This window comes from Shewanella sp. Koi 1 (assembly GCF_052907445.1).
The window spans coordinates 2937501-2995171 of record NZ_JBREJM010000001.1; the positions used below are offsets into that span (position 1 = coordinate 2937501).

The 57671-nt window shown below is 47.9% G+C and carries 43 protein-coding genes and 1 rRNA gene (2 of these 44 cut by a window edge); 18 read left to right on the forward strand and 26 right to left on the reverse strand.

What is annotated here, in order from left to right:
- Together ACUZ8J_RS12860 and gmhB are read right to left on the reverse strand one after the other, a co-directional pair.
- Positions 1–103, reverse strand: a 16S ribosomal RNA gene (locus ACUZ8J_RS12860) (it extends 1440 nt beyond the left edge of the window).
- A gap of 539 nt (positions 104–642) precedes the next feature.
- Positions 643–1194, reverse strand: a complete 552-nt coding sequence (gene gmhB, locus ACUZ8J_RS12865) for a D-glycero-beta-D-manno-heptose 1,7-bisphosphate 7-phosphatase (RefSeq protein ID WP_011625872.1) — start codon at positions 1192–1194, stop codon at positions 643–645.
- A gap of 316 nt (positions 1195–1510) precedes the next feature.
- Here gmhB and ACUZ8J_RS12870 point away from each other — a divergent pair, with 316 nt between their 5' ends.
- On the forward strand, positions 1511–2182 hold the full coding sequence (locus ACUZ8J_RS12870) for a GntR family transcriptional regulator (protein ID WP_446694016.1): 672 nt from the start codon (positions 1511–1513) through the stop codon (positions 2180–2182).
- 92 nt (positions 2183–2274) lie between these two features.
- Positions 2275–3339, forward strand: a complete 1065-nt coding sequence (locus tag ACUZ8J_RS12875) for a ketoacyl-ACP synthase III (protein WP_088212105.1) — start codon at positions 2275–2277, stop codon at positions 3337–3339.
- A 42-nt stretch (positions 3340–3381) separates the two neighbouring features.
- On the opposite strand, the gene ACUZ8J_RS12880 is transcribed toward ACUZ8J_RS12875, so the two are convergent.
- Positions 3382–3981, reverse strand: coding sequence for a lecithin retinol acyltransferase family protein (locus tag ACUZ8J_RS12880; protein ID WP_446694017.1), 600 nt, complete (start codon positions 3979–3981; stop codon positions 3382–3384).
- A gap of 538 nt (positions 3982–4519) precedes the next feature.
- The gene (locus ACUZ8J_RS12885) at positions 4520–5515 is read right to left on the reverse strand and encodes an NADP-dependent oxidoreductase (RefSeq protein ID WP_374920069.1); all 996 of its coding nucleotides are present in this window, start codon (positions 5513–5515) and stop codon (positions 4520–4522) included.
- A gap of 228 nt (positions 5516–5743) precedes the next feature.
- On the opposite strand from ACUZ8J_RS12885, the gene ACUZ8J_RS12890 reads away from it, so the two are divergent.
- The gene (locus ACUZ8J_RS12890) at positions 5744–6169 is read left to right on the forward strand and encodes a MarR family winged helix-turn-helix transcriptional regulator (protein ID WP_446694018.1); all 426 of its coding nucleotides are present in this window, start codon (positions 5744–5746) and stop codon (positions 6167–6169) included.
- A 162-nt stretch (positions 6170–6331) separates the two neighbouring features.
- On the opposite strand, the gene ACUZ8J_RS12895 is transcribed toward ACUZ8J_RS12890, so the two are convergent.
- The 11 genes from ACUZ8J_RS12895 to smc form a co-directional block, all read right to left on the reverse strand.
- Entirely contained in the window at positions 6332–7018 is a 687-nt protein-coding gene (locus ACUZ8J_RS12895) for an exonuclease domain-containing protein (protein ID WP_446694019.1), read from the reverse strand.
- Positions 7018–8880 carry a DUF294 nucleotidyltransferase-like domain-containing protein gene (locus ACUZ8J_RS12900; RefSeq protein WP_446694020.1) on the reverse strand — a complete coding sequence of 621 codons (1863 nt, stop codon included), beginning with the start codon at positions 8878–8880 and terminating at the stop codon, positions 7018–7020. The genes ACUZ8J_RS12895 and ACUZ8J_RS12900 overlap by 1 nt, the downstream gene beginning before the upstream one ends.
- A gap of 157 nt (positions 8881–9037) precedes the next feature.
- Positions 9038–10774 carry a sodium:solute symporter family protein gene (locus tag ACUZ8J_RS12905; RefSeq protein ID WP_086904649.1) on the reverse strand — a complete coding sequence of 579 codons (1737 nt, stop codon included), beginning with the start codon at positions 10772–10774 and terminating at the stop codon, positions 9038–9040.
- Between the two features lie 11 nt (positions 10775–10785).
- Positions 10786–11052: a DUF4212 domain-containing protein gene (locus ACUZ8J_RS12910; protein ID WP_011622295.1), complete on the reverse strand. Its 267-nt coding sequence runs from the start codon at positions 11050–11052 to the stop codon at positions 10786–10788.
- A gap of 439 nt (positions 11053–11491) precedes the next feature.
- Positions 11492–12115 carry a thiol:disulfide interchange protein DsbA/DsbL gene (locus ACUZ8J_RS12915; protein ID WP_089068059.1) on the reverse strand — a complete coding sequence of 208 codons (624 nt, stop codon included), beginning with the start codon at positions 12113–12115 and terminating at the stop codon, positions 11492–11494.
- A gap of 130 nt (positions 12116–12245) precedes the next feature.
- Positions 12246–13097 (reverse strand): SDR family oxidoreductase, encoded by an 852-nt coding sequence (locus ACUZ8J_RS12920; RefSeq protein ID WP_446694021.1) that lies wholly within the window; start codon positions 13095–13097, stop codon positions 12246–12248.
- Between the two features lie 62 nt (positions 13098–13159).
- A complete protein-coding gene (locus tag ACUZ8J_RS12925; protein ID WP_089068061.1) occupies positions 13160–14365 on the reverse strand; it encodes an HD-GYP domain-containing protein in 1206 nt (401 codons plus the stop codon).
- Between the two features lie 210 nt (positions 14366–14575).
- Positions 14576–15064, reverse strand: a complete 489-nt coding sequence (locus ACUZ8J_RS12930) for a DUF2919 domain-containing protein (RefSeq protein ID WP_446694022.1) — start codon at positions 15062–15064, stop codon at positions 14576–14578.
- A gap of 156 nt (positions 15065–15220) precedes the next feature.
- Entirely contained in the window at positions 15221–17290 is a 2070-nt protein-coding gene (gene ligA / locus ACUZ8J_RS12935) for an NAD-dependent DNA ligase LigA (RefSeq protein ID WP_446694023.1), read from the reverse strand.
- Between the two features lie 98 nt (positions 17291–17388).
- A complete protein-coding gene (zipA, locus tag ACUZ8J_RS12940; RefSeq protein ID WP_446694024.1) occupies positions 17389–18432 on the reverse strand; it encodes a cell division protein ZipA in 1044 nt (347 codons plus the stop codon).
- Positions 18433–18458: 26 nt separating this feature from the next.
- The gene (gene smc / locus ACUZ8J_RS12945; protein WP_446694025.1) at positions 18459–21887 is read right to left on the reverse strand and encodes a chromosome segregation protein SMC; all 3429 of its coding nucleotides are present in this window, start codon (positions 21885–21887) and stop codon (positions 18459–18461) included.
- A 241-nt stretch (positions 21888–22128) separates the two neighbouring features.
- Between smc and cysZ the strand changes: the two genes are divergently transcribed.
- Together cysZ and ACUZ8J_RS12955 are read left to right on the forward strand one after the other, a co-directional pair.
- Positions 22129–22908 carry a sulfate transporter CysZ gene (cysZ, locus tag ACUZ8J_RS12950; protein ID WP_011716611.1) on the forward strand — a complete coding sequence of 260 codons (780 nt, stop codon included), beginning with the start codon at positions 22129–22131 and terminating at the stop codon, positions 22906–22908.
- A 128-nt stretch (positions 22909–23036) separates the two neighbouring features.
- Positions 23037–25436 carry a DUF5916 domain-containing protein gene (locus ACUZ8J_RS12955; RefSeq protein ID WP_446694026.1) on the forward strand — a complete coding sequence of 800 codons (2400 nt, stop codon included), beginning with the start codon at positions 23037–23039 and terminating at the stop codon, positions 25434–25436.
- Positions 25437–25495: 59 nt separating this feature from the next.
- Here ACUZ8J_RS12955 and ACUZ8J_RS12960 read toward each other — a convergent pair whose 3' ends face one another.
- The 3 genes from ACUZ8J_RS12960 to ACUZ8J_RS12970 form a co-directional block, all read right to left on the reverse strand.
- Positions 25496–25945 (reverse strand): hypothetical protein, encoded by a 450-nt coding sequence (locus ACUZ8J_RS12960; RefSeq protein WP_446694027.1) that lies wholly within the window; start codon positions 25943–25945, stop codon positions 25496–25498.
- 173 nt (positions 25946–26118) lie between these two features.
- Positions 26119–27240: a beta-ketoacyl-ACP synthase III gene (locus ACUZ8J_RS12965; RefSeq protein ID WP_086903907.1), complete on the reverse strand. Its 1122-nt coding sequence runs from the start codon at positions 27238–27240 to the stop codon at positions 26119–26121.
- Entirely contained in the window at positions 27237–28556 is a 1320-nt protein-coding gene (locus ACUZ8J_RS12970) for an RDD family protein (RefSeq protein WP_446694028.1), read from the reverse strand. Before ACUZ8J_RS12970 ends, ACUZ8J_RS12965 begins: the two co-directional genes overlap by 4 nt.
- A 245-nt stretch (positions 28557–28801) precedes the next feature.
- On the opposite strand from ACUZ8J_RS12970, the gene cysK reads away from it, so the two are divergent.
- From cysK to ACUZ8J_RS12990, 4 genes are all read left to right on the forward strand, one after another.
- Complete coding sequence (cysK, locus tag ACUZ8J_RS12975; RefSeq protein WP_011622282.1) at positions 28802–29770, forward strand: cysteine synthase A; 969 nt, start codon at positions 28802–28804, stop codon at positions 29768–29770.
- 212 nt (positions 29771–29982) lie between these two features.
- Positions 29983–31056 (forward strand): methyltransferase, encoded by a 1074-nt coding sequence (locus ACUZ8J_RS12980; protein WP_446694029.1) that lies wholly within the window; start codon positions 29983–29985, stop codon positions 31054–31056.
- 121 nt (positions 31057–31177) lie between these two features.
- Positions 31178–32167, forward strand: a complete 990-nt coding sequence (locus ACUZ8J_RS12985) for a TDT family transporter (RefSeq protein WP_446694030.1) — start codon at positions 31178–31180, stop codon at positions 32165–32167.
- A gap of 635 nt (positions 32168–32802) precedes the next feature.
- Positions 32803–35454: a TonB-dependent receptor plug domain-containing protein gene (locus ACUZ8J_RS12990; RefSeq protein ID WP_446694031.1), complete on the forward strand. Its 2652-nt coding sequence runs from the start codon at positions 32803–32805 to the stop codon at positions 35452–35454.
- A gap of 166 nt (positions 35455–35620) precedes the next feature.
- Here the strand turns inward: ACUZ8J_RS12990 and yfcC are convergent, their stop codons facing one another.
- On the reverse strand, positions 35621–37189 hold the full coding sequence (gene yfcC / locus ACUZ8J_RS12995; RefSeq protein WP_446694032.1) for a putative basic amino acid antiporter YfcC: 1569 nt from the start codon (positions 37187–37189) through the stop codon (positions 35621–35623).
- 237 nt (positions 37190–37426) lie between these two features.
- On the reverse strand, positions 37427–38401 hold the full coding sequence (focA, locus tag ACUZ8J_RS13000) for a formate transporter FocA (RefSeq protein WP_446694033.1): 975 nt from the start codon (positions 38399–38401) through the stop codon (positions 37427–37429).
- Positions 38402–39416: 1015 nt separating this feature from the next.
- On the opposite strand from focA, the gene pflB reads away from it, so the two are divergent.
- Both pflB and pflA read left to right on the forward strand, forming a co-directional pair.
- Entirely contained in the window at positions 39417–41699 is a 2283-nt protein-coding gene (gene pflB / locus ACUZ8J_RS13005) for a formate C-acetyltransferase (protein ID WP_446694034.1), read from the forward strand.
- Positions 41700–41762: 63 nt separating this feature from the next.
- Complete coding sequence (gene pflA, locus ACUZ8J_RS13010; protein WP_023266326.1) at positions 41763–42503, forward strand: pyruvate formate lyase 1-activating protein; 741 nt, start codon at positions 41763–41765, stop codon at positions 42501–42503.
- A gap of 15 nt (positions 42504–42518) precedes the next feature.
- Here pflA and yfbV read toward each other — a convergent pair whose 3' ends face one another.
- Positions 42519–42962 carry a terminus macrodomain insulation protein YfbV gene (gene yfbV, locus ACUZ8J_RS13015; RefSeq protein WP_084294847.1) on the reverse strand — a complete coding sequence of 148 codons (444 nt, stop codon included), beginning with the start codon at positions 42960–42962 and terminating at the stop codon, positions 42519–42521.
- Between the two features lie 139 nt (positions 42963–43101).
- On the opposite strand from yfbV, the gene ackA reads away from it, so the two are divergent.
- From ackA to ACUZ8J_RS13035, 4 genes are all read left to right on the forward strand, one after another.
- The gene (gene ackA, locus ACUZ8J_RS13020) at positions 43102–44301 is read left to right on the forward strand and encodes an acetate kinase (protein WP_039977694.1); all 1200 of its coding nucleotides are present in this window, start codon (positions 43102–43104) and stop codon (positions 44299–44301) included.
- A 125-nt stretch (positions 44302–44426) separates the two neighbouring features.
- Entirely contained in the window at positions 44427–46580 is a 2154-nt protein-coding gene (gene pta / locus ACUZ8J_RS13025; protein ID WP_039977696.1) for a phosphate acetyltransferase, read from the forward strand.
- A 457-nt stretch (positions 46581–47037) separates the two neighbouring features.
- Positions 47038–47472: a hypothetical protein gene (locus tag ACUZ8J_RS13030; RefSeq protein WP_011622271.1), complete on the forward strand. Its 435-nt coding sequence runs from the start codon at positions 47038–47040 to the stop codon at positions 47470–47472.
- Positions 47473–48017: 545 nt separating this feature from the next.
- A complete protein-coding gene (locus tag ACUZ8J_RS13035; protein WP_011622269.1) occupies positions 48018–48242 on the forward strand; it encodes a hypothetical protein in 225 nt (74 codons plus the stop codon).
- Between the two features lie 130 nt (positions 48243–48372).
- Here ACUZ8J_RS13035 and ACUZ8J_RS13040 read toward each other — a convergent pair whose 3' ends face one another.
- Positions 48373–49284, reverse strand: a complete 912-nt coding sequence (locus ACUZ8J_RS13040) for a class I SAM-dependent methyltransferase (protein ID WP_446694035.1) — start codon at positions 49282–49284, stop codon at positions 48373–48375.
- 6 nt (positions 49285–49290) lie between these two features.
- Positions 49291–50397, reverse strand: a complete 1107-nt coding sequence (locus ACUZ8J_RS13045) for an AI-2E family transporter (protein ID WP_011716596.1) — start codon at positions 50395–50397, stop codon at positions 49291–49293.
- A gap of 97 nt (positions 50398–50494) precedes the next feature.
- Here ACUZ8J_RS13045 and folX point away from each other — a divergent pair, with 97 nt between their 5' ends.
- The 3 genes from folX (at position 50495) to gltS (ending at position 53598) form a co-directional block, all read left to right on the forward strand.
- Positions 50495–50860: a dihydroneopterin triphosphate 2'-epimerase gene (gene folX / locus ACUZ8J_RS13050; protein WP_011716595.1), complete on the forward strand. Its 366-nt coding sequence runs from the start codon at positions 50495–50497 to the stop codon at positions 50858–50860.
- Positions 50861–50933: 73 nt separating this feature from the next.
- Positions 50934–51824 carry a TIGR01777 family oxidoreductase gene (locus tag ACUZ8J_RS13055; protein ID WP_446694036.1) on the forward strand — a complete coding sequence of 297 codons (891 nt, stop codon included), beginning with the start codon at positions 50934–50936 and terminating at the stop codon, positions 51822–51824.
- Positions 51825–52374: 550 nt separating this feature from the next.
- On the forward strand, positions 52375–53598 hold the full coding sequence (gltS, locus tag ACUZ8J_RS13060) for a sodium/glutamate symporter (protein ID WP_446694037.1): 1224 nt from the start codon (positions 52375–52377) through the stop codon (positions 53596–53598).
- 87 nt (positions 53599–53685) lie between these two features.
- Here the strand turns inward: gltS and lepB are convergent, their stop codons facing one another.
- The 3 genes from lepB to ACUZ8J_RS13075 form a co-directional block, all read right to left on the reverse strand.
- Entirely contained in the window at positions 53686–54348 is a 663-nt protein-coding gene (lepB, locus tag ACUZ8J_RS13065; protein ID WP_446694038.1) for a signal peptidase I, read from the reverse strand.
- Between the two features lie 328 nt (positions 54349–54676).
- Positions 54677–57178, reverse strand: coding sequence for an ABC transporter permease (locus ACUZ8J_RS13070; RefSeq protein ID WP_446694039.1), 2502 nt, complete (start codon positions 57176–57178; stop codon positions 54677–54679).
- Positions 57179–57181: 3 nt separating this feature from the next.
- Positions 57182–57671 carry the 3' portion of an ABC transporter ATP-binding protein gene (locus ACUZ8J_RS13075; RefSeq protein WP_144346153.1) on the reverse strand. Its footprint extends 260 nt past the window's final position, so 490 of the gene's 750 nt are visible here — the last part of the coding sequence; the start codon falls outside the window, past its right edge; the stop codon is at positions 57182–57184.

Below are 57671 nucleotides of genomic sequence, written 5' to 3' on the forward strand. Positions count from 1 at the left end.
GCTCGCCACCTCAGGAGTAAACTCCCTTGTGCTGCCGCTCGACTTGCATGTGTTAGGCCTGCCGCCAGCGTTCAATCTGAGCCATGATCAAACTCTTCAATTAAAAGTTTTGTGAATCCGAAGATTCGACTCAATGAATTCTGAATCGACTTAACTTAATAAGTCGTTGTACATATTGCTATGAACACTCATTCATTGATTTAAATTTTGATTACTCGCCAAACGGCAGAGTAATTTCGATTAACTCAACACCTGTAAGTGTCCACACAGATTTGCTTGATAAATTGTTAAAGAGCATGGTTATTTGCCTTGAGCGTTTAACGCTTTTGGCTTTCACCGTTGACCCCGCTGGGCCAGTGGATGCGCATTATAGGGATGTCAGATTTTACCGCAACCCCTTTCGACAAAATAATGAGAAAAAGCGATGTGAGTGCGCAATTTTTAAACCAAACATCGGTTTTAGCGCCTAATTTGCTGTAATTTCCATCACTTTGGCTATCTCTATCGCCCTAATGACACCATTAGCACGGGTCACACAGCAAAACGATAAAGTAAATACTGCACTTTTTGTTGTTAGCTCTCGGTTCGAGCTCAATCTCACCGTTCAAATCGATTGATACACACTTTAAATAGCAAGATAAGCTACTTCTTTAAAAATCCCGGCACATCGGCAATGCTATCGAGCACTACAGACGCCTCGCTATCATCAGCGATTGCTTTACCAGTACGGACGAGGATACGTGTCGGGACCCCTGCCGCTTTGGCCGCAAGCATATCGTCTGCTTTATCGCCCACCATCACCGACTGCGACAAATCGATTTTCAGGAATTTTGCCGCATCGAGTAACATGCCAGGTTTTGGCTTGCGGCAATCGCAATCGACTTTATATTCACCGAGACCTTTTTCATTATGGTGCGGGCAATAATAGATGCCATCGAGGTCGACACCTTTATCGGCAAAGTTCCAATCCATCCATTCGGTGAGACTGTGGAATTGATCTTCAGTATACATGCCACGGGCAATCCCCGACTGATTGGTGACCACCACCAATTTGTATCCCATTTGCTTTAAGGCGAGGCAGGCTTCAAACACACCTTCTATATATTCAAAGTCATCCACCTGATGCACATAACCATGATCTTTGTTGATCACACCATCACGGTCTAAAAATACGGCTCGATTGACTGTACCCACAGTACTACTCCACTCACTAAAAACGGCGCTTAATGCGTAATTTCCCTATTATTCCATCCATTGCAAGAAATTGCACCGCGAAGTTGTCAGCGACATGACGCAGTTTGAACAAGTTCCGGCTTATCTCGACTAACGCGGGCGTAAAACCGTATTAAATCGTACTTATCCCGATGCATTTCGCCGATAAAATCGCCCGATAATGCTTTTTTAGGCTCAAGGGATGCGGTATTCAATCGAGCTTTTCCCTTTATTTGTGCTGTTTTTAACGGTAATCTTGCACGGATAACAATAAAACACCTAAAAATAGACGGTCATAATGAGTCGAACTACGCCTATAGTCCATAAAACCCGCACCCAATTAGTTGTAGAAGTGCTGAGAGAGAAAATTCTTTCGGGTGATATAGCCGCAGGGGAACCACTCAGACAAAGCGCCTTAGCCGAAGCCTTACATGTAAGCCGCATTCCCGTGAGAGAAGCCTTACTACAACTTGAGGCGGAGGGGCTTGTAAAGTTCGAACCCCATAAAGGGGCGACCGCGACCGAATTATCCGTTGAACAAGTGACTGAGCTTTTTGAATTACGCGCCATGATCGAGATCGATCTGCTCGCCAAAGCCATACCACGACTTCAAGAAGACGATTTAATAAAAGCAGAACGCGTATTGGAGCAATTGGAATCGGCCTTTAAACATGAAGATGCCGTCGCCAGTTGGAGCGAGCTAAATACACAGTTTCATACCTGTTTATATCAAGCCGCCAATCGTCCACATACGCTAGAGGTTGTCCATGGCCTCAATACTAACTGCGATAGATATATCCGTTTGCAATTGCTGCTCGCAGGAGGCATTCCCGCAGCAGAGCACGAGCATCGCGAACTGCTCAACTATTGCAAACAAAGAGAAACAGAGAAAGCCACGGCGTTGCTGCGACATCATATTTTGCATGCCGCAATGACAATTCGGGATCTCGTCGCCAAACAGGTGGTCTAGATCACGGACTGTCATTCGTTATACCGATAAGCTTTGTTGTCGATTTGAGGCAGCACTTCAGGTTCTGCCTTTTTTATTTGAGAGAAAACACCATGCAGTACGCCACTATCACTGGCTGGGGAAAATGTGTTCCTCCCGCCACTTTGACTAACGATGATCTTGCTACTTTTATCGAAACTTCCGATGAATGGATTAAAAGCCGTACCGGGATCAGCCAGCGTCATATCAGCCATGTGAATACCTCTGAGTTAGCATCGGTTGCCGCTAAACGCGCCCTTGCAGCGGCGGGCATTGACGGCAGCGAAATTGATATGATCATTTTAGCCAGCGCCAGCCCAGATACCTTGATCCCTAATATTGCCTCCACAGTCCAGGCGAATATTGGTGCAAGTTGCGCAGCCTTCGATATCAATGCGGCATGCAGTGGCTTTTTGTATGGCTTAGGCTTAGCCAGCTCACAGATCAAGAGTGGTCAGTGCAAAAAAGTACTAGTAGTCGGTGCCGAACGTTTATCTTTCTACCTCGATTGGTCACGCCGTGAAACCGCCGTGTTGTTTGGTGATGGCGCGGGCGCTGTTGTCGTGGAAGCGACCGATGTTCCGGGCGGCGTGTTAGGTTATGAGCTGAATAACGATCCTGAAGGTCGCGATATCCTAAAAGCCGGTTTTGGTACTGCGATGGATAGATTCTCCGCCGAGTCCTTAGACTTTTATATTCAGTTCGATGGCCAAGAAATCTTTAAACGTGCCATCAATGGTATGAATAAGTTAAGCACTCAAGTGCTGGAGAAATGTGGTGTCGATAAGGATGAAGTCGATTTAGTGATCCCACACCAAGCGAACGAGCGCATTATCGACACCCTCGTTAGCCGCATGAAGATCCCTAAAGAGAAAGCCTTCGTGAACATCGCTAACTATGGCAACACCTCGGCAGCCACTATCCCTATCGCCATCTGCGATGCGTTGGAAAAAGGGTTAATTAAGCCAAACCAAACCATTCTGTCATGTGCCTTCGGTGCGGGGTTAACCTCAGCTGCGCTGCTATTGCAATGGGGCGAGCGCGTAACGCCAGTTCAAGTGAGCGATGCCCAGCTGCCTCCTTGCGAGTTGAGTGGCATTGAGCTGGTTAAACGTGCTGTGGATTATTTCTGTAAGTAATTAATCCCGAACACGGATAAAAGGCCATCTTCGGATGGCCTTTTACATTTTTATCTCTTCAGGGACTCGACGCATTTCATCCCAGTAAATCCCCTGCTTAAAATAGCCCGCGAGTTTTTGATTTAATTCGTTAAAGCTTTTTATGGCAACCTCTTCACCACACAAACATGACCAGACGAATCGATGGCAGTTGTTGTCGAACAAATCATATTCTCGATATTGATAAATAGCCCGCTCGGCGCGGCTCACCATATCACTGGCAATCAGTGGTTGATGCTGATGATTACAGGCAATATAGATTTGGCTACCAGTGCGCCCCGCTAAAAAGCGCTTTACCGATACCGCCCGTATCAGCCCTGAGCCATGTAGTTCGACAAGGCAATCATCCGCCAACCAAATGCCCGTATGTTCAATGACCCCAAACACATAGCAGCAGACGATACTGCCAGGCTGCGGCGAGACTTGTTTAAAGCCCTTTTGCCACTGACTTGGCGCAGCCACCATGGCTTGGTTGCCCGTCGTTTGCCGTGGAGCCTTGCCTAATAAACGGTCACGCTCAAGCTGCTGGCGCTTTTCACGCTCCTCGGCGAGCAATAACGCCCCCATAGCCGCGCTGCCTAGCCAAAGTAACGGTAATGGCATCCTCATCCCCTTATGGCATCAGTTATTTGTAAAATGCATCGTTAATAGATAGCGGGTCAAAAAAGTCGGATGGCGTTTGCGCCTCCTGCTTACGCTCACCTTTCTTTAAACCTAGTGTTCATTAAATCTATTGTTGTATCAGTACGCCTTAGCCTTTGAATTCTTAATAATAAGAGTGAAGTACAGTTCCACTGAATTGCCAAGTTTTCCGCAAAGGTCACCAAGCATGACATGGGTAACTAACCTTTTAACGGACCATTGAGCTTCTAGGACTGCGATGTTGCAGTGTAATGGGATGAGCGTGAATTAAAGATGAAATCGCTAGCCAGAGCACAAACTCAGTCGGCTTGATTGTGAAAGAAAACTGAAGCCTTTATAAAAACAGGCTTCAGCTCAAACGGTGGCTTTATTCGCTTCAGCAAGTGGCATGCGCCGCAGCATCACTTGGCATGACTCACGCTTGGCATAGCCCACGACATCAAGGTGCATCGGATTTCACCTTTGCACCTTGATACTAAGCCGTAAGAGTACAGCAAGATTAGAGTTTAACTAGCATTTTGCCTTTGTTTTTACCTTCGAATAGGCCAATAAACGCCTCTGGGGCTTGCTCTAAACCTTGGTAAACCGTTTCTTGCGATTTCACTTTACCCGCCTGCAGCCACTGCGCCATTTGAGCGATGAATTCTTCAAACTGGTCAAAGTAATCCATCACAATAAAGCCCTGTATGGTTAACTTTTTGGTGATGATTGCTAAGAGATTGCTTGGACCTGGGACTGGCGTCTGCGCGTTATAATCGGCAATCATCCCACATACAGAAATACGGCCATATTCGTTCAGCACATTCAATGCGGCTTCAAGGTGAGCGCCGCCGACATTCTCAAAATACACATCAATGCCATCGGGCGCCGCGTCACGCAAAGCCTGAGTTAAATCAGTCACTTTTTTATAGTTAATCACCGCATCCACACCCAGACTTTTAACTAATTCAGCCTTCTCATCCGAGCCAACCGAAGCAATTACTTTACAGCCGTTAAGCTTAGCGATTTGACAGACAACCATGCCTACCGCGCCCGATGCAGCTGAAACAAATACGGTATCTTTAGGGGTTAATTTCGCAATTGTCATTAAACCCACCCAAGCGGTTAATCCGGGCATGCCAAGCACACCTAAAAAGTACTGCTCAGGAATATTCGCCGCAGGCAATAAGGTGAGATCCTGCCCATCACTGATAAAGGCGCTGCGCCAGCCGCTGACATTGCTCACTTTTGACCCCACAGGGAATTGAGGATTGAGTGATTCAATGACTTCACCTATGGCACCGCCGTCCATAACCGCATCAATCTGGAAGGGTGGAATGTAGGAATCCTTGTCCATCATACGACCACGCATATAGGGATCGACTGACATCCAAGTGTTTTTAACCAGCACTTCTCCAGCTTTTAAGGCGGGCAATGTCACCTCGACCTGTTTAAAATTTGCCAGAGTAGGCATACCAATAGGGCGTGATGCTAAATGAATTTGACTGCTTATCATGTACTTAACCTCTATTACGTCGGACACTCTGCAAACAGGGAGTGATAGTCGACAATGAACTAAACTTATTAGCCTGCAAATAGTTTGCGCACAAACTGTTTGCCAATAAACTACCCACAAGTGACGCACAAATCAACTGTTACGCCTAAAAATATTTTGCACACAAACTATTTTTGCAACGTAGAATTTGTTAATATCGGCCTTCATTGTTCATCCTGGGTAAGCGGTATGGCTCAAAAATTATCAGACAACGTGTGCTTTGCACTCTATTCGGCGACCAATTCATTAGTGCGAGCCTTTCGTCCCGTCCTTGACGAATACGATCTCACCTACCCTCAGTACATAGTGATGCACTCACTCTGGTACGTGAACGATGTCAGTCTCAAAGAGTTATCTAACGACACGCGTTTAGATCCCAGCACCTTGACCCCAATCGTTAAACGCTTGGAATCAAAGGGCTTACTCACCCGAAACTTATCTGAGTTGGATGAACGTAAAAAGGTTATTTCCCTCACAGACAAGGGCAGACAATTACAAGAGGAAGCGACTCAGCTCACGGAGAAATTAGTGGCTCGCTCCAAGATGAATGCCGAGCGCATCGAGGAATTACGTCGCTTATGTCTTGAATTAGAAGCGGATTTATCGAAAGACTAGCCAGCCGAAATAGCGTTCTTTAGCACGCTTTCTAAAGCTACCTTTTGTTAGCACTCAATTCTCACGACATGCATCAGGTTTAGATATTCAGCTCAAGAAAATCAGACAAAGAGATTTAGGTGCAGAGACAATCATGCTGCAGCGAGGGCGCTAACACATCGTTTAGCGTGAGTAAGCCAGTAATTCCCCCACCTTTAACTCCTCAGCGCCCCCCATACTTGCTACCTGTGCCAACAACAGTTCGCCGCAGGCCAGTGCGTCAGTCAGGGCACTGTGGGCACCATATATAGGCAATCCATATCGTTCACGGCATGCCCCAAGCCTTAAGCTGCCTTCTTTAAGCACTGAGTGTTCGCGTAGCAAACGGTGTTTTTCCAGCAGCAAGGTATCAATCGCAGGCAGTACAATCGCTTGATGATAAATCGACAAGATATCTTGCTGTAAGAAACGGCAATCGAGGGGGGAATGGTGCGCAACCAACATATGACCACGGGTTTGCGCCACAAACCATGCCATCGCGTCTTCAATAGTCACCGCCTCGGTTAAATGATTATCGAGGATCCCATGAATTGTCGCACTCTGCCCCACACTGCCTTGAATTTGCACCAGTTTTTGCTGTGCGCCTATCAGGGGAATCGCTCCATTTTCAATCGGCACCAGCCCAATACTCAAGATTTGGTCCTGTAAGGGATCGAGTCCTGTCATTTCCAAATCCATCGCCATCAAGGGCGCTCGGCTAATGGGTAACTCCAACAGTGGCACTAAGGATTGGTAATAATCCTTAAATAGCTGATGCTGACAGCGTAACGCACGCCAGCGCAGCTTTGCGTTCACCCACCAAGGCCCCATTAAAAGCTCCGCATAAATTTCATCTTCATCCCCGACTGGGCATCATGGACCACTTTAAAAGCATCCCGAAGTTGATGCCTCACCAAAGAGGATAAATGACCGGGTAACAAATAATTACTGATCTTCAGCCCCTGTGTATGTTGGTAGCCTTGATTCGATAAACGCATATGGGCAATAAATTCATGGGCATCGGCCAAGTTAAGCGCATCCTTACGATTGAGAATATTGGCGTCCATCAGCGCTCGGATCCGTTTGGCGGTGTTCACTTCCTTAATCCCCGCCGACAGCGCATACACGCGGGCGATATCGTTGATTAACGCATTTCCTTTATGTTTTAAATCAATGCCTTTTACCTCACTGCCATCGCGCTCTAACACAAATTTTCGAAAAAAGCCTAAGGGTGGCGACTCGACGAGGGAATTGCCCGTCATCCCCGCGAGGAAAATATCATTGTCTTTGGTTTGTGCCAGCACTGTATCCTGTAGGGCGTCGAACAGGGATTGCGGGCCAAACACTGAGCGCATATCGAAAAAAATACTCGCATGCATCAATGCTTTAGGCTCAGGCGTGACCACCCACTTTTCAAAGACCTGTTGCCATGCTTTGAGCGACATCCGCCACTGGGGGTTTTGCGCCATGATATTACCGGGACAAAAAGCATAACCGCATTGATCTAGCCCAGTGCAAACCGCATGGGTCAAGGCATCGAAATAGCCTTTGGCATAATCATCCATTTCCTCGGCCACCAATAAGCCGTTATCTTGATCCGAACAGGCGGCTTGGTCTTGTCGCCCTTGTGAGCCAAAGGCTAACCAGCAAAACGCCATCGGCGCCTCACCGAGAATTTGCTGATTGAGCACAATCAAGCGCCGCGTTAACGCATCGGTGACCGAGGTCAGTACCCGACCGATCTCCTCAGCCCTAGCATCGGCACTGATTAAATTTTGCAATAACAAGGGGATTTGTTTACTGACGCTAATGAGGCTCGCGAGATCCCGCTGCCGCTCGATTTCACCAATCAGCAGCAAGGGCTGCGAACCTTGACCGCGCAAAATGTCGGTACTGGTCACCATGCCAATGGCTTTTACTTCCTCGGTATTTTGCTCATCAATGATCGGCAAGTGATGAATGTTATGCTCACTCATCAATAACATCGCCTCGAAAATCAACGCATTGGATGAAATCGAAATCGGCGATGTTGTCATAGCTTGATGCACGGCGATGCGACCATCGAGCCCAGCAGCGAGCACCCGATTACGCAGATCTTTATCCGTTAAAATCCCCACCAACTTATGATTGTCCGTGACCAATAAGGACGAAACCCGTGAGTTACGCATCAAGAGCGCGGCTTGCGTCACACTGGCATGGGCGTCGATCATAATGGGCGAAGATGACATTAAGGTACTGATTCGACTGGTGGTCGTCAGATCTTTCGCTTTAAATCGCGCCTCGTGACGTAACCGCTTGGCAAAGGCGCGGGTAAAAAATTTATCGAAGTGTCGACTCTCGCTTCGCAGTTGGTCAAACAATGCCTGCGGAAGGTGATACACCAAACTGTCTTCGAGAATCGCGACCCGATTAACCACCTTCTCCCCAGACAACAGCGTCGAAAAGCCAAAAAACTCCCCTTCGGCGACCCTATCCACTAACACCCCTTCGGGATCGCGCACCTCAAAGGCGCCGCTGCGCACCAGATACAATTTCGGCGCATCGGCATCAAATTTCACAAACCCCGAGGCTTTACTGTAGTAACCAACGGTCACTGCCTTAGCGCAACGTAAGATGATCTCGTTGGGTAGCGTATCGAACGGGGCTGTGGATGTTAAAAACTGCACAACGGGTTGTAATTCGCTGGCGTTCATAGCAACACCTTATTTTAGGTGAATTTTATCCCACTATAGCGCGCCCAATTGTTGGGCCATATACGACTAAAGTCAGCCTTAAGCTTGCGCTGACGCCATAAAAACAAAAGGACGCCAATGCGTCCTTTTATCTTAACCTAGCTAAATCTTGCAGAGATTAATGGCTGCTAGCCTCTCCCGCCCCTTTAGGGAAACGGATAGATTCAACCATATCTTGTACATGGGCAGGTGCCGCTGCGGTTACTTTACAGACGATAGCAGCTACCGCAAAGTTCACCACCATACCAACCATACCGATACCTTCTGGCGAAATACCGAGGAACCAGTTAGCCGACACGTTAGCCGTTGGGTTTACAAACTTGAAGTAGATGATGTAAGCAGCAGTGAACAGTAGACCGATCACCATACCTGCGATTGCACCTTCTTTGTTCATCGTCTTAGAGAAAATCCCCATGATGATGGCTGGGAACAGAGAGGATGCCGCCAGACCGAAGGCGAATGCCACTACCGCTGCCACGAATCCTGGAGGGTTAATCCCGAAGTAACCCGCAATCACGATACCGATACCAGCCGCCAGTCGAGCGTACATCAGCTCTTTCTTGTCAGAGATATTTGGCATCAGGTTCTTCTTCAGTAAGTCGTGTGACACAGAAGTCGAAATAACCAGTAACAGACCCGCAGAGGTAGATAACGCTGCCGCTAAACCACCCGCTGCCACCAGTGCGATAACCCAAGCTGGCAGATTCGCGATTTCTGGCGTTGCTAATACGATGATATCGTTGTCGATCTTCATTTCGTTAGGGCTAGCAGCATCTTCCATTTTGCCTTTGGCATAGTAGATTTTGCCGTCGCCGTTTTTGTCATCCCATTTGATCAGACCGGTTTTTTCCCAGTTTTTGATCCAATCTGGTGCAGACTCATAGGCAACACCCTTTTGATCAGGACCGTTAATGGTCTCAATCATATTAACGCGAGAGAATGCCGCTAAAGCAGGAACAGTAGTGTACATGATGGCGATAAACACCAGCGCCCAACCGGCTGATACACGTGCATCTTTCACTTTAGGTACAGTGAAGAAACGCACGATAACGTGGGGTAAACCCGCAGTACCAACCATCAAAGCACCAGTAATACAGAACACGTCGATCATGCTCTTAGAGCCATCGGTGTAAGGTGCAAAGCCTAGATCCGCAGATAAATTGTTCAACTTCTCGAGCAGGTAAACCCCAGAGTTATTGCCAGCAGCATCGAGTAATTCAGCGCCGAAACCAATTTGAGGAATGATATGACCCGTCATCATCACAGATAAGAAAATCGCAGGCACCATAAAGGCGAAGATCAGCACGCAGTATTGGGCAACCTGAGTATAGGTAATCCCTTTCATACCGCCAAGCACAGCGTAGAAGAACACCACGGCCATACCGATATACACGCCGGTGTCTACATCCACTTCGAGGAAGCGTGAGAATACCACGCCCACACCGCGCATTTGGCCAGCGATGTAAGTAAAGCAGATGAAGATAGCGCAAATAACCGCTACCGTACGCGCCGCTTGGGAGTAATAACGCTCACCCACGAAATCAGGCACGGTGAACTTACCAAATTTACGTAAGTACGGCGCCATACACAGGGCTAATAATACATAACCGCCCGTCCAGCCCATCAGGTACACACTGCCGTCATAACCGACGAAAGAAACAATACCCGCTAACGAAATAAAGGACGCCGCTGACATCCAGTCGGCTGCCGTTGCCATACCGTTCACAACGGGGTGAACACCGCCACCCGCAACATAAAACTCTTTAGTCGAACCCGCGCGGGACCAAATCGCGATCCCAATGTAGAGCGCGAACGACAGCCCCACAATCAGATAAGTTAATCCTTGTACACCCATTTCCGTTCTCCTTAGTCTTCTTGTACGTTATATTTTTTATCTAAGGCGTTGGCTTTTGCCGCGTAGACAAAAATAAGCGCAACAAAGACATACATAGATCCCTGTTGGGCAAACCAGAAACCTAACTTGAAGCCCATGAAATGGATTTCATTGAGTACATCAACCAATAGAATGCCACATCCGAACGAGACTGCGGCCCAAATAGCCAATAGGCCTAAAACGAGACGTAAATTCTCATTCCAGTAACCTTTTGCTTTATCGTTGTTTTCAAATGCCATAGCGACTCCCCTGTGCTGTTTTATTTTTAAGTCTTGTTAAATCTAGCAACAGCTGGAGTGACCACAATCAAGACCTTAGTCTAATTTGAGAAGTGCCTCACACCAGAAAAAATTGAATAGTATTTAAAATCATAAAGTTAACAATGATTTTACATTTTGATGCAAAAGTTATTTTTTGAGCAGCTTAGACCAATGTCGAAGATCCTAAGGCTAGAAACGGCACAAATGCCATGCTAGTAGGACGGCAAGATGAGGTAGATGAGTAACAGTAACTGGCTGTGAAATAAATAAAATATCGTACTGCAGAGAGATGAATTGCCGTCAGAAATCTAAGGATTTCCGCTAAGAATTATCAGTAAAAAGGCAAATAATAACCCAGCATCGCTGGGTTATGGGAAACAAATAAATGAGCGCCAGCATAGACGCAAGTTCAAGCTTATTATTTGGCGGCTAAGAATTTCACTAGCTCGGCTAATTCTTCAGGAGTGTGTACCTTAGAGGTCACTAAATAGCGGCCATTGACTAATAAAGAAGGCACGCCTTTAATGCCCGATAATTCTGCCTGCGAATCGTAGTTCATCACGGAAAATTTCGCATCGACAGAGTTCATCGCCGCATCGACATCATCGGCCTTCGCACCTTGCGCCACAAAGAAGGCTTTAACCTGTTCAGGGCGTGTAAACTGCTCACCTTTTTCATGGATTTGTTTAAAAATCGCTTCGTGCACTTGCTTGGTCATTTTCAGCTTTTGCGCGACAAAATAGGCTAATTGACTCAGCTCCCATGCCGGACGCCCCGCGCCCACCGGCGTACGCTCGAAGGCCACATCTTTGCCTAAAAGTTTTACAGTGGAAGCGATAAAAGGTTCCTGCTTGTAGCAATGTGGGCAGTTATAGGAGAAGAACTCTCGCAGCACAGGTTTTTGTGCTTCGCTGATGCCAGCAACAGTGACGTAATCCTTCCCTTCTTCAAAACTCGCCGCCTGCAGAGCAAAGCTCGCACTTAACACCAATCCACAGGCCAGCGCCGCCAAAGGTCGAACAAAATGAGTTAGGCTTTTCATATTTTCTCTTCTTATTAGTGACTGCATCATTGAATCGTAAGTCGTTTGCAACACGCACAGGCCATTAAGATACCTCAAAAGATGGTCAAGGTTCTTAAACATTTGTTAACAATAGGCGCTAAATCACCCACTAACAGGCCGCCAGCATCGCAAGGGGCGAAGCAAACTGATACTCAAACCCAAGCTCTCGGACTATCGCATCACCTAGAATGACTTTGCTGGGTTGTAGCTGCCCATTAAATTGTGGCGCCGCTAATCCCAAGGACTCGGCGGCGGCCACATAAAACTCGCTTCGCGAAGGATGCTCTGGCGCACAAAGATTATAAATTGCGGCGACCTTTTCCCCCTTCGTATTTGCATCAATAATCAAGCTCACCGCCGCGACGCAGTCCTGCAAATGCACTAGATTGACCGCAACATTGCCACCCGCCACATCGGTTTTACCGGCAAAGAAGCGCCCTGGATGACGTTTGGGTCCAACCAAACCGGCAAAACGAACGATGCAACTATTCGGTTGGCGAGTAAATAAGGCTTCGGCATCCAATAACACCTGTGATGAAGCCGATTCAGCCTGTGCGTCAGCTTCGGTCATAGATTGGTCGAGGGAAGGATAAACGCCCGTGGTGCTAATAAACACTATGCCTTGATAGTGCCAGCCTTGGGTTAGCGCAATTAACTGCTGTAATTCTTGAAGATAGGCGGTATTGCCATGTTTGAGGCGCGGAGGAATATTGACGACAAGAAAGTCTGTCTGAAACAAGTCCTTTAAAGCTTGCGCGTCGGGGAGAACGTCAGCGTCATCCCCGAGTTGCAGTTGGAACCCATGGATCCCCGCCTCTGAGAGAGGCGCTAACCCCTCCGTGCGGCGTTTAGCGCCAGTGACTCGGTAACCCGCTTGCACTAAGTGTTTCGCAAGGGCAAAGCCAAACCAACCACAACCGACAACCGCAACACTTTTTTGATCTGCCACACTCAACTCCATTTCCTTTGACCGACACCTCAAGGTATATCGGCCAATAGCATACGGAACTCAGGTGGCGGGATTCAAGCTTGGAACGAGCTAAAATAAAAACTAATGCCTTTATCCATTTGCAAGGTGCGGATCGCGCCCTCGGTTAACTCCTCCGCGCGAATGGTTTTTTGTACTGTCACCCCTTCATCACTTAAAAAACGTAATGAGGCCTCACTGCCATCTTCTTTGCAAGCCCACACCTGCGGCTGACTCACCTCTTTGGTGGTCATAATCACCTTAGCGACAGTGTCGTCGGATAGCTTGACGATAGTACCCGGCGGATAGATACCTAAAATCTTAACTAACACAGCAATTAAGGATTCGGCATGTTTACTCGCACGATTTTTAAATAAGTAACCTAATGCCACCTGCGGTGAGGACGCCTGCTGACCACTGAGCTGCTGATCGTAATCGTTTGCCAGACTCACTATTTGAGTGATAATCGGGATTTTGGCCCCCGAGAGCCCATCCGGAAAGCCTGAACCATCAATAAACTCATGGTGGTGCAGCACAATATTTAGCACTTCCTTTGGAAAGAGTCCCGAGCGATTCAGCATGTCATAGCCAAAGTTCGGGTGCATTTGCAGGTAATTGGCCTCATGGGGAGTGAGCGCCCCCCGTTTACGGCGGATCACATCGGGGACTTTGAGTTTACCTATATCGTGAAATAGGCTCCCCAAGGCAATATCGCGCAAATCCCGCGCAGGTAAATCGAGTGCCTGACCTATCATCATGGCTAATACTGCTACTGAGATGCCGTGCTGAGTCACACTAACATCTTTTTCATCCATTCCGACCAAAGTGAGGAAAGGTTTCTCGACCTCTTGCAGATGGCTGAGTAAATCCTCCACTAAGGCAGCAGATAAGCGATAAGCCCCTTCGGGGTCGCTGACCACTTTGCCATACACATTGCGGCACTGGTTAACGCTCTCTAAGAAACGCTTCTGACTTAAACGCATCGCCTTACGGGTATCGGCCTTTAAGTCACGCTCCGGTGGCGCCTCTTCAATCTCTTCGACTTCTTCCTCTTCATCCGTCGATTCGAGTTCATCACTATTGCCTGAAATTAGATACACATAGGGCACACCGAGTCCGCGGATCATCTCAATGTGAGCCGGACTACTGATATCCACACGGTTAAATAAAAAAGGGTGATTCGTCCATGACAAAGGCAACTTGACTCTCATGCCAAGTTGAAGTTCTGAAAGTAATAGTTTTCGTTGGGCAACTTTTGTCACGCAATATGACTCCTTTCATGCACGCAAGAAGCATCATCTTTTGGCTTCTTTGGCCGCACATTTAAGCTAAGTACATATAACTATAGATGATTCAACAAAATCAGTAAGCTATAAGTGAAAAAATGCTTATCAAACTGAGGGATAGTACACACAAATTATCCCTCAGTGACTAGATATTTGATAAAAAGCTGAAATTACAACGAGATGACCTTAGTCTGCTTTTACCAATGTCACAGTCTCTTTCGGCCAGTCGGCAAGGTAATAGCTGAGGCGTTTTGACTTGTAAACATACAAACACGACCAGAACAGCACTAAGGCGTCGAGGGCTAAACTCCAATGGAATAAAAATTGCCCGTGGATTAATCGCTGCGCAAGTAAGATTGCATCGAGTAACAATAAAATCCACAATCCCCATTTAAGCTGGACAAACACTGGGCGCAGCCATGAGGGCGAACGGCGCCGCTCCGCCAGTACCACAAAATACAGCGCCACGGCACCCAGCCCCGCCGCGAGTGCGAGTAAAAAGTCAGACTTTTCGGGATAGAAGAGCCGCACTAATTCAGCTCTGTCACTGGCTTGGGTCAGAGAGGCAATAAAAATACACCAGCCACGGGCGAGAAAAGCCAGAATGGCATATAAAAAAATCGGTGGTTTGATATGGCCTTTATCATCGAGCCAAGTGATGTGACTAAAATTCAATCGCAATCCATTTAGTAAAAACTAAAGCAATATAAACAAGATGGAGGCGTAACGGCTAAATTCAATGGCTAACATAAATAATTCGAGTGCTACGTTTAAGACCTAGCCATAAAAAAGCCCCGCAAGGCAGGGCTTTACACACTAAGCGGCAGCGACTTAGCTATTTGCAGCCAGAAGAGCCAATAATTCATCCTCGCCAATCACTTTCACGCCAAGCTCCTGCGCTTTGGCAAGCTTAGACCCCGCCGCTTCGCCCGCGACTAAGCAATCGGTATTTTTCGACACACTGCCCGCCACTTTGGCGCCTAAGGCCTGTAGCTGCGCTTTAGCATCGTTACGGTTGAGTTGATTTAAGGTGCCCGTTAACACCCAAGTCTGCCCCTTTAATGGCTGCTCATCGGCACTTGGCGCAGCAATCGCAGGCCAGTTGACGCCAGCCGCAATCAAAGCATCGATCACCTCTAGGTTATGGGGCTGGGCAAAGAAATGCGCCACGTGCTGGGCAACCACTTCACCAATATCTTCAACTTGAATAAGTTGCTCAATGGTGGCCACGCGCAGTGCCTCTAGGCTACCAAAGTGAGTCGCCAGGTTCGCCGCCGTGGCCTCCCCCACCTCACGAATGCCTAAGGCATAGAGGAAACGTGGCAAAGTCGTGGTTTTAGCCGCTTCAATAGCCAGCGCGAGATTGGTGGCCGACTTCATGCCCATACGGTCGAGCATGGTCATCATAGAGGCGGTGAGCTTAAATAAGTCAGCGGGGCTTTGAACCAGCTCTTTATCAATCAACTGCTCGACAATTTTATCGCCCATGCCGTCGATATCTAATGCCTTGCGGGAGGCAAAATGCTTGATCGCCTCTTTACGCTGCGCCTCACAGAATAAGCCGCCGCTACAACGGGCCACGGCCTCACCTTCTAATCGCTCAACTAAACTGCCGCAAACGGGGCAATGTTGCGGGAAGGCAATCGCCTTCGCATCTTCAGGGCGGCGCTCTGGCACTATGGCCACAATTTGCGGGATCACATCGCCGGCGCGGCGGATAATCACAGTATCGCCCACCATCACACCTAAACGCTCGATTTCATCGGCATTGTGCAAAGTCGCGTTCGACACTGTCACGCCGCCAACGAACACAGGTTTTAGGCGCGCAACTGGAGTCACTGCGCCGGTGCGGCCGACTTGAAAATCTACGCCTTCGAGCAGGGTCATTTCTTCCTGAGCGGGGAACTTATAGGCAATCGCCCAACGGGGTGATTTAGCCACAAACCCTAAGGTTTGCTGCTGGGCGATATCGTTCACCTTCATCACCACGCCATCGATCTCAAAGGGTAAATCGCTGCGGCGAGTCAATATATCTTGATAGTAGGCAAAGACTTGGCTGAGTTCGTCACAGACTTTGATCTCGCTACTGACTGGTAGCCCCCAAGATTTAAGTTGCTGCAATTGCTCATAATGCGTCTTAGCTAACTCATGGGAAGTCGGCTCCACCACACCTAAGGCGTAGGCATAAAAAGACAGCGCCCGTGACGCGGTAATTTTACTGTCGAGCTGACGTAAGCTGCCCGCCGCCGCATTACGCGGATTCACAAACAGCTTTTCATCCTTTAAGCGCGCACGCTCATTTAGCGCCTCAAATGCCGCCTTGGGCATAAAGGCTTCGCCGCGCACTTCAACCAATTCGGGATAGTTGTCACCGCGCAGTTTGAGCGGAATCGACTTAATGGTTTTAACATTTTCGGTAATGTCTTCGCCCACGGTACCATCACCCCGGGTCGCAGCGCGCTCAAGCACCCCATTGCGATACAAAATACTCACCGCTAGACCATCGAGCTTAGGCTCACAACAAAAACTCACTTGCCCCACTCTGTCGCTAACACGCTTATGAAACGCGCTAAAGTCCGCCTCATCGAAGGCATTATCAAGACTTAACATCGGTTTAAGGTGAGTAATTTGTTCAAACTTTGCCAGCGCCATACCGCCCACTCTTTGGGTGGGAGAGTCGGCAGCAACAAACTGAGGATACTCGGCCTCAAGCTGTTTCAACTGCTGCATTAATCTGTCGTATTCGGAGTCGGTAATGCTTGGCGCATCATCGACATAGTAACGAATATTGTGTTCATTCAGAGATTGGCAGAGCGCCTGCATCAATGGCTGTGCATTGTGTGGCGTGACAGCTTGAGAAAGCAGTTCAGATAGGCGTTTATCGAGTTGAATGTCTTGCATATTCATTATCCAGAATTCTTAAGCATCAAAAAGTTGCAAAAAATGAGGCCGCATTTAGCGGCCCCATCTGTCTATCACCGCAGTCTCGCGGCGTTGCATTAAGCGTTTGCGCGAATGCGGTGTAAATAATCTTGCTTAGTAAATTCGCCCCAAGGTTGACGCTGACCATCGAGCACAACCGCATCGATATCATCCGCCAATTGGCGCGCCGAGTTAAGCATGATGGAGAAGTTCATTAGCGCATCACCGTAGCAAGGTAAGGTCATAAAAAACACCACGCCTTGGGTGCTGAATTGTTCCATATTGTCTGGGTCAAAAATCCCAGGTTTTACCATATTCGCAATGGAGAACAACACCTTACCATTACCAGCATTATCCACATGGCGGTGGAAAATATTCATATCGCCATATTTAAAATTAAGGGTTAAGAAGCAAGGTAACAATTCGGCGCCATTAAGCTGCTGACCTTCTTTTGCCACTACGTGCAGCACTAATACATCGCGTGGCTCGCCTAAATCATCATCTGGCTGCTCAACGGCTTGCGGTTGCTCTTCTTCATAGGCCTCTTCCTCATCGAAAAGAGCGGTTTGCGTAGGCATTTGCACCTGCGCACGTTGTTCTTCGGCGGCTTTTTGCGCCACCATGGCCGCATGGGATTGCCCTACATGGGCTTGGGCTAGATTGGCAGAATGGCCTTGTAATACGGGCTCTTGGCGTGATGCTTTAGGACCGCGGTGTTGCTCTTTGGCCGTGGGGGATTGCAGACTAAAATCAGGCTGCGCCATGCTGGGTTCTTGCTTAAACAGCGGCTTAGGTTCAACTTGCACGGGTTCCACGGGTTGCGGTTGTGTTGTTTTAGCTTCTTGCTTTAAATAAGGGTTAAACGCAGGCGCCTCTGGGGTATGGGCTTCATTCGCTTTACGGACTCTGACGGCACCAATCCCATCGGCATCGAAACCATCGGCATCGACACGCTTAGGCGCACCCTCGCCACGTTCGGCCTGCTTTTTATAGAAATTGCCCATCGGACTATCTTTCAATGACTTAGGTTGTTGTCTTCTGATAGACCAAAATCCATGCACCAGCACAGCAACTATGGCTATGGCGCCTAAAACGAACAATACTAGTTGCAAATCTTCCATTGGTTACCCTGTCTTTCTTCTAGTTATCAAGCGTCGGCCATTGCCACCGCTTGCTCTAAATCTACTGCGACTATACGGGATACACCCGGCTCATGCATAGTCACACCGATAAGTTGATCAGCCATCTCCATCGTAATTTTGTTATGGCTGATATAGATAAACTGTACGCTCTGCGACATTTCCTTCAATAATCGACAGAATCGTTCTACGTTGGCATCGTCTAAGGGCGCATCCACTTCGTCTAACATACAGAAGGGAGCTGGATTCAACCTGAAAATCGCGAATACCAATGATAAAGCCGTTAGGGCTTTTTCACCACCGGAAAGAAGATGGATGGTACTGTTCTTCTTACCTGGCGGCTGGGCCATGATGGTCACGCCCGTTTCTAATAAATCGTCTTCCGTCAGCGCTAAATACGCGCGTCCGCCACCGAATACCTTAGGGAATAAACGCCCCAGATCTTCGTTTACCGCATCGAATGTGGCCTTAAAGCGAGTGCGGGTCTCCTTATCGATTTTCCGAATGGCTTCCTCTAGGGTGGCCAGACCGTTATTTAGATCTTCATCTTGATGATCCAAATAGGATTTTCGCTCACTTTGTTGCTCGAATTCTTCGATCGCCGCGAGGTTTATCGCTCCTAAGCGAATAATTTTTTGGCGGATCTGATCCAAATCACGCTGCCACTTGTCGGGATGCCCATCCGCAGGCAGGGAATCGACAATCTGGGCGAGCACAATTTGTTGCTCTGACAGCGCCGCTAATTGGCTATCGGCCTGCCCTTTTAATCCCTCACGACGTAACTTTAACGTGCTGAGGCTTTGAGTCAAGCCCTCAAGCTTACCAAGCTCTTGTTTTTGCTTTAATCCTATACTGTTTAGCGTTTCAGTGAGCGAACTTTGTTGTGACCTGAGGCTTTTAAGTGCCTGTTGCTGACTCTGCTGTTGATTGAGTAACTGTGCCAGTTGTTCGCTGAGCTGCGCCGTTTGCTGATCGCCCTCTTGTGCCGCGACGTTGGCAAGTTGGGCTGACAGTGTTTCCTGTGAGTGGACTAATTCACTGACACGTACACGCTGTAATTCAATTTGTTCTGTGCTCACCGCCATCCGAGTAGCGATCGATTGCAGACTGGCATTGAGGCTCGTTAAGCGCCGCTCGGCATCGCCAATTTGTGCCTTAAGGGCTTGATGGCGGGCCATATCCCCTTGCGCATCTTGGCTTTGTTGCTGTTGCTTCTCAAGGCTTACCTCTAGCGCCTCTGCCAGCTCATCCTCTTGCTCCGCAAGCAATATTAACTGCTCGGCAAGCTCGGCTAACTCGGCGTGGGTTCGGGCAACGGTTTCTGCGAGTTGCCCGCGTTTCGCTTCGCGCTGCTTGGCCTGGGCCTCTGCGTTATTAAGCTGGGTTGATTTGGTAGCTTTATCGAGCTGCAACTGGTGTAAGCGTTTAGTGCCTTGGCTTAAGCTGTCACGCACTTGGGCTAATTGCTGCGCTAATTCATCGAGCTTTGCTTGCTGTATGGCTTTTGCCTGCTCGCAATCAGCGATGGCCTCGCTCAGCTCGGTTTGCTCTTTACTCAATTGCACTAAGGATTGGCTATTGTCTTGTTTAGCAATCAAAAAACCTTTGCCAAGCAAGTAACCGTCGGCAGTCACAATTCGCTCATCGGCCGCCAAGCTCGGCAGCAGTGCTTGTGCGCTGGCCAGATTATCGGCCCATTTGAGTCCCTTAAGCCAAGGGGCAAGGTTCAATTTGGCACCTAAGATGGGAGAGCCATCGAGATGCGCATCCGCCGCCAAGGCCGCATCGGCATAAAACCCTATTTCATTGGCGTTAACGCCCACGGGCAGCGTCATCAATCCCTGCAGCGCCAGCTCTGCCGCGGCTTCCCAGCCGTTTTCCACTTGAATGCTTTGCCACAGCTGCGGCTTATCACTTAACTCTTCTTGTTTCGCAAGCCATTGTTCAACCAGTTCGAAGCGTGCCCGCATCGAGGTTAAACGCTGTGATAATTGCTCAAACTCACCGCGGGCCAAATCTAACGCATGAGTATCGGTAGCCAGAGTGGATTCAAACTCTTGATTGATTTCAACTTGTTCAGCTAAGGCTTGCTCTAACTGGGCAATCTCATCATTAAGTGATGCGCTGCTATCTTCGAGGGCATGCGCATTAAGCGAGGCCAGCTCTTGTTGTTGCTCTTGGTGTAGCTGGGTTTTATGGGCATTTAATTGTTGCTGATGCGCCAGTTTGCTGCGGTGTAATTCTAATTGCAGCTTATGCTGAGCGACGGCCGCCGCCAGCACTCTGGCGCTTTCACTTTGCGCCTCACTGCGCGAAACGCTCATCTCCCACTGGGCTTGCAACTCATCGAGCATTTCTTGCTGCAACTCATGTTGCGGCGCAAGTTGGCTAAGCTCCGCCTCAAGCGCTTGAAAGCTGGCTTGGTAAGCGGCTAATTTGGCTTGGTTTTGAATGATTTGCTCACTCAACTGCTCAAGCTGATTATGCAGCTGGGCGTCGCGCTGCTTTTGGCTCTGTAACTGTTGCTCAAGCTTGGCGATTTCGGTACCGGTCAGGTAATAGGCTTCGACCGCCTGCTGCTCCTGCTCGGCTAAGTGCGAAAGTGTGAGTTGCAACTCGGTGCTTTCTAACTCGCCAGTTTGCGTTAAGGACTGGGCCGCCGCTTGTTGCAGCTCGAGCGAGCTAATCTGCTCCGATAGACTCGCCATTTGGCTCTGCAGCTCTTGATAGCGCATCACCAGCAGCTCGGCGTGGGTTTTACGCTCAGCTTGTTTCAGCTCACGATATTGCTTCGCCGCCTTGGCCTGCTGACTGAGTTTTTCCAGTTGTTTGGCTAACTCGCTGCGAATATCCCCTAAACGCTCCAAGTTTTCGCGGGTATGGCGGATACGGTTTTCCGTTTCACGCCGCCGTTCTTTATAGCGGGAAATCCCCGCAGCTTCTTCAATAAAAGTCCGTAAATCTTGGGGTTTAGATTCGATTAAACGTGAAATCGTGCCCTGTTCGATAATGGCGTAACTGCGCGGCCCAAGCCCGGTGCCCATAAACAGATCAGTGATGTCTTTACGGCGACACTTTTGGCCATTGAGAAAATACCAAGACTCGCCGTCACGGCTCACCTGACGTTTTACCGAAATTTCTTCATAACTGGCGTATTGGCCCGCAAGGCGGCCCTCTTTATTTTCAAACACCAGTTCAACGCCCGCCACAGACACAGGTTTACGGGCGCTGGAGCCGTTAAAAATCACGTCACTCATGGAGTCGCCGCGCAAATGCTTCGCCGAGCTTTCGCCCAGCACCCAACGCACGGCGTCAATCACGTTGGACTTGCCGCAGCCATTTGGGCCAATAATGGCGCTTAATGCCTGTAAAAACGGAATTTTGGTGGGATCGACAAACGACTTAAAGCCGGCAAGTTTTATTTGTTTTAATCTCATGGTGCCAGTTAGCGCGTCTCAGTATAAAAAGCCATCAGGGCGATGACCAATAGGGATGCAGGCCAATATTAGCCCGAGTCGTGTCATAGAATTCTGAGGCCAACTTTAGCAAAGCAGGCAGTATTTTGTAACGCTTTTTATTGAATTCATATGGCTTTTAGCTTGTCATCTCGCGACGAGTTGATCACAATCGCACTTATCTGTATCTCACGCTGTATCTCAACTTTTTTGGAATGACGATATGACACAGAAATCCTCCTCCCCTTCGCAGGGTAAAAGTGGTGTGAATTATTTTCTCGATGGCTTTGGTTTAATCAAGCGTAAAGGCCTGCGCACCTTTGTATTTATTCCGTTAATGATCAACTTAGTGCTGTTTGCGGCGGTTATCTATGTGGCGATTGGGCAGCTCGATGTGCTCTTCACGTGGATGAATGCCCAGCTCCCCGAATACTTAAGTTGGCTTAACTTTTTGCTTTGGCCGTTAGCGGTAACCACTATGTTGGTGATGCTGGCGTTTGTTTTTAGTTCGGTGATGAACTGGCTGGCCGCGCCCTTTAATGGATTGCTGGCCGAAAAGGTCGAGCAGTTATTGACCGGCAAGCCGATGAATACAGGCTCGGGCATGGACGTCGTCAAAGACTTACCGCGCATTCTTGGCCGTGAATGGATCAAACTCAAATACTATTTGCCCCGTGCGCTGGTATTTTTGCTGCTGTTTTTAGTGCCCATGGTGGGGCAAACCTTAGCGCCAATTTTGTGGTTTTTATTCAGCGCTTGGATGATGGCGATTCAATACTGCGACTATCCCTTTGATAACCACAAGGTCAGCTTCAAGGATATGCGCTTTGCCCTTAATCAAACCCGCGGCACCAGCTTTACCTTTGGTGCGACTGTGACCCTGTTTTCGATGATCCCTGTGGTCAACTTTATCGTCATGCCAGTCGCGATTTGTGGTGCCACCGCCATGTGGGTCGACAAGTACCGCGAAGCATACCGTAATCCTGTGGTTTCTCCCGAATAATCCCCCCAAAGCACTGGATGCCCGCCATCCAGTGCAGCCTTAGTTTTCAGCTATTTTAATACAATTCTTGTAACAATTGCCCACTCTTGTTAACGCGCAATTTCTGGCACACTGCGCGCCATTTTAGAATGATTTGGGCCTTGTTGTTGAAGACGTTTCTCCCCTTAGTGTTATCGACTGCGGTATTTCTCAGTTCGCCAAGCTTGGCGGGCTCTGCCAGCCAATTTCAATTAACGATTCCGACCTTAGAAGATGCCGCCAATATTGATGGCGAATTTGATGAGGCGGTTTGGCAGCATGCGGCGCAGGCCGAGCTACGCTATGAGACTCAACCTGGCGAAAACACGGCGGCGCCCGTTTACACCGAGGCCAGAATCTACGCGACCCAAACCAGCCTATTTGTAGCCTTTATCGCCAAAGACAGTCTGCCACAACATATCCGCGCCACCCTCAAGGACAGGGATAATCTTTGGGGCGACGATCTAGTAGGGATCAAACTCGATACCTTTAACAACGCGCGTTTGGCCTATCAGTTTTTTATCAACCCACTGGGCGTGCAACTAGACTCGATAGAGAATGAGCTCACGGGCGAAGAGAGCGAAGCTTGGGATGGCATTTGGAAAACCGCTGGTAAAATCACCGCCGAGGGTTACCAAGTTGAAGTCGAGCTGCCATTACGGCTATTTAACTTTGACGATAAAAAGCCCGTTCAAGAATGGGGATTTGAGCTGATCCGCTACTATCCACGCAATGAAAATCATCGCATCTCTACCCATAGAATCGATCGCAACATCAGTTGCCAGCTCTGCCAGCTCGGCGTCGCCACGGGTTTAGCCTCCGCCAAGCAAGGGCAAGATCTGCAAATTACCCCGTCCTTTGTCGCCAATCGCAATGAGCAAAAAAGCGAAAATGGTTGGCAAGCGCAAAGCAATTATGAACCCGGGCTCGATTTACGCTGGGGTATCAACTCACGCACCTTGCTAAATGCCACCATAAATCCCGATTTCTCCCAGGTGGAGTCTGATGCTGGCCAGCTCGATATCAACAGCACTTTTGCGCTGTTTTTTGATGAGAAACGCCCCTTCTTCCTCGACAATAAAGACTACTTCGATACCCAAGTGAATCTGCTGCATACCCGCAATATTGTATCGCCGGACTATGGGCTAAAACTCACCAGCCAAACCGAGCAACACACTTGGGCATTGCTTGCCGCTAATGACAGCCAAACCACCTTTTTGATGCCGGGGAATTTAAGTTCTGAGGTCACTTCCTTAGAAGAGGAAAGCCTCAATCTGGCGGCGCGTTACCGCTTCGACATGGATAAAACCTTCTCCTTTGGTGGGCTAATCACGGCCAAGAGCAGTGCCGACAACCAACTGACAGCATTTGCCGAGCAAAATGATTATCACAATTATGTCATGAGCTTAGATGCGAAATACCAACCAACAGCTCAGGATATTTTTACCGCTCAAGTTGCCTATTCCCAGACACGCTACCCTACTGCTCTGTATCAACAGTTTTGCGGCAATGTGGAGGGAGAACTGACAGAAGGGCTACTCTGCGGCCAAACGCCATTAAGCTGTGAGCTCGGCCAATGCCAAGTGAATGAGCAAGTGTTACGTAGCCAATCGGATCGGGATTTCCGTGGCGCCCTGTATCAACTGACCTACGAACACAACGCCCGCGATTGGTTTGCCTACGGCGAGTACCACGACGTGTCTCCCGATTTTCGCGCCGATTTAGGCTTTGTGGAGAAAATTGATTACCGCACCTTTATGGCCGGTGGTGGCTTAATTTGGTATCCCGAAACCGTATTTAACAAGATTAAATTCGGCGGCGACTGGGATATCACCCACAATCAAGCTGGGGAGCAGCTCGAGCAAGAGTTTGAGATTTTTTGGGAAATGTATGGCGCGCTGCAGAGTGAGTTATCCTTTGGGATAGAAACTCGGGAACGCGTCGGCCCACGCCATGACAGCACGCAACTAGCAGTATTAGGTAATAGCAATCAATACCAAGAAACCCAAGGCTGGCTTTACGGCGCGATTACGCCCACCTCGGCCCTGAGTCTTGAGCTGGAGATCCATTACGGCGATGAGATTGACTTCCTTAACGATCGATTAGGCACAAAAACCTTAATCAATCCGATATTCACATGGAAAATTGCCAACGGCCTGTCGATGGATGTATCCCATCAATATCAACATATGGAAGTCGAGCAGGATAAACTCTTTACCGCAAATCTCTCGGATGTGCGTCTGCACTGGCAATTGAGTCTGCACAGCTTTATTCGCCTATCGAGCATTTACACCCAAATCGAGCGTAATCTTGCGCAGTATTTGTATTCGACACCCGATAGCGAAGAGGCACACTTAGGGAATGAAATCCTCTACGGCTACAAACTCAATCCCCAGAGCGTATTCTATTTGGGCTATTCCGACAGTTTAACCTCGGATGATGAGCTCACGCGGCTCACTCGGGATGAGAAGACCTATTTTATGAAGCTAAGTTACGCCTGGTTACTCTAGGCTGAAAGGTTGAGCATAAAGCCCACAGCAAGGCTTGTGGGCTTAAATCGGAATGCTAACTAAGACTCATGGATACCCATTAAGCTTGGACTGGGAAGCGCAATCCCTATTGCTGTGAGCTCCACTCCCCAATGCCGCACCAGCGCAAGATACGCCTGCTCAAAGGGATAACGTGGCTTAGGGAATACCCACGCTGAAGGAAAACACCATTCCTCCTCGCTTTCATCAATCGTTAAATAAATGGCGAAATCATGGTTTGTCTCACTCAGCGCTGCGATTAAATTCGTCGCCATCGCGACCCAGTGGGCAGAGGTAAATCCCAATTGTTCACCAAACTCATCAAACACATAAGCATCGTACAGTGCTTGCAGCTGCGCGGGATCTAAAGGATCGTAGCGATTGAGTGTTTCCCCGAGCGTTTCCTCGCGGTCATAACAATTAAAAGCGCCAAGAAACCAGCCAGGATTGGGATGAAACGGAATATCCGAATCAGGATGAACAAGCGTCATGGTGACAGGTTCTCGTATTGCTACTGAGGCTTTAAAGAAAAAAGCGTTTTTAGGCAGCCAACTGCCTTGCTTGAGTAAAGGCATTTTCAGTTAAGGTACCGCATCAAGCCGTTTTATCAATGTGCTGATATAAAAGCTAAAGCCCCATTAGTGATAATAGGGCTTTAGTCAATTTAGCGTTTTTGCAGGATCACGCTACCGATGGAGTAACCCGCGCCAAAGGAGCTTAATAGCCCTAAATCGCCCGCCTTAAAGTCAGCGGAATATTTATGGAAGGCAATCACTGAGCCTGCGGAGGCGGTATTGGCATACTCGTCGAGCACCACGGGCGCTTGCTCAGGCGTTACCTCATCCCCTAGCAGCTTTTTCACCACAAATTGGTTCATGTTTATGTTGGCTTGGTGCAACCACAAACGTTTAAAGGACTGTGGCGTGAGGGATTGCTCGGCCAAATGCTCGTCTAAATGTTGGTAGATCATCGGCAACAGTTCTTTAAAGACTTTGCGGCCCTGTTGGTGGAATAACTTATCCGCCTGATGCGCCGAGCTTGGATCGCAGCGATTTAAAAAACCGAAATTACTGCGAATATTGTTCGAGTAATCTGTAAAACAACGACTTGAAACAATGTTAAAGCCCTTATTGGCGGCCACTAGGCTTTGCTCTTCAAGCACCATAGCAGTCGCCACATCCCCGAAGATGAAGTGACTGTCACGGTCACGGTAGTTCACCTGCGCTGAACAAATTTCGGGGTTAATCACTAACACCCGTGACGCCGAGCCCGTTGCAATCGCATTGGCGGCGGCCACAATGGCAAAGGTGGCTGAAGAACAGGCAACCTGCATATCGTAACCATAGCCACGGGTCCCCAGTGCCCGCTGTATTTCAATCGCCATCGCTGGATACGCGCGCTGTGTATAAGCACAGGCAACGATCACTAAATCGATTTGCTCGGCCTTCACATCCGCTTGTTTAAGCGCCATCACAGCCGCCTCAACCCCAATTTCGGCCTGCATAGATAACTCGTCACTGCTACGCTCAGGAATAAGCGGCATCATGATTTCAGGATCGAGAATACCGTCTTTAACCATCACATATCTGTGTTTGATGCCCGAGGCCTTCTCGATAAACTCACTGGAGGAATAAGACAGCGGCTCAACATGGCCCTGCTCAATTAGTCCTGCATTTTCAAGGTTAAACATATCAACATAGGCGTTGAAGCTCTCCACCAAAGCTTCATTTGAAATACTGTGTGGCGGCGTAAATAAACCGCTGCCAGAAATAACGACCTGTTTCATAGGTGCTCCGAACGGGTGCTTGTTGTAAGGTGAGCAGACGTCGCATTATTCTGTGTTGGCACGGCGGCCAATGCGTGTTCAGCCTGCGCCTGTTGCTGCTCTAATTGTTGCTTTTTATGCATTTGCGCTAAGTCTATCACGACTGTGGAAGATATTTTATCTTGGATCCCCTGCCGATTGGCATCCCAAAATATCTGCATAAAGCCCAGTAAGCCCGTCGTGAAGCCCGCCGCATAACCGCCATAACGGCCAAATGCTCCCCAAAGGCTGATTTTAGCGCCATCGAGTTGGATAACGCGGATGCCTAAGAGTTTCTTGCCTAAGGTCTGACCATCAAATTTGGCGGTAAACACAGTGAAGTAAAATGCGGCCCAGCCAAAACCTAAACCCATATCGCTCATAAAGCCTTTGATCCACGCAAGCACACTGCGGGTGTCACTCTCTTCCTCATCATCGGCTTCACTGTTACGGCTTTCGGTTTGATGCAAAGGATTGAGGTTGGCGTCAGGAACTAAGGGAGCGTTTTCCATGGCCGCTCGATTATCGGTTTGAGCGTGGGCTAATCCATCGGTTTGCGGTTCAGATACGGGAACGGCGTCAAGCTTGCCAGCGGACGACTGATTTGGCTGTGGCGGCGGTGATAATATGTTTGGATCCTTGGTTGAGTTTTTAGCTGAGCCCTTAGTGGAGTCTAGGGTGACTTCAAACACCTTCACCTCGGGCCAGAGGCTGCCCGCCATAATTTCATCACGTAACTGCGCTTTATCTGCATCGGATAACTCCGTGCTTGCTAAAGTATCTAATACCATATCGCGGCGCTCAGCTGCCGACATTCCCTCCATGGGCCCATTTTCGAGCGTCTGCTGCAAGGCACGGATCTGTTCACGGGCACAATCGGTATCTTCACAGAGTCCGAGGGAGACAAGACCAGGAATCGCCTTAACAACAGCGTTAATATCCTGGGGCGCGGAGACCTTTTCGCGGGTGGATTGATTCGATTGATGGAAATTCCACAAATTTCCCGCCGAGCTAAAGAGCATTAATCCCAGCATGGCGGCATAGAGGCCCCATTTGAGTAAGCGGCCAAACTGGCGACTGCGTTTCTCGATATAAATAATCCCCACCACCAGCAGAACAAACAGCCAATCCATTTGTTCGGCTAAAATAGTGATGAATAAACCGTCAATTAACATCGCCAACGCCCGCCTTAATGGCGTCGCTAGCGGGGTGTAAAGCACAGATTCGGCAATAGTGAATGCCTTAGGGGTGACCATAGTTCTTGGATCTTTGCCCAAGTCCGTTTGTTGTTGCTTCATAGTGTGGCAATCCGGTTCCGATAGCGGTTTTATAAGTGAAACATCAAGTGGTTATTCTTTTATACGCGTAATTTTTTATTGATGTTAGCAAGAGGTTAACACAGTTAAACCCACAGCCAATTGGGCTTTGCGAATAACAGGATTATCTTTAATAACCAAATCGAATAAAGAAGAACAAACAATCACTTCTAAATGCGCCACAGGCGATTATGATTCAATAGTGCAAACATAGGAGCAAGCAATCCATGAGCAAAATTTTCGAAGACAATTCATATACTATTGGCAACACCCCGTTAGTGCGTTTAAACCGCGTAAGCCAAGGTAAAGTGCTGGCAAAGGTCGAAGCACGTAATCCAAGTTTCAGTGTCAAATGCCGTATCGGTGCCAATATGATTTGGGATGCCGAGAAAAAAGGCCTGCTCACCAAAGATCACGAACTGATTGAGCCTACCTCTGGTAATACCGGGATTGCCTTAGCCTATGTGGCGGCCGCCCGTGGTTATAAACTGACGTTAACTATGCCAAATACTATGAGCTTAGAGCGTCGTAAACTGCTTAAAGCCTTAGGTGCAAACCTAGTGCTGACCGAAGGTGCAAAAGGCATGAAAGGTGCTATCGATAAAGCGGAAGAAATCCGTCAATCAGCGCCTGAAAAATACATTATGCTGCAGCAGTTTAATAACCCTGCTAACCCTGAAATCCACGAAAAAACCACAGGTCCAGAGATTTGGAACGATACCGATGGTGCTGTGGATGTGTTTGTTGCAGGTGTAGGTACTGGCGGTACTATCACAGGCGTGAGCCGTTACCTGAAAAAAGTCGCTGGCAAAGCCATTACTTCTGTTGCAGTAGAACCCGCAGATTCACCGGTTATCACTCAAACCTTAGCGGGATTACCTGTGCAACCAGGTCCGCACAAAATCCAAGGTATTGGCGCAGGTTTTATCCCTGGTAACTTAGATCTTGAGTTAATCGATCGCGTTGAAACCGTCACCAACGATGAAGCCATCGACATGGCGCGCCGCTTAATGCAAGAAGAAGGCATTTTAGTCGGTATTTCTTCTGGTGCAGCTGTGGTTGCGGCTAACCGCATCGCTGCTCTGCCTGAATTTGCAGATAAAAACATTGTGGTTATCCTGCCTTCGGCTGCCGAGCGTTACTTATCTTCGGTACTGTTCCAAGGCCAGTTTGGCGACGAAGAAAACATTCAGTAATCAGGCGATTCGGCCTGCAAAAATACCCAGCCTTGTCTGGGTATTTTTATGGCCGAAATTTATCGGTAATCACGATTAACACCGCTTAACCCCCCCTCAGATCCGCATTTATCCACTAAGTTGGAGCTAGTTCATAGTTTTCCATCACCGCTCTGACTTTTGCCGTTAACTTCGCTATAAAGGCTGTATTTCTTTGTAAACTCAGCCAATTTATGTCCTTCTATCACACCCCGAAAACCTTAAGTGCCTTTGATGCCAAATTTGAGGCGCAAAAAATCGCCTTTGGCCCCATCAGTTTTCAGGTTGCCCATTGCCTGCTGAAATTTGAAGTATTAGCCACCATTGACCAAGCAGGCGAACAAGGGGTAAGCATTGCCCAACTCGCGCAAACCAGTGTGTTAAACGAGTATGCCCTTGGCGTCTTACTCGATATGGGATTGAGTATGGGGCTGGTATGGCTCAATGGCGATGCCTATGTGCTCGATAAAACAGGCTATTTTTTACTGCACGATGATATGGCAGCTATTAACCTCAATTTTGTACAGGACGTGTGTTATCAGGGACTGTTTCAACTGGATAAGGCACTAGTCGCGGGTAAACCCGCGGGCTTAGCGGTATTTGGCGATTGGCAGACGATTTACCCCGCCCTTAAGGATTTACCTGCTCAGGCAAAGGCCAGCTGGTTTACCTTCGATCACTATTATTCTGACCACGCTTTTCCGCAGATTTTACCCTTAGTGTTTGCCCATTCGCCTAAGCATTTAGTCGATATTGGCGGAAACACAGGTAAATGGGCGCTAAGCTGCTGTGAGTTTGATCCAGAGGTTGAAGTCACCCTGATGGACTTCCCCGGCCAATTAGCCGTAGCCAAAGACAATGCTGCCAAGCATGGCTTTGCCGAGCGGATCCATACCTTTGCCACCGATTTGCTCGATGAATCACGCCCCTTTGTCGAAGGCGCCGATACCTATTGGATGAGCCAGTTCCTCGACTGCTTCTCTTTGGAGCAAATCCTCAGCATTTTGCAACGCACCGCTCAGGCGATGACGCCAAACAGTCAGTTGTTCATTGTCGAAACCTTCTGGGACAGACAACCCTCCGCCGCCTCAGCCTATTGCGTCAATGCGACTAGCTTGTATTTTACTGCGATGGCCAATGGTAATAGCCGTATGTACAACTCTAAGGACTTGATAACGTTACTACATCAAGCGGGCTTATACGTCGATGAAGACACTGACAACCTTGGTCTGGGGCATACTTTGCTGCGGTGTAAACGAAAACCTTAAGCGTTAGAAAATTTGAATATCTGAATAAAATTAATCAATTTTATTTATCAAACCCTCGACCATACACTGACATTATCAGATAGACACATCGAATTAATGTCAGTGTTGAGAGGTAACAAACATGACTTCAAAACGTAAACGCTGGACAGCACAGGCAGTAAAATTACCTAGCCCTATGGGCGGACTCGCCCTCGCGATTGCAAGCTTAGGTTGGACTTGGGAGAGTGTGGCGCCCTCACTCAATGGTTGGGGCCAACTGACAGGGGCAGCCATCGCCTCAGTCTTACTCATGCTGCTTGCTGCAAAATTTATACTGCATCCTTCAGTGCTGAAAAACGAACTCAGCCATCCGGTCGTCGGTAGTGTGATCCCGACATTCGCCATGGCCTTGATGGTAGTGTCGAACCTACTCGGCCATTACTTCCCCCATGCTGGCTTAACCCTCTGGCTAACCGCCATTGTTATCCATGTCATCTTTTTAGGCGCCTTTATTTACTACCGCGCTATCGACTTCAAACTCGAACATATGGTGCCCAGCTGGTTTGTGCCACCCATTGGCATCATAGTGGCGGCAGTATCCTTCCCAAGTAATGGCGCGCCTTGGTTAGTGAACTTAATCCTAGCCTTCGGCATGCTCGCATATTTAGTCATGTTGCCATTGATGCTCTATCGATTAATCTTCTGTCAGGCCGTGCCCGATGCCGCTAAACCAACGATTGCCATCCTCGCCGCGCCAGCCAGTTTATCCTTAGCGGGCTACTTAACTGTGTGCGATCAACCTTCGATTGCCTTGGTCGCCGTATTGGCCAGTATTGCGGTATTGATGACTGCAGTGATTTATCTCGCTTTTTTTCATCTGCTCAAATTACCCTTTAGCCCTGGCTATGCTGCGTTCACCTTTCCCATGGTGATCGGCGCGACGGCACTGTTTAAAACCGCTCACTGGCTCGCGCAATTTAGTCAAATGAACGAGCTCAGCCAATGGGTAAAATTACTTGCCGACTTCGAACTAGGTATTGCAACCTTAGTCGTTTGTTATGTCGCAGTAAGGTATCTTCTCCATTATCTTCCTCAACCGATCCCCAAAATGAACAAGGTTACTGCGGCCTAAAATAAGTCCTAAGTATTAAAACAGTAAAAAATTGAACGATAATCATCCAATAAAATTTACTCATTAGACATTAATTTAAATACAATGCGTGAATTAAAATTCACGCATTGTATTTAATTAAACATCATCTTATAAAAACTAAGACTGACTAAAGTTGTCGCATACAAATTATAGAGCAAAAAACAAACAAAACGGTACAGCAGTCGCTATTTTAAGGTATTTTTAATAAGTCACCACACAAAATACAGTATTCATAACTGTATATTTAGGATGCGCGAAAATAAATTTTAATTATCCAAAAAAAGTATGATTATTTTATTATTACAAATACTTTCAATTTTAACAAAATAAAAACAAACCACAAACCTTTCATTAATCTTATCGTTTGTTTTATTATCAAAATCCATTAACCCTCGCTAAAAACCATTCTTAAAAACGAATCCAAAGCAATTAATTAACAACAGAATAACAATTAACATTTAACTATCGCAACCTTACTAAATTTACACTGTTGCACTTGTTATTTTCTTGTGGTTATATCTTGAGCCTAATTAAATAGGACTCTATTTCTTACAACGTTCCGTATTTAATTAAAATAACAATTAAACAAATAACAAGTGTTAAGGGAGAATGATATGCGCGCTAATTCGACATTAGCCAAAGCGGTTCGCTTTGCGTTAATTGGTGGTGCAACCACAGCAGCTTTATCTAGCACAGCTATTTATGCAGCAGAAGATAATGCTAAGGTAGAACGTATTGAAGTAACGGGTTCTCGTATTCAAAGAACGGATATGGAATCTGCTTTACCTGTTACGGTTTTATCAGCAGAAGATATTGCCAAAACAGGTTTAAGTGATGTTTCTGCTGTTTTAGCACAAATGCCATTTAACACTGCTGGTAGTTTTATTAGTGATGCAGGTAGCTCTGCAAGTAACCATGCCAGTTCTGGTATGCGTGGTTTAGGTTCAAACCGTACGTTAACCCTGATCAACGGTCGCCGTATTGCGCCATCGGCAACCTTTGGTGGCGATTCAACGAACCTCAACTTAATCCCTATGGATGCAATCGAGCGTATTGAAATTTTACGTGACGGTGCATCAGCAATTTACGGTTCAGATGCTATCGGTGGTGTAATTAACATCATCCTGAAGAAAACCTTTGACGGTTTAGCATTCGATGCTAAGTTTGGTAGCCCTACTCAAGGTGGTAGAGATGAGAAATCAGCTTCTGTCACTTTCGGTAATACTAGCGATAAAAGCAGCAGCTTAGTGATCATCGAACACAAGCAATTTGATCCACTACAAGGTGGTCAACGTCCTCACTTAACGGCTAACTGGGATAAGAAATACGGTCGTAGTGGCTTATATGCGCCAGAAGGCACATATCGTCCAGTTGAATCTCGCCCGGTAAAAGGTGCTGATGGTACTTTCGGCACTCCTGTTTATACAGGTTTGCAAGTTCCAGGTAAGGACTGTCCAGCGGATCGTATTGTTACCAGCAAAGACGGTTCAGCTTGTGGTTTTAACCAATTTGATGGCACTGATTATCTACCAGATCAGACAAAAGACTCTGTATTCTCGAATATGACTTATCGCATTACCGATGAATTAGAGTGGTTTGGTCAAGCTATCGTTATGCGTGATAAATCCATCACCTCTTCAACTGCGCTATGGACTCCTAACTTATACATGGCAGCAGATAACCCATTAAACCCAACATTCGGTACTGCTAATGCATCTGAAGTGCAAGCCTATCACCGTTTGAAAGGTGTTGCAGACCGTAAAACAGAATTCGATTCAAACGTAGTTGATATCGTAACGGGTCTAAACCTTGAATTAGATGCAGGCTCTCTGAGTTGGTACGTACAATACTCAGATCAAATCGTGAACATTGAAACTGACTCTTACGTATTCGAAGATAAGTTACAAGAAGCAGTAGATAAAGGCTTGTACAACCCATTCGTTGAGGGGGGTAACGCAACGCAAGACACGTTAGACACCTTCTTACACACAGCTACTCGTAAAGCGACATCTAACACAACAGGTACTGGTTTATCTTGGGCTGCACTGGCTCCAATTTCATTACCTGGTGGTGACTTAGGTTACGCAGTGGGTATGGAATACCAAAAAATCGAATACAAAGATACCCGTGATGCTCAACAAGCAGCAGGTAACGTATTAGGAACTTATGGTGGTGATTCTGCTGGTGATAGAAGCTATAAAGCAGCATTCGTTGAGTTGGAACTGCCAGTATTAGATCACTTAAACGTGAAACTAGCGAGCCGTTACGACCAATATAGCTTGCCAGATGTTGGTCAACTTTCAAGCTCTGTAAACGTACGTTACGAAGCATTAGATAACCTAGTGTTACGTGCATCTTACGGCCAAGGCTTTAGAGCACCATCACTGGATGACTTGTTAGGCAAGCCAGCAACCAGTTATGACAGAATCACTGACACCACTCTGTGTCAAAGTCTGCCTGCTGATCAGAAAGACGGCAACCCAGCTTGTGAAGATAACCAATACCTACGTAAGAGTTCAGGTAACACAGAGCTAGATCCAGAGAAATCTGCTCAGTACTCTTTCGGCGCCGTATGGAATATCACTGAAAACATCGACTTAGTTGTTGATTATTACAACATCGAAATCACAGACCAAGTCAGCTACATCGATGCACAAACAATTGTGGATTTAGAAGCGATTGGTGGCTTAGATGCTTATGACCCTAACTACATCTACGTCAAACGTAAAGCTGACGGTACCATCGATGAAATTGGCGCTGGCAACATCAACATGGATGGCGTACAAACATCAGGTCTTGACGTGTCATTCACCTCAAACTTCGATTTTGCTGAATTTGGTGCATTTAAGTTTGCGGTTGAAGGAACCTATGCTCTTGAATATACAGAGCAAGCAAGCCCGATTGCAAAACGTTATGACGTATTAGGCACTAAGGGTTATCCACCACTACGTTTCAATACAACATTTAGCTACGCCATTGATGACTTCTCAGCATCTTTGATTGCTAAATACATTGATTCTTATGATGGTGAAACTCCACAACAACAAGAAGTTGGCACAAATAAACAAGACTTCTCATCGTTCACTACGTGGGATCTGACATTGAACTACGACTTCGACAGCTATGGCAAAGTTACTGTTGGTGCTCGTAACTTGTTCGATGCGATGCCAACAGTTAACTACAGCTTAGGTTACCCTGGATACGATACTGACACCCATAACATCGTGGGCCGTGTAGTGTTTGCAGGATATAAAGTGAAATTCTAATTTCCCTATAGGAAGATAGAAAACCACACAAAAACGGCATCCTCGGATGCCGTTTTTTATCTCCTATTTAACCAATTAACTGAGTTAACCTTAGCGCCTATTTACCCGCAGCTTAAGGTGAACCCCAGCGCCCAGCGAAATCCGCGCACCTAGTTAAATCCCGTACCTAGTTAAATCCAAGATAGTGCGCGCCAATCACCAGCACGCTTGAGACCAACATCAGCAGCAACATAAAACGCCACACAAATTTCAGCCAGTTGCCCCAATCGACGCGGCATACGCCAAGGGTCGCCATTAAAGATGCTGAGGTGGGCACTATGATATTGGTGAGACCATCGCCTAACTGAAAGGCCAATACCGCCACTTGGCGCGTCACACCGACGATATCAGAAAGAGGAGCCATCAGTGGCATAGTCAATGCGGCCTGCCCTGAACCTGAGGTCACGAAAAAGTTGAATACGGATTGAAACAACAACATAAACCACGCCGAGAGCGCATCCGGCAGATGGCCAATCACTCCGCCTGCGCTGTTCAGAATCGAATTAAGCACACTCGGTTCAGTCGGAGTACCGCCGCCAAGGAGCAGTAAAATCCCCGAGGCGCATCCCACTAAAAGGGCTGGCTCTAACATGGTTTTAGCGCCATCCTTAAAACTCTGCGCGACCTTGTTAAGCGTTAAGCCATTGAGCTTAAACACGCAGCCAATAACGCCGGCCACCATACCCATGGTAAAAAACTGGCTGGCGATCTCGGGGATAAACCACGCCTTTGCCACAACGCCCCAAATTACCCACACCATAGTTAACACTAACAACAACAGCACCAACACATCCCCAAGATTAAAGCGGCTCTCGAGCTTCGTATTAGCATGGTGATCACGGAAATAAGCATCGGACTGATAGCTATGGGAAAGACTTGGTTGCTGCTGAATGCGATGGGCGTAACGCATGGTAAAAACGATGCCAAGCAATGTGAATCCGAGCCACATAGGGAAGCGAAACTCACTGCCAGAAAGAACCGGGATCCCCGCAATGCCTTGGGCAATTGCCACACTGAAAGGATTCATCCAAGAACTGGCGAAACCAATTTGGGTCGCCACATAGGTCACCATCACAGTGGTGATGCCGTCGTACCCTAAACGGATCATGAGTGGGCAGATGATAATCGCGAAGGCAATGGCCTCTTCTCCCATGCCAAATACGGCGCCGCCGAGGGAAAACAGCGTAAATATCACCGGAATGAATAACTTTTCATTGCCACGGGTTTTATCGATTAACTTTAAGATGCCGTTATCTATGGTGCCTGTGGCCATTACCACCCCGAAGGAGCCGCCAATCACTAGCATAAACATGATCACGCCAATCGCGCTGCCCCATTTAGAACCCGAGGTTAAGCCCTCAAATGCGAAGTTAAAAAAGCCAACCCCGCCCTCGCCTTTAAACAGTGCCACGGGTTGTAACTTAGGCTCGCCCGCATCATCCAATTCATAAGCAAATGAATTAGGGTCGACTACCGTCCGCGCTTTATCGACGCCATCGGCCAGATAATGCACCTCTTGGGTTTGAAACGACCCAATCGGAATAAAGTAAGTCATTAATCCCGCAAGTAATGCCACAAAAAAGATGATCACTAAGGTATCGGGCATTTGAAAGGATGAGGGAGCGTGTGAAGCAGATGGTGCCATAGCAGTCTGAGCTGCTTCAGTTGGCTGAGTCGTCGAGGGTGGAGTCGTCATAGATGCGCCATTTTATGTCAAACGGAAAAGGCCGCACTATAAACTAAAGCGCTGTAAATCAGTACATAAAATCTTCATTCGCTTGCATGAATACGCAAAATGCTTACATCTATCACACCCAAGCAATCCACAAAAAATGTCAGCTACGGCGAATACAGCAAAAAAAGCCCAGTAACACTGGGCATTTTTTATGTGACTGACTCGCTTAGTTACTGGCTCGCTTAGTGACTGACTCTCTTACTTACTTTCTTGGCTATTTTTCGCTTTTTCAGTATGCAGAGGCGATGCAAAAAAATGAGGTTGATGGGATTTTTGCGGATCGGGTAAGGCAATTTGACCTTGCTCAATCCACCAATAACCGAGGCCAACGATCACGCCGCCACCGACAATGTTCCCTAAGGTCACGGGAATTAAGTTATTGAATACAAAGTTTGCCACGGTTAAATCGGCAAATTGCTCTTGGGTTACACCTAAAGAAGCAAAAAACTCAGGGCTGGCGACCGACTGGATGGTGATCCCAAGCGGCACCATAAACAGGTTTGCAATACTGTGCTCAAAGCCACTGCTGACAAACATGGCTACAGGGAGGATCAGTAAAATCGCTTTGGTCAGGGATTCGCGGCTGGCGAAGGTCATCCAAATTCCCAGACACACCAACATGTTACATAAAATACCTAAGCTAAATGCCTGTATCCAAGTATGATGTAGCTTATGTTGTGACACTTTTAGCGCATTTAAGCCCCAGTTGCCGCCATCGAGTTCATATAAACCCGCCGCCATAATCAAGCCAACCATTAACATGGCACCGACAAAGTTGCCGATATACACGCGGCTCCAGCATTTGAGCAACTCACTGGTAGTCACTTGTTTTTGCGCCCATGCAACGCTGCTCAGCACTGAGCTGGTAAACAGCTCGCCGCCGCAAATCACCACCAGAATTAAGCCTAAGCTGAAGGCAATCCCGCCCACGAGGCGCACTAAGCCCCAGGCACTATCACCCGCGCCAGTGGTTACTGTCAGATAAAATACAAAGGCTAAGGCAATAAAAGCGCCAGCAAATACTGCTAAACCAAAGGATTGCCAAGGCGCCTTAACGACTTTACTTTTGCCATAAATTTCAGCCTGGTGATAACAACTAAAATGCGAAGAAACCTGCACAGGCTCATGACCATTTGATGATGTCTGTGGAGCGTTAGCATGTGAGTCTTTCATAACTGAACTCCCAAAGGCGATAAACAAACGCGAACTTGCAACATAGGTCTCTCCTACAGCGCCCAAGCGCAGATCAAACCAATCAACATTTACATTAAGACTTGCTTAAATGATGGCTCACTAAAGTCACGCTTTGTAACATACAAATCGTATTCGCTGTGAAGCAGAGATTACTAAAGCGTGATGCTATTCACAGGAGAAATGTACAAATTTTGAAGCTACAAACACAAAAGGTTAATTGGTCATACCAATTTCAATCACCTTCCACCTATTTTGCATGTCACTTTTTAATATCATTTTAGGCAAGATGAAGCAGATTTAACTTTACAGAAGGCAAGTTTCCCTAATCAAGATGACGGCTTGTTGACGACGCCACTGTTCGCGCTACATTCATTTGAGGAAAAACATTCATGTTTTCTACCCCCTCAGACGAAACGATTTCATATCGGCTCATTTTCAGTCAAATGCCCTACCACCAAGCATCCCGTATAAACGAGCCTTTTGCGACGACTGTATTATCAGGCCAAAGGCCGCCGAAATCGTAAACAATTAAAATCAATCGATACGGTGATAGCTTTCGTCGGTTAAAAGCGCGACAGTCAATCAAATAAGCGATGACATTGGCCCATAATCGGCCAGCAAAAGCGTGCTTTAAACCTTATTGTGCTAAAAAAATGCTACCTTGCTAGCAAATTTGCGATCAACTGGGCACAAACTCGCCCGTTTAAGATGCGAGAGTATAAGAGCTATGTTAATATGCTTATGGATAATTGGTCTTACCAATTTATAAAAGAGTTATCGATAGCCGATAATCCAAGTTAAACGAATATTTGTCATCTTATCGGGTATCAATAGACAGACACTTGGCGCGATAAATATCCCCAAGTTCCAGTTCCCATCATAGGGCGTCATCTTGAAGGGAGCTTTAATCAGGAAATAGCGATTGGCCTATACTCAACATGGTTTGCCCCATGAGCGCCAATGACCTTTATCTCAACCAAAAGGTATTAGTACGATGACCGACAAAACTGAACTGTTTGCCAACGCATGGGAAGGTTTTACCCCTGGCGATTGGAAATCTGAAGTCAATGTACGTGACTTTATTCAACAAAACTACGCCCCCTATGAAGGTGACGAGTCATTCCTAGCCGGTGCCACCGAAGCCACAACCCAGTTGTGGGACAAAGTGATGGAAGGTATCAAGCAAGAAAACCGCACCCACGCGCCTGTTGATTTCGATACTAAGATGGTCTCTACCATCACTTCCCATGACGCGGGTTATATCAATAAAGATTTAGAAACTATCGTTGGTTTACAAACCGATGCGCCGCTCAAGCGCGCTATGTTACCTAACGGTGGTATTCGCATGGTTGAAGGCTCATGTGCCGCTTACAACCGCGAACTCGACGCCGATGTAAAATACATCTACTCAGAACTGCGTAAAACCCACAACCAAGGCGTATTCGACGTCTACACCCCTGAAATCATGGCATGCCGTAAATCCGGCGTATTAACTGGTTTACCCGATGCCTATGGTCGTGGCCGTATTATTGGTGACTATCGCCGTGTAGCGCTGTACGGTATCGACTTCTTAATGAAGGATAAATTTGCCCAGTTCAGCTCACTGCAAGCCCAGTTTGAAGCCGGCGAAGATTTATCTAACGTTATCCAACTGCGTGAAGAAATTGCCGAGCAGCACCGCGCTCTCGGTCAAATGAAGAAAATGGCCGCGAAATACGGTTTCGATATTTCTCGCCCAGCGACAAACGCCCAAGAAGCGATCCAATGGACTTACTTCGGTTACTTAGCCGCAGTGAAGAGCCAAAACGGCGCGGCAATGTCTTTAGGCCGTACTTCATCATTCCTCGATATCTACATCGAGCGCGATCTGAAAAACGGCGTTATCACTGAGCAACAAGCTCAAGAAATGATTGACCATTTCGTGATGAAACTGCGTATGGTGCGTTTCCTACGTACTCCAGAATACGATGAGTTATTCTCAGGCGATCCTATTTGGGCAACTGAATCAATCGGCGGTATGGGCTTAGATGGCCGTACACTGGTGACCAAATCTAGCTTCCGTTTCTTAAACACCTTATACACTATGGGCCCAAGCCCAGAGCCAAACATCACTGTGCTCTGGTCTGACAAACTGCCTGTAGGCTTTAAAAAGTACTGCGCGAAAGTATCTATCGACACCAGCTCAATCCAGTACGAAAACGATGACTTAATGCGCCCAGATTTCCAATCTGACGATTACGCTATCGCTTGCTGCGTGAGCCCAATGGTTGTGGGTAAACACATGCAGTTCTTCGGTGCCCGTGCAAACCTCGCCAAAACCATGTTGTACGCGATTAACGGCGGCGTTGACGAAAAACTGAAAATCCAAATCGCGCCAAAAGCCGACCCAATCACCGACGAAGTATTAAACTTCGATGACGTGATGAATCGCTTAGACGGCCTGATGGATTGGTTAGCAACGCAATATGTCACGGCACTGAACGCTATTCACTACATGCACGACAAGTACTCCTACGAAGCAGCGCTAATGGCGCTGCACGACAGAGACGTACGTCGTACTATGGCTTGTGGTATCGCAGGGCTTTCAATCGCAGCCGACTCACTGTCAGCCATCAAGTACGCTCAAGTTAAACCTGTACGCGATGAAAACGGCATTGCCGTCGACTTTGAGATCAGCGGTGATTATCCAAAATTTGGTAACAACGACCCACGCGTCGACGATATCGCCTGTGACCTAGTTGAACGTTTTATGTCGAAGATCCGCGACCGTAAAATGTACCGCAACGCTATCCCAACTCAGTCAATTCTGACCATTACCTCTAACGTGGTTTATGGTAAGAAAACCGGTAACACGCCAGACGGTCGCCGTTCAGGTGCACCATTTGCACCGGGCGCAAACCCAATGCACGGCCGTGATGAGAAAGGCGCGATTGCCTCGTTAACCTCAGTGGCAAAACTGCCTTTTGCCCACGCACAGGACGGTATCTCTTACACCTTCTCCATCGTGCCGAATGCCTTAGGTAAAGATGAAGACGGTCGTCGCACTAACCTCGCGGCGTTGATGGACGGATATTTCGCCCACAACGAAGGACACGAAGGCGGTCAACACTTGAACGTTAACGTGATGAACCGTGAAATGCTTGAGGATGCGGTCGTTAACCCTGACAAGTATCCACAACTGACCATCCGGGTATCGGGTTACGCAGTACGCTTTAACTCTTTGACCCCAGAGCAGCAGCAAGACGTGATCACACGTACTTTCACAAAAGGTCTGTAAGCTAAATTAGGTAAGGCTGTAGTACAATGTGCTACAGCCTCACTTATTTCAACAGGAGTCACAATGGCAGTTACCGGTCGGATCCACTCAGTGGAATCCTTTGGCACAGTGGATGGTCCAGGCATACGGTTTATCACCTTTATGCAGGGCTGTTTAATGCGCTGTCAGTATTGTCATAACCGTGATACTTGGGATCTTGATGGTGGCAAAGAAGTACAGGTCGACGAGTTAATGAGCCAAATCATTAGCTACCGCCCCTTCCTCGATGCCAGCAACGGCGGTGTGACCGCCAGCGGTGGCGAAGCCATATTACAGGCGGAGTTTGTCGCCGAACTTTTTAAAGCCTGTAAAAAAGAAGGCATTCATACCTGTTTAGATACCAACGGCTTTGTGCGTAAGTACACGCCAGTGATTGATGAGCTACTCGATCATACCGATCTGGTGTTGCTCGATATCAAACAAATGAATGACGATAAACACATTGAACTGACAAAGGTCAGTAACCACAGAACGCTGCAATTTGCCGAGTACCTCGCCAAACGCAATCAGCCTACCTGGATACGTTATGTGGTCGTGGGTGGATTTACCGACGATGAAGCCTCGGCATTACAACTGGCCGAATTTATCAAGCCCATGAAGAATATTGAAAAAGTTGAACTCCTGCCCTACCACGAGCTGGGTAAACATAAGTGGGAAGCGATGGGAGAAAGCTATCAACTCGATGGCGTCGCACCACCGAGTCGCGACACCATGGAAAAAATTAAAGCCGTGTTTAGCTCACAGGGGATTAATGCGGTGTATTAAGACGCCAAGGGAGGCTTAAAGCTCCTCCCAATAACTGGCATCTAAGCGCTCAAAGGCTATTTTTAAGATGAGCGCCATATCAAGGTAACACGCCTTAGCGCCCAAGGATTGGCAATGAATACCCATGGCAGACAATTTCGCACTCAACTGATTACTCCAGTCGAACAGCGATAAAGGTAATGGATGGCGCGCACGCCAGCCTAACCATAATAAGCCCTGCAACGGCAGGCTAATAAAGAACAACGCGATTGTGATGGCTTGAGGTAAAAACGCCCAACCATAGGTATAAATCTGACTCACACTCGCCAAAATCGCCAGCACTGGCATCACCAGAATGGCAAGCTGAGTGGCGCGTACCACCCGATACTCAGGAAAATACAAACCCAGTTGTCTAACCATAGGCCACGTCTTCATATAGCGACGACCGTCACCTAAGGTTTTGAGAATATTGATACTCAATTTTAGACACCTACAACAGAGGAACACCTTTTACCATAGCACAATCTGGCACTGCGCCCCAAGACTGTGATGGCAAATTACGCAAGCGTTCCCAAGATTTTGAATCGTTAACTTAAACACAATGGCAAAAGGTTTACACATGTCTAATAAACTGGTTTTAGTACTCAATTGCGGTAGCTCTTCACTCAAATTTGCCGTCATTGACGCGCAAACAGGTGACGATCAGATCTCTGGCCTAGCCGAGTGTTTTGGCTTAGAAGACTCGCGCATTAAATGGAAAATCAACGGTGAAAAGCATGAATCCTCTTTAGGTGCATTTACCGCTCACCGCGAAGCCGTTGAATTTATCGTCAATAAAATCCTTGCCGGTCAACCTGAATTAGCCGCGCAAATTCAGGCCGTAGGTCACCGTATCGTACACGGCGGCGAGAAGTTCACCCGCTCAGTGATCATCGACGAGCATGTGATTAAAGGTATTGAAGAGTGTTCATCTCTGGCGCCACTGCATAACCCTGCGCATCTTATCGGTATTCGCGCGGCCATTGCGTCTTTCCCTAAACTGCCACAAGTGGCGGTATTTGATACTGCATTCCACCAAAGCATGCCTGAGCGCGCTTTTATCTACGCTCTACCATACAAGCTGTACCGTGAACACGGTATCCGCCGCTATGGTATGCACGGCACTAGCCACCTGTTTGTCAGCCGTGAAGCCGCTAAAGTGTTGAACAAACCTTTAGAAGAAACCAATGTGATCTGCGCGCACTTAGGTAACGGTGCCTCGGTGACGGCGGTTAAAGGCGGTAAGAGCGTTGATACCTCAATGGGACTGACGCCACTTGAAGGCTTAGTCATGGGCACACGCTGTGGCGATCTCGACCCCTCTATCATCTACCACTTAGTGCACCAACTGGGTTACACACTGGAAGAAGTCAACAACCTAATGAACAAGCAAAGTGGTCTGTTAGGAATTTCTGAGCTGACCAACGATTGCCGTGGCATCGAAGAAGGTTATGCCGATGGTCACAAAGGCGCGACCTTAGCACTGGAAATCTTCTGCTACCGTCTGGCGAAATATATCGCGTCTTACACTGTGCCGCTCGGTCGTTTAGATGCCGTGGTCTTTACCGGTGGTATCGGCGAAAACTCCGATCTCATCCGCGAGAAAGTGCTCAATCTGCTACAAATCTTCAATTTCCATGTCGATAGTGAGCGAAACAAAGCGGCCCGCTTCGGCAAGAAAGGCATCATCACCACAGACAACAGTACTGTTGCAATGGTCATCCCGACCAACGAAGAGTGGGTTATCGCCGAAGATTCGATTAAACTCATTACTAAATAATAAGATGATCCAAGCCGTTTGCTCTGCCAAACGGCTTTGTTATTAGCGACATACAGCTAAACAAACACAAGCAAAGCAGCAGAGACGACTTACTCTGCCAAAAACCATCGAACTTAGAGGTTTTTATGTCTCGAAATATTATGTTAATCCCCATAGGCACAGGAGTTGGCCTGACCTCCTTAAGCCTAGGTATGGTGCGTGCATTAGAGCGCCACGGGGTAAAAGTCCAATTCTTTAAACCCATTTCCCAGCTGCGTCCTAATGATAATGGCCCAGAGCGCTCTACCACGATTTTAAGCAAATCGCCCACGGTCAATCCATTAGAGCCCTTCGATATGGCCCATGCCGAAGCACTGATCCGCGCTGACCAAACTGATGTGCTGATGGAGCAAATCATTGCCCGCGCCGCGGAATGCGCCAGCAACACCGAAACCCTGATTGTTGAAGGTCTGGTACCTACCCGCAACCATCCCTTTGCCGATGACGTTAACTACGCTATCGCCAAGGCAATGGACGCGGACGTAATTTTCATTGCCACCCCCGGCAGCGACACGCCAACTGGCCTGATGAACCGCCTTGAAATTGCCTACAACTCATGGGGCGGCAAAAACAACAAACGTCTGATTGGTGCCGTGATCAACAAGATTGGTGCACCGGTGGACGATGAAGGTCGCGCGCGCCCAGACTTATCGGAAGTGTTCGATCATCAAGGCGTGCAACGCTCTGATGCGTCCATCATGTTCCAACTGCCGGGTAAGAGCCCACTGCGGATCTTAGGTAGCGTGCCTTACAACCTCGATTTGGTCGCGCCACGCGCATCGGATCTGGCTAAGCATTTACGTGCCCGCATTCTCAATGCCGGCGAGATGAACACCCGCCGCCTGCGTAAAGTCACCTTCTGCGCCCGCAGTTTGCCCAATATGGTCAACCACATTAAGACAGATTCACTGCTGGTGACTTCAGGCGATCGCTCCGATGTGATTGTGTCAGCGTGCCTTGCCGCCATGAACGGCGTGAAGATTGGTGCCCTGCTACTGACGGGTAGCTACGAGCCAGAGCCTGAAATTCTGAAACTGTGTGAACAGGCCTTCGAGACAGGTTTACCGGTATTCCTCATCGATACTAACACTTGGCAGACTTCATTAAATATCCAACGCTTCGACCACGAAGTACCGGTGGATGATGCAGTACGTATCGATCTAGTTCAGGAATACGTTGCCAGCCATATCGACCAAAGCTGGATTGAAAGCGTGACCAAAAACTCTCCAAGGGAACATCGCTTATCACCTCCAGCGTTCCGTTATAAGCTCACCGAACTTGCGCGCGCCGCCCACAAAACCGTGGTGCTGCCAGAGGGTGATGAGCCACGTACCATCAAGGCCGCCGCGATTTGTGCCGAACGAGGCATTGCGCGTTGCGTGCTGTTAGGTAAAAAAGATGAAATCTTGCGTATTGCAGCCCAACAAGACGTAGTACTTGGCGAAGGCGTTGTGATTGTCGACCCCGATGATGTACGTGATCGCTATGTTGAACCAATGCTCGATCTGCGTCGCAGCAAAGGCCTGACTGAAGTCGTTGCCAAAGAGCAGTTAGAAGACAACATGGTGCTCGGCACTATGATGCTGGCGCAAAACGAAGTTGATGGTATCGTCTCTGGCGCGGTAAACACCACAGCCAATACGATTCGTCCGCCGCTGCAACTGATCAAAACAGCCCCGGGTTCTAGCCTTGTTTCTTCTATCTTCTTTATGTTGATGCCAGACCAAGTGCTGGTTTACGGTGATTGTGCGATTAACCCCGATCCTAACGCTGAACAACTGGCCGATATCGCCATTCAATCGGCAGAATCTGCTAAAGCCTTCGGCATCGAACCCAGAGTGGCAATGATCAGCTACTCAACGGGTAACTCTGGTACTGGTTCGGATGTGGATAAAGTGCGTGAAGCGACCCGTATCGCGAAAGAAAAACGTCCTGATCTGGTTATCGACGGTCCACTGCAATACGACGCGGCCGTTATGCCAAACGTGGCTCGTTCTAAAGCGCCTAACAGCCCTGTTGCGGGCCAAGCGACTGTATTCGTATTCCCCGATCTCAACACGGGTAACACTACCTACAAAGCAGTACAGCGTAGTGCTGACCTCATCAGTATTGGCCCAATGCTGCAAGGCATGCGTAAGCCAGTGAACGACTTATCCCGCGGCGCCTTAGTGGACGATATCGTCTACACTATCGCACTGACGGCGATTCAAGCGTCACAAAACGATGCTAACAAAGCCTAATATACTCAGCTAAAGCATCATCACAAAAGCACTGACCTGTTCAGTGCTTTTTTATTTACGCTGATAATCCGTTGTAAAATGGGCAGCATTAAACGCTTAAAATATACACAAAAGGCAATAAAAATACTGTTTGGGGAATTCGCACGCTGTGAATAGACTGGGAAAATCTAAGAAAATATCCACAAGGAAATGGTAAAAGAAGCAAGCTTCAGAAAAGCGTCACTTTTTAACCAGCAAATAAAACAATATACAATCAGCCACTTAAAAAGTATCCATCTAGTCTTCAACATGGTTTTCCACAGATTCTGTGGATAACCCAATCGAGCAATTCTTTAAGATATGCCATAAGCGGCAGTTCAGAGTCAAGGTATTTTCGGCAGTGACCTCCATTATTACAAAACTTGAACATGACCGCTAAAATCGCGATACTCATGACAAATTCCTATAACGAAAAGCCATGAGAACCTTATTTTTCCTTTCACTATTGTTTTTGTTTGGTTGTGGCGATGCTGGAGACAAAGAGCAGCACGTACTCACTCCCGAAGAGGTAAGTCTCGGCTTTTTTAGCGCCATTTATGTTGACCGAGATGTGGAGAAAGCCAAGTTATATGTCGATGCTCCACTCAAAGAAGTCTTAACCCACTATTACATCGCCGCAGCGGTACAGCGTAATATGCTCGGCCTGTCGATGACCAATGTCGAAATGGAAATTGATGATATCGATATCGACTTTTTCCGTAAGTTCACCAAAGACGTCATGGTCGTCGTTAAGATGAAGGGCTTAAAGGGTGGACAGCCTTGGATTGATGACAGAACCATTCGCCTGCATAAAATTGGCGGCAAATGGATTATCGTTGAGTTCATGCCTGAAAAACGTAAGGTGAATGGCTAAACGGTTTTCCCCACTCTGCTTGCACTCCTACAACGGATAAAAAAATAGCAACCCTAGGGTTGCTATTTTCATGTGCTTGTATTTGTTACTTCAGACTCAGAATCCGCACTGTAAACCTTAGGTTTACAAGACTTAGACCGCTTCTTCTTCGCTCTGTGCAGGTAAAGACGTCATCACGTCGTCTTTAACTTGGTAGTAAGCGTTTTCGTATTCATGAACTTCCATAACAACTCCTGCTCGATTTTGTAAGGTCGCAAAGGCATGCCGTTCTATGATGACATTTTGCCCATGAGGAAAGGGAATTTCCGTGGCGCAGAGTATACCAAAGCCAGATCGATAATTACAGAAAACTTTCAGTTTTGTTTCGATCTAAAAGATAAAAACGGTTTTTAACGCTTAAAAAGCCGCAAAAACGTATCTCGAAATGAAAGCCTTTCAGTTGATATAGCCTAATGCACTAAAGGGCGCGTGCTTACAAGCAAAGAATCTAGGAAGACGGGCACAAACTGCTATCAATTAAATAATGATGCGAGTAGGAGGTCGATATGAATGCCATCATTGAGTTTGAAGCAGCAAAACTCACTACCTTATTCAGCCACGGCGATATCTTGGGGATCCATATGTTTATGGATCAAATGAATATCCCGCTCGATGTGCAGGATAAGCTCTATGCTGAAATTTCGGCGCTTAAGCACTTAGACCCACACAATGTCAGTCTTGCCATTGAACATCATGGGCAATCGCAACTCTCAGAGCGGTTAAGCTATTAACAGGCTAATTAAGTAAAGATGAAATAAGGCGCGAAGCGACATCATTCGACGCCATCATAAAGCCTCTCAAGGTCTTATGATGGCATTTCATGACGGCGTTGTATGACAGCGTTTAATGAGACCAGAGGGCTTACGCCTTTAAGCGGTAGCGCAGCACCTTTAATGATTTCTCCTCAGAAACATCAACAAAGGCGGCGGGATTGGGTAAGCGCTCAAGGTATTCGAGTGCAGGCGCGGCGTCTTCGACCTGCTGGCGCAAAAATTGAGTATCGAGTTCCGGCGCATTTAAGCAGAGTAGCACCTCGGCATTCTCGGCTAATAACTCGGGTAAATGCCTGATCAAACGCACGTAATCCTTAGTCGCCACGAAACTGCCCTTTTGATTACTCGGCGGATCGGCAACCACTATGTCATAAGGGCCTAACTTACGTAACTTACCCCATGACTTAAAAATATCGTGCCCTAAGAAGCGTGCGCCCGCGCTAAAGCCATTGAGAAGATGGTTCTGCTTGCCTATGGCTAACGCCCCTTTACTCATGTCCATGTTCACGACTTCATCGGCACCGCCCTGCAGTGCTGCCACCGAGAAACCACAGGTATAAGCAAACAAATTCAGCACTTTCTTATGGCGAGCATGGGCTCTAACCCATTCACGGCCATTGGCCATATCGAGGAACAAACCGTGGTTTTGTCCCCGCAATAAATGCACCTGAAACTGGGCGCCGTTCTCGGTGACCACATGGGGATCGGGCACCTCACCCGCTAGCACTTGGCTAAAGGTTTCGCCTGCACTGCGGTATTGATACACCAAGTTTAACGACCGATTGGGCTGTATCGTTTGCCAGCGCGCCGCAATCGCCTGTTGACACTGAGCCAACTCGGCCGCATCGAGGGGAATAAAACTGGTCAATAACAATACTGGCGCGAACCAATCTAAACAAAGATGTTCGCAGCCAGGGTAATAACCACCGCGGCCATGGAATAATCGCGTGGCATCTTCACCGACTTCTATCGTCGCCAGTGCATCTATAAAACGTTGCATTATCTACTACTTATTATCTGTTGAATGGGTATCGACAGGTTCAGAAATCGGAGCGGTGCTTGTCGATTGGCTCACCAGTTTATCATCCACATCGTCGGATAATAAAATGGCTAACCAGCTACCACTCTTGCTGGATTCGAGGGCGATCTTGACGACCATGGTTAAGGGAACCGACAGCAACATGCCTACCGAGCCCAGCAACCACCCCCAAAAAATTAATGATAAAAACACCACTAAGGTAGAAAGCCCAAGACCGCGGCCCATAAATTTAGGCTCGACCAGGTTGCCCATCACCATATTGGCAGCAACGTACAGCAGCGCAGTACCGCCAGCCGCTGCGGGGCCTAATTGGATAAAGGCCAGTAATACGGCGGGAATGGCCGCGATAATCGAGCCAATGTTGGGAATATAGTTGAATAAAAAGGCAATAACCGCCCAAAGCAGCGCGTAATCCACCCCAATCACCGCAAGCCCCACGCCGACAATCAAGCCCGTCGCTAAACTGACTAAGGTCTTGATCACCATATATTGATTCACCGATTGCAGAAAACGGTCAATCTGCTGCAAACGCATATCGGGATCGTCCAGTGCCAAGTGCAGTTTTTTCGGCAAAGATTGCGCCTCAAACAACATAAAGACGATGGTCAGAATGATCAGGAACAAATTCGCCATCACATTGCCGACACCCGAGAGCATATTGGTGGTCATAGACAACGCCATGCCGGGGTCGAAATAGGCCAGCACTTGCTCCTTGGAGATTTGGATATTCAGCGCCTGTAACTTATGCAGCACCCAAGAAAACTGCTCAACCAGCTGATCGCGATACTGCGGCAACTGCTTAGAAAACTCGTTAATGGAGCTGCCTACCAGAGAGGCGAGCCACAAGCCCATCAACACGATAAACCCCATCAACAGGATCACGGCGAGCCATTTAGGTACGCGGTATTTGGTCATCAAACCAATCGCCGGATTACAAATCACCGCAATAAAACTGGATAGTACAAAGGGAACAACAATCGGGCTGGCGGCCTTTATCCCTGCCAAAATAATCACCACAAAGGCCATGACGGCAAAACCTTTGTAAGCGGCAGACGGCGTATTGGAACGTGTCATGGCGTAAAAATCCTTCTTGATCTTAGATAAAGTTGTTAGGCTAGCCCAAGAAAAGTCTCAAACTCAATCACCTAAGCCATAAAACTAGATTGTCATTATGAAACCAGAAACCGCGATTATACGCATTAAAAACTTAAGACTGCGCACTTTTATCGGTATAAAAGAAGATGAAATCCAAAATCGGCAGGATGTGATCGTCAATGTCGTCATCCACTACTGTGCCGACAAGGCGCGCAACAGTGATAATGTCGACGATGCGCTGAATTATCGTACCATCACAAAAAAAATCATTGAGTTGATTGAAAACAATCGCTTCTCACTGCTCGAAAATCTCACCAGCCAGACATTAGCCATCGCCAGTGAACATCCTTGGGTCGAATTTGCCAGTGTCGAAATCGATAAGCCACACGCCCTGCGCTTTGCCGATTCGGTGTCGATGGAGCTGTGTTACCAAAAACAGTAATAAAGTGATCCCCGCACGCCCGTTATCGTATATTGCTTATAATCAAAGAAAACCATCAACCAAGGACTCGACGATGAAGATATTGATAACGGGAGCTAGTGGGTTTATTGGTCAACAGTTAGTCGCCCATTTAGCCAATCAGCATGAATTGGTCTTGCTCACCCGCCACCCCGGCACCAGTCGGCAACTATTAGGTCCGCAGCACCAATATCTCAGTACCTTAGATGAAATTGATGATTTAAATCATATCGATGCGGTGATAAATCTCGCCGGCGAGCCCATTGTTGCTAAACGTTGGAGCGCGCAGCAAAAACAGCGCATCTGCGATAGCCGCTGGAATACCACAGCGCGACTAAGCCAACTGATTTTACACAGCTGCACCCCACCCAAAGTGATGATAAGTGGCTCTGCCATCGGTTTTTATGGCCGCCAAGGCGCCATCCCCATCGATGAAACCGCAGCCCCACACCCCGAATTTAGCCATGATATTTGTCAGGAATGGGAGCGACTCGCGCAGCAAGCCGCCACCAAAACCCGCGTCTGCATCCTACGCACGGGTATAGTGCTTGGCCATGGCGGCGCACTCGCGAAGATGTTGCCACCGTTTAAATTGGGGCTAGGTGGACCTATAGGCCACGGCTGCCAAGGCATGAGTTGGATACACATTCAGGATATGGTGGCGCTGATAGACTTTTTACTCAACCATGACGAATGCGAGGGCATTTTTAATGCCACAGCGCCTAATCCTGTCAGTAACGCCGAGTTTGCCACCACCCTTGGTCGAGTATTAAATCGCCCGACCTTTATCACGACCCCAGCCGCTATGCTGCGACTCGCGATGGGCGAAATGGCGGAGTTACTTATCGAAGGGCAATTTGTGCTCCCCAAACATGCGCTAGATGCAGGGTTTAGCTTCCGTTTTGAGCGACTCGAACCAGCGCTAAGGGACGTACTCGCGAGTTAACAGTTTTTTCGACTCCGCCATTATCGGTAACTGGCTTGAGAATAAAATGTTACCAAGCGCAGAGTCGAGGGTTAACGCTATGCTGAATAATGGCTTGAAAATCAGAGATAAAAATCCCCTGTGGCGATTTATTTATCGACGTGATTTTTTGCAATGCAGCGCTCGCATCTGGCAACAGCCGAAAAACATAAATGCAACACAATGATTTTAAAGACAATTTAACGACATTGGCGCATTTTCCTGTTACACTCCCCACCTCTTGCTTATCGCTATTGACGTGTTAGCGCCCGCACTGAAGCACAGTTAACACTCCGAGCAAGTTCATTATCTTCAGTATCCGCCCCCTCTGTCGCGATGCTGATCAACTACACCAATACGGTTCATATTCGCGCTTAATACTCCTTCTCCAGTCTTGGGGATTGATAAGAATCTGTCCTTAGATCGCGCGTTTAACACTTAGCATTAGATAATGCTAAATAATGAGATGGGTCGCCCTCACTCAGCTTGAGTACAGCGGTATTCCCACACAAACCATTTGTAAGGAACTATCATGCACACCACTTATACAATTGGCGAACTCGAGTCGTTATTAATTGCTATCTTCGTGCTGTTTATTGGCCATTCCATCAATCGCCATGTGCGTGTTTTTAGACAATACAATATTCCCGAACCTATCGTTGGCGGACTGGTCGTCGCCGCCGTCGTGGCCTTTTTACATTTCCAAGACATCACCCTCGCCTTTAGTTTACCCATGCAAAACACCTTAATGCTGATGTTTTTCAGTACGATAGGTTTGTCGGCAAACTATAAGCTACTGCTCAGTGGCGGCAAAAAAGTGTTTATCTTCCTCGGCGTCGCTTCGGTCTATATTGTCATTCAAAATGCTGTTGGGGTGAGTCTTGCAAGCCTCCTAGGCTTAGATCCTATCTTAGGCCTTATCGCAGGCTCGATTACGCTGTCAGGCGGCCATGGGACTGGCGTTGCCTGGTCACAAACCTTTGCCGAAAACTACGGCATCAACACCTTAGAGCTTGCCATGGCTGCGGCTACCTTTGGCTTAGTCATGGGCGGCATTATCGGCGGCCCCGTCGCACAGCGATTAATTGGCAAACACAATCTGGTCTCAAGCTACGGCATGGGCCGTAAACACCACGCCACGCATCCTCAACTGGTCACCTACGATCAGCTCGAAGAAGACCAAGTCACCGCTAAGACAATCATCGAAACCCTGTTTGTACTGCTGATCTGCGTTGCTGGGGCCAAATGGTTTACTGTGTTTGTTAGCGAATATCAGCTGAATTGGCTCAAGATGCCGGACTTTGTCTATGCCCTGTTTCTTGGGGTGATCATCGCCAATATCACCGAAGTGACCCGAGGTTATAAACCCCATACTGAAAGTATCGATGTGATAGGTACTGTGGCGCTGTCGTTATTCCTCTCTATGGCCTTGATGAACCTCAAGTTGTGGGAAATTTTGGATCTGGCTATCCCACTACTGATAATCCTGCTGGTGCAAACCGCAGTGCTGGCGGTATTCGCCTATTTTGTAACCTTTAAAATTATGGGCAGCAACTATGACGCAGCGGTGATCACCGGCGGTCACTGTGGCTTTGGTATGGGGGCCACTCCTACTGCGGTGATGAATATGGGCGCACTAGTGTCACGCACAGGCCCTTCTCCTCAGGCCTTTATGGTGGTACCGATTGTCGGTGCCTTCTTTATCGATATAGTCAATTTAATTGTATTGCAGGGCTACCTCAGCTTTTTGATGTAAGGGTACAACGCTTTGCAATCACATAAAAATGGCGCCGATAAGAGCGCCATTTTTTATATCTCGTGAAGAGTGAAATCTAAGGACAAGTTAAAACGCGCGCATCATGCGCTCTGGCCGCGGCAAGTAATAATCGTTGTAATCCAATGAGAAGACTACTGAGCTTGAGCGGCCAACAATCTCCTCTCTGGGCACAAAGCCTATGACTCTTGAATCGGCACTGTTATCTCGATTGTCCCCTAGCGCCAAATACTGGTTATCAGGAACCGTAACTGGGCCAAAATTAGCCAGCTGCGAGGGCTGCGGATTGAGGCGAATACTGTGGGCTATGCCGAGGAGGTCCTCCTGCCATTCGGTGACATTCTCCGGCGCATAGGCACTTAATGTTTGCTGTGTATATGCGAGTGGTTTGCCATTTAAATACAAGCGATTATCCCGCATCATCACAGTATCACCGGGTACGGCGATCACCCGCTTAATCAGCTTTTTATCGGCGTTTTTAGAGTCGAACACGATAATATCCCCACGTGTTGGGTCCGCAAGTTTAACGAGTGGGATATGGGTAAATGGCACTCTGATATCGTAAGCCATCTTATTCACCAGAATGCGGTCGCCCTCAACAATCGTCGGCAACATAGAACCTGTCGGCACGGTATTCCAATCAGCCACTGCGCTCCTGAACACCAGCATTAGGCTGATAAACAATAAAATGGAGCGATTATCCCTAAGTAATGTTCTTATTCTTTTAAACATTCTGTTTATCTCCCTAAGGCCAAAATCCAGCAATCTTCTCGTTTGATGACAGTGCTAAGCTATCAATTGCCTGACGTAAGCAACGCTTGCAAGTTAAATAGACTCATAAATATCGGCTAAGTTCTTCGCGGATAACATCTTGGCTTTTTCCATTTGTAAGCCAATGTGACAAATGCTCAAACTTTGCCACAAACTTTGCCTCAACCTAAAACACTCAAATAATCGCCAATAAAAAAGCACTGGTTTAGGCCAGTGCTTTTTATTTTACAAAAGTGGTTTAAAAATAATGGCATTACGGCATTTGCCTTAACCGCTAACGCACCTTAACTTAAGCGCCCGCTTTTAATAATTCGGCGCAGGATTGATTGAGCAATTGGCGGCAGCGCCAAACACCCAGCAGCGCAACTAGCAAGGCGCCGCAGACTGGGGCAATCCCCCACCAGGGCCAGTGCATATACACGTTCAGCTCAAACACTTGGGTCTTTAACAGATACAGCGCAAATTCCGCCACTATCACTGCAAGCACACCAGCAATGCCCCCCAGTAAGGCAAATTCAAGCCCAGTGGCACTACGCAGTAACCAGCCCGAGGCGCCAAAGGTACGCAGCACCGCGAGTTCACGCTGGCGCGTCGCCATTCCCGCCTCGGTTTGGGCGATAAGCACTAAGGAACTCGCTAGTAAGACGAGGACCAAGACTAACGTCAGCGACAGTGACACCTGCTCAATGATCTGCCGCAATTGCCCCACCATGGCGCCAACATCGATAATTGATACCGTAGGAAACTGCTGAATAAGTTCGAGGATCACTGTGTTCTTTGGTGCATCATTCCCTTGCACATCCGGTTTTTTGTCATCGAGGTAAAAGCTTGCCATCGAGGTATAGGCAAAGGGCGCCAACGCTTCTTGGGTGAAGATCATAAAGAAGTTTGGCTGTAATGTTTCCCAGTGCACGGCACGAATACTGGCAACCTTAACCCTTAGCTCTTGGTTATCAATCATATAAGTCAGCGTATCACCCAGTTTTAGCCCTAAACGATCGGCAACACCGGATTCCACCGACACCTCATCAGCAGCTTGATTAAAATGCCCTTCAATCAACTCGTTGTTGGCAGGCAAGCTATTGCGCCAAGTGAGATTAAGCTCGCGGGAAATTCCTACTCGTCCCTTCTCTCCGGCCTCGGCCTGCTCATTAGAGATCAAGGTCTCACCATTAATTTGCGTCAGCCGGCCACGAATGACGGGGTAGATATCCGTGGCTGCTATGCCCTTTTGTGCCATAAAGTCGTTTAATGGTTTAGCATCATCGGGGGCGATATTGACCAAGAAATAGTTAGGTGCATTCTCGGGCAGCTGTTTTTGCCACTCGTTGAGTAAATCCTGTCTAAGCGCCAAAATCGTCAGTAACAATACCAAAGCCGCACTAAAGCCCACCAATTGCACCGCATTTTGCCGCGCACGGCGGCGTAACCCCGCAAGTGCCAGTTGCAATGGGTTGGTGGTTTTCATGCCGACACTGTGGCCAAGGCGGATCATCACAAAACCTAAAATACTGAGCAATACGCCGAGTAGCAGCACAGCCGCGACTACCGTCAGTGTCAGCGCCCAGCTTTGGGAATACAAATATCCCAACAGGGCCATCGCCCCTAAACTTAAGAGTAAATGCAGCCACATGCCGAGCTGCAAGCCTTCGAGTTGCCTTTGTAAGACTCGCAGTGGCGGAATCGCCAGTAAACGCATTAAAGGATAGGCCGAAAACATAAAGGCGCTGATAAGCCCAGTGCTGATCCCAAGCAGTAGCGGCCGCGTCAACGGCGGCGAATAGGCAGCGATTTCAGGGGGTAACAGTTGATTAATGCCTAAATCCAGCAGTGCCCCGCCGATTAACCCCAGCACAATGCCAAACAGCGTCACTAGTAGTAAATGGATGCCGAATAGTCGACGGATTTGAGTTGATGAGGCGCCAAAGGTTTTAAGCATAGCCACCACATCATAATGACGTTGGCAGTAACGCTGGGCGGCAATCCCAATCGCGGCGCAAGCAAGGGCAATACCGAGCAAGCTTGCCAGCAGTAAAAAACGCTCCGCCCGCTTCACCGCGCCCGCTATCGGTGAATCGCCAGACTGCACATCGACCCAGCGCTGGGAATTATTCAGCAGCGGTTTAACGCTATTTTCAAAGGCGCTTAAGGCACTTTCTTCACCCACAAATTGATACAGATACGTCACTCGGCTGCCGGGTTGGATAACCCCAGTCTTGGCGACATCTTCTATCCGCATTAATACCACGGGGGAAGAAGCGAACGGATTAAAGCCAGCATCGGGTAAGCGGCTGATTTCTTGACTTAAACGAAACTCACTGTTGCCTAATTCCAGTGTTTGCGGGTATCCCAAGAGTCCCCCTAAGCGACTCTCGAACCACACCTCATCGGCGTGGGGCAAGTCTTGGGCTTTTACATCTTGGCCATTGACCGCTTTAAGTTCGATGTCTCCCTTAAGTGGATAACCGGACTCAACCGCACGCACTGTGACTAACTGAAACTTATCCCCCGCATATACCATGGAATTAAATTGCATATTGGTGACATGCTTAAGGCCAAGCTCATCGGCCTTGGCCAGAATGCTGGCGTCAATTTGAACGGGAGAGTCGATAATACGATCGGCGGCGATAAACTGAGTCGCTTGTCCGTTGATAGCAACTTGCAAACGCTCACTGACCCGCGCAAGACCGCTAACCGACAGCACCGCCAAGGTAATGGCGAGGATAATCAATAACAACTGCCCCTGTTGCAACTCGCGCTTAAACAGGCGCCATGCCAAATTAAGCTCCATGGGTTAGGCCTCCTTGGCGCTTAATTCAAGGTTGTCATTCACATTGTGCGATTGGGCCGAATCCAACTCTTCCTGCAAGTGGCCGTTGTCCATAACCAGTTGCCTTTGGCAACGCTTCGCCAGTTGTAAGTCATGGGTGACTAGGATGAGTGTGGTGTGGCTCTCTTGGTTCAGTTCAAACAACATATCGGCAATTTTATGGCCGTTAACACTGTCCAAATTGCCGGTTGGCTCGTCGGCAAATAGCACTTTAGGTTCACAAATAAAGGCCCTCGCAATCGCAACCCTTTGCTGCTCACCGCCGGATAACTGTTTAGGTAAATGAGTCAAACGGTGGGATAACCCCACGCGCCCCAGCATGGCCTCGGCCTTCTCCTTGGCATTTTTAACCCCGGCAAGCTCGGCCGGTAGCATCACATTTTCAAGGGCGGTTAAGGTATCAACTAACATAAAAGATTGAAAAATAAAGCTCACTTTTTGCTTACGCAGCGCG

Coding starts and splice junctions, on each gene's coding strand:
- ACUZ8J_RS12980 (WP_446694029.1), top strand. CDS start 29,983: ATGTCCTTCTATCACACCCCGAAAACCTTAAGTGCCTTTGATGCCAAA.
- ACUZ8J_RS12915 (WP_089068059.1), bottom strand. CDS start 12,115: ATGAAAAGCCTAACTCATTTTGTTCGACCTTTGGCGGCGCTGGCCTGT.
- ACUZ8J_RS12885 (WP_374920069.1), bottom strand. CDS start 5,515: ATGATAAGCAGTCAAATTCATTTAGCATCACGCCCTATTGGTATGCCT.
- ACUZ8J_RS12960 (WP_446694027.1), bottom strand. CDS start 25,945: ATGACGCTTGTTCATCCTGATTCGGATATTCCGTTTCATCCCAATCCT.
- zipA (WP_446694024.1), bottom strand. CDS start 18,432: ATGGAAGATTTGCAACTAGTATTGTTCGTTTTAGGCGCCATAGCCATA.
- cysK (WP_011622282.1), top strand. CDS start 28,802: ATGAGCAAAATTTTCGAAGACAATTCATATACTATTGGCAACACCCCG.
- ACUZ8J_RS13045 (WP_011716596.1), bottom strand. CDS start 50,397: ATGACACGTTCCAATACGCCGTCTGCCGCTTACAAAGGTTTTGCCGTC.
- pflB (WP_446694034.1), top strand. CDS start 39,417: ATGACCGACAAAACTGAACTGTTTGCCAACGCATGGGAAGGTTTTACC.
- focA (WP_446694033.1), bottom strand. CDS start 38,401: ATGAAAGACTCACATGCTAACGCTCCACAGACATCATCAAATGGTCAT.
- yfcC (WP_446694032.1), bottom strand. CDS start 37,189: ATGACGACTCCACCCTCGACGACTCAGCCAACTGAAGCAGCTCAGACT.
- ACUZ8J_RS12920 (WP_446694021.1), bottom strand. CDS start 13,097: ATGGAGTTGAGTGTGGCAGATCAAAAAAGTGTTGCGGTTGTCGGTTGT.
- ackA (WP_039977694.1), top strand. CDS start 43,102: ATGTCTAATAAACTGGTTTTAGTACTCAATTGCGGTAGCTCTTCACTC.
- smc (WP_446694025.1), bottom strand. CDS start 21,887: ATGAGATTAAAACAAATAAAACTTGCCGGCTTTAAGTCGTTTGTCGAT.
- gltS (WP_446694037.1), top strand. CDS start 52,375: ATGCACACCACTTATACAATTGGCGAACTCGAGTCGTTATTAATTGCT.
- ACUZ8J_RS12875 (WP_088212105.1), top strand. CDS start 2,275: ATGCAGTACGCCACTATCACTGGCTGGGGAAAATGTGTTCCTCCCGCC.
- ACUZ8J_RS12985 (WP_446694030.1), top strand. CDS start 31,178: ATGACTTCAAAACGTAAACGCTGGACAGCACAGGCAGTAAAATTACCT.
- pta (WP_039977696.1), top strand. CDS start 44,427: ATGTCTCGAAATATTATGTTAATCCCCATAGGCACAGGAGTTGGCCTG.
- pflA (WP_023266326.1), top strand. CDS start 41,763: ATGGCAGTTACCGGTCGGATCCACTCAGTGGAATCCTTTGGCACAGTG.
- ACUZ8J_RS12965 (WP_086903907.1), bottom strand. CDS start 27,240: ATGAAACAGGTCGTTATTTCTGGCAGCGGTTTATTTACGCCGCCACAC.
- folX (WP_011716595.1), top strand. CDS start 50,495: ATGAAACCAGAAACCGCGATTATACGCATTAAAAACTTAAGACTGCGC.
- ACUZ8J_RS13035 (WP_011622269.1), top strand. CDS start 48,018: ATGAATGCCATCATTGAGTTTGAAGCAGCAAAACTCACTACCTTATTC.
- ACUZ8J_RS12880 (WP_446694017.1), bottom strand. CDS start 3,981: ATGCCATTACCGTTACTTTGGCTAGGCAGCGCGGCTATGGGGGCGTTA.
- ACUZ8J_RS12955 (WP_446694026.1), top strand. CDS start 23,037: ATGATTTGGGCCTTGTTGTTGAAGACGTTTCTCCCCTTAGTGTTATCG.
- ACUZ8J_RS12870 (WP_446694016.1), top strand. CDS start 1,511: ATGAGTCGAACTACGCCTATAGTCCATAAAACCCGCACCCAATTAGTT.
- ACUZ8J_RS12895 (WP_446694019.1), bottom strand. CDS start 7,018: ATGGGGCCTTGGTGGGTGAACGCAAAGCTGCGCTGGCGTGCGTTACGC.
- cysZ (WP_011716611.1), top strand. CDS start 22,129: ATGACACAGAAATCCTCCTCCCCTTCGCAGGGTAAAAGTGGTGTGAAT.
- ACUZ8J_RS13055 (WP_446694036.1), top strand. CDS start 50,934: ATGAAGATATTGATAACGGGAGCTAGTGGGTTTATTGGTCAACAGTTA.
- ligA (WP_446694023.1), bottom strand. CDS start 17,290: ATGCAAGACATTCAACTCGATAAACGCCTATCTGAACTGCTTTCTCAA.
- ACUZ8J_RS12910 (WP_011622295.1), bottom strand. CDS start 11,052: ATGGCATTTGAAAACAACGATAAAGCAAAAGGTTACTGGAATGAGAAT.
- ACUZ8J_RS13070 (WP_446694039.1), bottom strand. CDS start 57,178: ATGGAGCTTAATTTGGCATGGCGCCTGTTTAAGCGCGAGTTGCAACAG.
- ACUZ8J_RS13040 (WP_446694035.1), bottom strand. CDS start 49,284: ATGCAACGTTTTATAGATGCACTGGCGACGATAGAAGTCGGTGAAGAT.
- ACUZ8J_RS12990 (WP_446694031.1), top strand. CDS start 32,803: ATGCGCGCTAATTCGACATTAGCCAAAGCGGTTCGCTTTGCGTTAATT.
- ACUZ8J_RS12900 (WP_446694020.1), bottom strand. CDS start 8,880: ATGAACGCCAGCGAATTACAACCCGTTGTGCAGTTTTTAACATCCACA.
- lepB (WP_446694038.1), bottom strand. CDS start 54,348: ATGTTTAAAAGAATAAGAACATTACTTAGGGATAATCGCTCCATTTTA.
- ACUZ8J_RS13030 (WP_011622271.1), top strand. CDS start 47,038: ATGAGAACCTTATTTTTCCTTTCACTATTGTTTTTGTTTGGTTGTGGC.
- ACUZ8J_RS12905 (WP_086904649.1), bottom strand. CDS start 10,774: ATGGGTGTACAAGGATTAACTTATCTGATTGTGGGGCTGTCGTTCGCG.
- ACUZ8J_RS12970 (WP_446694028.1), bottom strand. CDS start 28,556: ATGAAGCAACAACAAACGGACTTGGGCAAAGATCCAAGAACTATGGTC.
- ACUZ8J_RS12890 (WP_446694018.1), top strand. CDS start 5,744: ATGGCTCAAAAATTATCAGACAACGTGTGCTTTGCACTCTATTCGGCG.